This window comes from Pantoea sp. ICBG 828 (assembly GCF_002928355.1).
GTDB classification, from domain to species: Bacteria; Pseudomonadota; Gammaproteobacteria; order Enterobacterales; family Enterobacteriaceae; genus Pantoea; species Pantoea dispersa.
Genome location: NZ_POWN01000007.1, coordinates 110,158 through 167,828, shown reverse-complemented (window position 1 = coordinate 167,828; position 57,671 = coordinate 110,158). Strand labels below are relative to the sequence as shown.

Genomic DNA, 57,671 nt, shown 5'->3' with positions numbered 1-57,671 from the left:
GTCGCTTTTAACCCACAGCATCCGATGCTGGACCATTTCCGCTTCCTGCAAAGCGTGGCCGGCGATGCGGTGGCAAAAATGACCATTCCCAGCCCGAGCGTGCTGCACTTCCGCGGCGGCCGCAAAGTGATTGATGCCACAGTGTATCCGGATCTGGAGCAGTACTTCGCCGATCTGGCACAGACTTACAAAGAGGCGATCAAGGCGTTTTACGACGCTGGCTGCCGCTATCTGCAGCTGGATGACACCGTCTGGGCGTACCTGTGTTCAGGCGATCAGCAGCAGCAAATTCGCGAGCGCGGTGAAGATCCGCAACAGCTGGCGCACATTTATGCGCAGGTGCTGAATCGCGCGCTGGAAGATAAACCGGCGGATCTCACCGTCGGCCTGCACGTGTGCCGCGGTAACTTCCGCTCGACCTGGATCTCGGAAGGCGGCTACGAGCCGGTGGCGGAAATTCTGTTTGGCAGCGTGAACATCGACGCGTTTTTCCTCGAGTACGATAATGAGCGCTCCGGTGGCTTTGAGCCGCTGCGTTTCATCAAACCCGGTCATCAGCAGGTGGTATTAGGGCTGATTACCACCAAAACTGGCGAGCTGGAAGACGCTGCACAGGTGAAGGCGCGCCTGCAGGAAGCGGCGCAGTTTGTCAGCCTCGACCAGATTTGCCTCAGCCCGCAGTGTGGCTTTGCGTCAACGGAAGAGGGCAACAGCCTGACCGAAGCGCAGCAGTGGCAGAAGATTCGTCTGGTTGTCGACATCGCACAACAGGTGTGGTGATGCTGTAAAGTTGTGCAAACAGGCGCGTAAAGCGCGCCTTTTGTGCATCCCTGCGGCGGTTTCTGCAAGGAGATCGCCCGCTTTGCAGAAACTTTAAGCAAATCATCTCAGGTGTTTTCCGACTATTTCCTGCTTATCCACTGCGTTCTGACGCTTTCCTGTTATATCCTTCTGGTTTTCCGATCCTGTATTGCCTTTCTTCGCTATAAACGTTTTAATTTGCGCCGTTGTCGATTCATCCCTCTGTGAACAGAAGAAAAGCAGTTTAAATCACCTGCGCTGTACCGATTCGGCCCGCATAACGCACTGGTCAAGCCAGTTAAGCCATTGTTTTCGCGCATCCAGGGGACAACACAAACCCAACTTCCACCGCAACATCAGCTACAGGCAGTACAGAAGTTTATGACACATCGTTTAACCTCCAGGGATATCCTGGCGCTGGGCTTCATGACCTTTGCCCTGTTCGTTGGCGCAGGAAACATCATTTTCCCGCCTATGGTCGGTATTCAGTCTGGTGAACATGTCTGGATTGCCGCCTTCGGTTTCCTGATCACCGCGGTTGGTTTGCCGGTGATGACCGTGATCGCGCTGGCGCGCGTTGGCGGCGGTATTGATGCGCTCAGCTCACCGATTGGTAAAGCGGCCGGTCTGCTGCTCGCCACCGTGTGCTATCTCGCCGTCGGCCCGCTGTTTGCCACGCCGCGCACCGCGACCGTTTCATTTGAAGTCGGGATTGCGCCGCTGACCGGCGACGGCCCGCTGCCGCTGTTTATCTATAGCCTGGTGTACTTCGCGCTGGTGATTGGCATTTCGCTCTATCCGGGCAAGCTGCTGGACACCGTCGGTCACTTCCTCGCACCGCTGAAAATTGTCGCGCTGACCATTCTGGGCGTCGCGGCGCTGCTGTGGCCGGCTGGCGGCATTTCGCCGGCCACCGCCGACTACCAGCGTGCGGCCTTCTCCAGCGGTTTCGTGAACGGCTATCTGACCATGGATACGCTCGGCGCGCTGGTGTTCGGTATCGTCATCGTTAATGCGGCGCGTTCGCGTGGCGTGGAAGACAGCAAACTGCTGACGCGCTATACCATGCTGGCTGGCGTGATCGCCGGTGTTGGCCTGACGCTGGTGTACCTCAGCCTGTTCAAGCTGGGCTCCGGCAGCGGCGCGATTGTCGATCAGAACGCTAACGGCGCGGCGATTCTGCATGCTTACGTGCAGCAGACCTTCGGCGGCATGGGCAGCGTCTTCCTCGCCGCGCTGATTTTCGTCGCCTGTATGGTTACGGCGGTGGGCCTGACCTGCGCCTGCGCAGAATTCTTTGCGCAATACCTGCCGCTGTCGTATAAAGCGCTGGTGTTTATTCTCGGCCTGTTTGCCATGCTGGTGTCGAACCTCGGTCTCAGCCACCTGATTCAGATTTCGATTCCGGTGCTGACGGCTATCTACCCGCCGTGCATCGTACTGGTGGTGCTGAGCTTTACCCTGAGCTGGTGGAATCGCAGCACGCGCATCATTGCGCCAACCATGCTGATCAGCCTGTTGTTTGGTATCGTCGACGCCATCAAAACCACCAGCTTTAAAGATGCGCTGCCGCTGTTTAGCCAGCATCTGCCGCTGGCCGATCAGGGTCTCTCCTGGCTGCCGCCGTCGCTGGCGATGCTGGTGATTGCTGCGGTGGTTGACCGGGTGAAAGGGCGTGAGCAGGTTGCCGTTCACCAGTAAGCGACATCGCTGTTAATTCCGACCACGGGCTTGCCCGTGGTTTTTTCATTTCCACAGGTACTGTTTGTTATGCAAGAAACCAATAAGCTCAAACGCGGACTGAGCACGCGCCACATCCGTTTTATGGCGCTGGGATCGGCGATCGGCACCGGGCTGTTTTACGGCTCGGCAGATGCCATCAAAATGGCAGGCCCCAGCGTACTGCTGGCCTACATCATCGGCGGCGCCGTGGCGTATATCATCATGCGCGCGCTGGGCGAGATGTCGGTTAACAATCCGCAGGCCAGCTCGTTTTCACGCTACGCGCAGGATTACCTCGGACCGCTGGCGGGCTATATCACCGGCTGGACGTACTGCTTTGAAATCCTGATTGTGGCAATCGCCGACGTGACGGCTTTTGGTATCTACATGGGCGTGTGGTTCCCGGAGGTGCCGCACTGGATTTGGGTGCTGTCGGTGGTGCTGATCATCGGCGCCATCAACCTGATGAGCGTCAAGGTGTTTGGCGAAGTGGAGTTCTGGTTCTCCTTCTTCAAAGTCGCCACCATCATCATCATGATCGTGGCCGGTTTCGGCATGATTTTCTGGGGCATCGGCAACGGCGGTCAGCCGACCGGCATCCATAACCTGTGGACCAACGGCGGCTTCTTTGCTCACGGTATCGTCGGCATGCTGCTGTCGCTGCAGATGGTGATGTTCGCCTACGGCGGCATTGAGATCATTGGTATCACCGCCGGCGAAGCTAAAGATCCGGCGAAATCGATCCCGCGTGCCATCAACTCCGTACCGCTGCGTATTCTGGTGTTCTATGTCGGCACGCTGTTTGTGATCATGTCGATCTATCCCTGGAACCAGGTCGGTACCGCAGGCAGCCCGTTCGTGCTGACTTTCCAGCACCTCGGCATCGCCGCCGCCGCCTCCATTCTGAACTTTGTGGTGCTGACTGCCTCGCTGTCGGCAATTAACAGCGATGTGTTTGGCGTCGGCCGCATGCTGCACGGTATGGCGCAGCAGGGACATGCGCCGAAGATGTTTATGAAGGTGTCGAATCGCGGCATTCCGTGGGTCACGGTGCTGGTGATGATGCTTGCCATGCTGGTGGCGGTGTACCTCAACTATCTGATGCCGGAAAAAGTGTTCCTTGTGATTGCCTCGCTGGCGACGTTTGCCACCGTGTGGGTGTGGATTATGATTCTGCTGTCGCAGATCGCGTTCCGCCACAAAATCGGCAAAGAGCAGGCCGGTAAGCTGCAGTTTGCTCTGCCGGGCGGCAGCGCTACGGCGTGGGTGGGGGTGCTGTTCCTTGCCTTTATCATCGCGCTGATTGGCTACTTCCCGGATACGCGTATCTCGCTGTACGTCGGGTTTGCGTGGATTGTTCTGCTGCTGCTGGCGTGGCCGCTGGCGAAGAAACGTAAAGCGTAAGAAGCTTTACCGCGGGCGAAGCGAGACTTCGCCCGTGGTGCATTACCAGTTTTTCCCCAGCGCCATCTCTCCGCCGAACGGATTCAGGTGATTGTTGTCGTACCAGAGCGGCATGCCCTGATGAGTGACCAGACACCCCTGCGCATTACACAACGTCTCCTGTAGTGACAACACGCGTACGCCATACTGCTGATAATCCTTTAACAGATTTGCTACCGATGCGTTTGGCATCTGCATCTGCTGCGTGCGTTCCGCCGCCAGCGCCGCGGCATCCTGCGCGCTGAGCCAGCTATTCAGGCTGCGGCGCAGCGGCATATTGCGGTTATGGCTGTAGCGCAGCGGATCGAGCGTGATGGTCGGCACATCGTCTATGAGGGTGATCTTTTTCCCCGCCGCCAGCAGCTGCGCCACCACGGTATCCAGCCCGCTTTTCAGCGCCTGCAGATTGTCCTGCGCCGGATCGCGGAGACTGCGGAATCCGCTGCCCGGCTGCGCACTGAGGCCCGCCGCCCAGAACGCGCTAATCACCACTTCGTCTATTTTATCGCTCAGGATGATCGGCAAAACCCGCTGATTAAAATCGAGGCACTGCTGTGCATGCTGCGGTTTTTGCGGCATCGCGCGCGTGGCGTCAAGCAGGAAAGGGCAGGAGGCTTTGGTCAGCTGAAACAGCGGTTTCTGCTGCCGCCGGGCGTAATCGGCGACGTTGGCCGCCAGTGCGGCGGCATGGCTGTCGCCAATCAGCGCTATTGCCGGTGTGTCACTCTGCGGCTGGCACTGCGCATCGCGGGCGGGCCGCGTGGCGCCGTAATCCAGCAGGCAGGGATCGCGCTGGGCGGCGACTTTCCATTCGTCGCCGAGCATCACTGCTTCACTGACGCGCGATTTCAGGCCACCGCTCTGCCACAGCAGCACCATGGCACCGGCTGCCAGCAGCGACGAGGCGCAGTAGCCGGGGATCAGCCAGCGCGTACCGCTGCGCGCCCGACGGAATGGCTGTTCGATGAAGCGCCAGGAGAGCCAGGCGATGAGCAGCGCCACGGCACAGATGCTCAGCGCCTGCCAGATGCTGAGCGGCCGATCGCTGCAGATGCGCGCCAGACTGAGCAGCGGCCAGTGCCACAGATACCACGAGTAGGAAATTTTACCGATGAAGCGCATCGGCGCGTTCTCCAGCAGCCGTTGATTGAGCGGGCTGCGCGCACCGATCATCAGACAGGCCGCCAGCACCGGCAGCAGCGCCAGCCAGCCAGGGAAGCGATCGCTATGGCTGAGTAACAGCGTGGCACCGATGATCAGCAGCCAGCCAGCAAGATGACAGAGGCTGGCCAGCCGGCCGGTGACGGGGCGGGGTTGCCACAGCGCCAGCAGCACGCCGGCACCCAGTTCCCAGGCGCGGGTTGGCAGCAGATAAAACGCCTGAGTGCTGGAGAGGGGCGTTAACCACAGGCAGCCGGCCAGCGACAGCAGGCTGAGCAGTAGCACCACGCCGGTCATTGTGCGCCGCAGCCGCACGGCCAGCAGCAGAATAAACGGCAGCACGATATAGAACTGCTCCTCAATGCCCAGCGACCAGGTCATCAGCAGCGGATTGAGATCGGCATCCGCACTGAAATAGTCGCCACTCTTCAGTAACAGCATATTGGGCACCGAGAGAAACACCGCCATGCTGTATTTTGCCAGCTGGCTTAATTCCAGCGGTGATAACAGCAGATAACCGAGTAGCAGCAATACCATCAGCATAAAAAACAGGGCGGGCGCAATACGCCGGATGCGGCGTAAATAAAACTGATAAAACGAGAAGGTGCCGGCGGTAATTTCTTTACTGATAATACCGCCAATTAAAAAGCCGGAAATAACGAAAAATATATCGACGCCAATAAAGCCACCCGGCACGGCGCTGACGCCGCAGTGGAACAGCACAACCAATATAATGGCGACAGCGCGCAGACCATCGATATCCGGACGATAGCGCAGCGAAACAGGTACAGACATAACAGGATCCCAGTTATTCAATGTTAATTTGCGATTTTATTACTGCGGGTAAAAATAGCTCGGCGCATCCTGTCGCCGAAAAATGTAAAAAGAGAAAGGTATTACTAAGGGATGATTGACCCGTGCAGCATATCGCAGTTTTTCAGCATTAACGCTTTTAAGGGAAAAAAAAGAAAAGTCTCAGATAACCGTGCCCACCAGCTTGCAGTTTATTGCTGTAATTTCGCTGCAGGAATAAGCCGGCGTAATCTGTCTGGCTTAACCCGGCGGCTGGCGTCAGGGATAGTTCACGGGGATTACCGCGCGCTGATCAATGGCGGTGCGCCAGTGCTCAAGCGTCGATTGATAAGGACACAGCGTGCCCACTGCCGTCTGGCGACAGTTTTGCTGATGCCACTCCTGGCGCAGCAGCGGGTGCTGCCGATCGATCGGCGTTAGCTGGCGCAGCGCATCCAGACTTTGCGCCTGAAAATAGACGCGCAGCAGCAGCGTCTGCGTCTGGTTATCGCGCCAGCGCTCAAACACCAGGCTGCTGCCGGGCGGAATATTACCGCGCGCGTAGCCGGGCAGTTGCCAGCTGAAGCCGATCAGCGTGCGCAGCATGGCGATATTGGTGTCGTGTGCCACCAGCAGCAGCCAGCGGGTGGAGGGCGTCGCCGCATCGTCCTGCAGGTTGCGCACCACCGCGTCGAGCAGAATCGACGCACGCTTTTGCGCGATATATGGCACATCATTACTCAGATCGTAATTGGCGGTCAGTAACGGCAGCAGGGCGCTGATCTGCTGCGCCCGGGTGATGTTGCCCCACGCCAGCTGGCTGAGCGGCAGATTTTCGCTCCAGCCGAGCCGTAAGGTTTCGGCCATGCTGGCCAGCACGCTGAGACCCTGCACGTAGGTATGGCCGCTTTTACTCTGCTTCAGCTGCCAGGGGCGATCGAAGAACGGGCAATCTGCCGCGCACACCGCCTGCCTGAGCTGCTGCACGGCGGGCTGTAAACGCTGCTGCAGTGCGGCGAGATCGCCGGCGCGCGCCGCGACCGCTGCCCGCTCCGTGGCAGCATCCGTTTGGCCAAACGGCAGTTTTTCGCTCTGAAACAGCGGATCGACCGCCCCCGCGACGTGATGAACTGCCACATCGCAGCCAGGAAAGGCGCCCTGCAGCAGCGCCTGCGCCGTAGCGCGGGTGCGCTGCAGCGGACTGGCGCGCACGTAGATTTGCCCGGCATCGGGACAGCCGGCGCGCAGCAGGCCGAGCTGGCGATAGTGTTCACCCTGCCAGCGACCTTTATTCACGACCGCTGCATAACCGTGTGCGGTGAGTTCGCCGTCGGCGCTGCGCCAGCGCGGCCAGGCGCGCTGGGTGGCGGCTTCGATTTCCGTGCGGTTACCTGCGGTGGGAGGACGCACGCCGTGACGGCTGATCTCTACCACTTTTTCCAGCTGGTAGCGCGTCTGCGCCTGCGCGGTGAGCGCCAGTAAAGCCAGCAGCGCGCTCAGCAGCAGACGTGTCATAGCGTTGGCTGTGCCGGCAGCAGCGCTTTGAGCTGCGGATAGAGCACCGCGTTGGCCAGCAGCACCGGATTACCCTGTTGCAGGCCATGGTGGCTGAGATAATCGTTGGTGACGCCGCCCGCTTCGCGCATCAGCACAATGCCGGGCAGGCCATCCCACGGATTCATATGCGCTTCGTAATAGCCAATCAGCCGGCCGGCGGCCGCCCAGGCGCTCATCAGCGCACCGGAACCGTTGCGGATAAACATGCCGCCCTGCGCCAGCAACTGGCTGATAAAGGTGGTCAGCGGTTCAATCGGCTGGCTGTTCGAGCTGCTGAGGCCCAGCAGCCCCTGATCGAGCCGCTGCGCGCTGTGTGCCTGAATGCGCTTGTCATTCACCCAGGCACCTTTGCCGCGGCAGGCGTGGAAGGTTTCCTGATGATTAGGATCGCTGACTACGCCAATCACCGGCTGATTGTCACAGACAATCGCCAGCGAGACGCACCAGTTGTGCAGGCCGTTAAGAAAGCTGCTGGTGCCGTCAATCGGATCGATGACCCAGATAAAGCGCGCGCCGCTGACATCACCGCCGCTCTCTTCACCCAGCACCGCATCGTCAGGAAAACGCTCATGAATCAGGTGTTTTACCAGCAGCTCAACGTTGCGATCCGCCTCGCTGACCACATCCTGCAAATCCTTCTTGTGCTCCACCACCAGCTGATGGCGCTGCTGATACCACGCCAGCGCGCGGCTGGCGGCGGTTTTCGCCACCTCACAGGCATAGTGATAACGGGCATCTAATTCGGTTAGCGTAGCTGATGACATTTTTCCCTCTTATCATTCACTGGCAATCGACGTGGCGAACCACGCCGGATAAAGCGCCATGGCTGTGTGACTGGCTTAACAAAAGTTAAGCAAGGCTTCATTAAGCCGCAGATGGCTGCGGCTGGCAAGGGGAGGCAATGCGGGGCAGCGGCAAATTGTGCTTCACAGCTGCCGGGCGCGCGCGGCGGCCATCAGGCGTGGATAGAACTGGAAAAACAGCGGTTCGAGCTGGGTGTAGTGGTCGACAAAATCCTGATAGGAGTCGCGCAGCGCCGCCAGCCGTGGCCGGCGATGCGCCATGCCGCTTAGCACGCGCGCCAGCCGCGCCGGGTCAGCATAGTGTTCAAACCAGCGTTCGCGCCACATTACCGCGTTGAGCTCGATAAAATCGCCCGGCGTGCCGGGCAGCTGCGGCACAATGTCGCGCTCGGCGGCGGCGCTAAAAGCAGACAGCGACTGCGCCGGATGCAGCTGATCCCAGTGGCGCGCCAGGAAGTGGTCCCAGATCACGTCGAGGGTAATCGGCGCAACGCGGCGCGTTTCGGCGCGGAACAGCTGACGCGCGCTGCGCACTTCCGGCAGGTTATCGGTCAGCACATCAATGCGCCGGTGCAGGGCAATACCGGCCACCACCGGCTGCGGCCACTGCGCCTCAACGTTGCCGCGCACGAAGTCGGCCAGCAGATTACCCAGCAGTGAGCTGTCGGCCAGGGTTGCAAGGTGAAGGTGAGCAAGAAAGTTCATGGCGCATTATAGGCAGAATCACACCGGCGCAGCCAGTTGTTCAGAATTGCCCACTTTTCCGCTAAACTATGCCGCCTGTTTTTTGAGTCCTGAAGAAGTGATGCATGCGTGTAGCCGATTTTGCCTTTGAATTACCGGAATCTTTGATCGCCCACTATCCGCAGGCGCAGCGCAGCGGATGTCGTCTGCTGTCGCTGGATGGCCCGAGCGGGGCGCTGAACCATGGCGTGTTTACTGATGTGCTGGATAAGCTCAATCCGGGCGATCTGCTGGTGTTCAATAATACCCGGGTGATTCCGGCGCGCGTCTATGGCCGTAAAGCCAGCGGCGGCAAAATTGAGATGCTGGTTGAGCGCATGCTGGATGACAAACGCGTGCTGGCGCACGTGCGCGCCTCCAAAGCGCCGAAGCCGGGTGCCGAATTACTGCTGGGCGACGACGAAAGCGTCAAAGCCACCATGGTGGCGCGCCACGATGCGCTGTTCGAAATCGAGTTTGCGGACGATCGCGCGGTGCTGGATATCCTGAACAGCGTCGGCCATATGCCGCTGCCGCCGTACATCGATCGTCCGGATGAGGAAGCTGACCGCGAGCTGTACCAGACGGTGTACAGCGCGCGCCCCGGCGCGGTGGCAGCGCCGACCGCCGGTCTGCACTTCGATGAGCCGCTGCTGGCGGCGCTGAAGGCGAAAGGCGTGGAGATGGCGTTTGTGACGCTGCACGTCGGCGCTGGCACCTTCCAGCCGGTGCGCGTAGAGAACATCAACGATCACATCATGCACTCTGAATATGCCGAAGTGCCGCAGGACGTGGTGGACGCGGTGCTGGCGTGCAAAGCGCGCGGTAACAAAGTGGTGGCGGTGGGCACCACCTCGGTGCGATCGCTGGAGAGCGCAGCGCAGGCCTGCCAGGATGGGCTGATCGCGCCGTTTTTCGATGACACGCAGATCTTTATCTATCCGGGCTATCACTATCAGGTGATTGATGCGCTAATCACCAACTTCCACCTGCCGGAATCGACGCTGATTATGCTGGTTTCGGCGTTTGCCGGTTATCAACACACCATGGCGGCTTATCAAAGCGCGGTGGCGGAGCAGTACCGTTTCTTTAGCTACGGGGATGCGATGTACATCACCCGTAATCCACAGGCTCCCGACGAAATCGTTGGTGGCTGAGTAATCAGACTGTTTCTCTGATTATCGAAAGAGGTCAATGTGAAATTTGAATTAGATACCACCGACGGGCGCGCGCGCCGTGGCCGTCTGGTCTTTGATCGCGGCGTCGTGGAAACCCCGGCGTTTATGCCGGTCGGCACCTACGGCACGGTCAAAGGCATGACGCCGGAAGAAGTGAAAGAGACCGGCGCGCAGATCCTGCTGGGCAACACTTTCCACCTGTGGCTACGCCCGGGGCAGGAGATCATGAAACTGCACGGCGACCTGCACGATTTCATGCACTGGCAGGGACCGATCCTGACCGACTCCGGCGGCTTCCAGGTGTTCAGCCTCGGTGATATCCGTAAGATCACTGAAGCCGGCGTGCATTTCCGCAACCCCATCAACGGCGACCCGATTTTCCTCGACCCGGAAAAATCGATGGAGATTCAGTACGATCTCGGCTCCGATATTGTGATGATTTTCGACGAATGTACGCCGTATCCGGCGGACTGGGATTACGCTAAACGCTCGATGGAGATGTCACTGCGCTGGGCGCAGCGCAGCCGCGACCGCTTTGACGCGCTCGGTAACAAAAATGCGCTGTTTGGCATTATTCAGGGCGGGGTTTACGAAGATTTACGTGATGTCTCGGTTAAAGGTCTGGTAGAGATTGGCTTTGATGGGTACGCTGTGGGCGGCCTGGCGGTGGGTGAACCAAAAGAGGACATGCACCGCATCCTGGAACACGTCTGTCCGCAAATTCCGCAAGACAAACCGCGTTATTTGATGGGCGTCGGCAAACCGGAAGATCTGGTGGAAGGCGTTCGCCGCGGTATCGATATGTTTGACTGTGTTATGCCAACGCGTAACGCGCGCAATGGCCATCTGTTCGTCACCGATGGCGTGGTGAAAATCCGCAATGCGAAATACAAAGATGACACCGCGCCGCTGGATGCGGAGTGTGATTGTTACACCTGTCGCAATTACACGCGTGCCTACTTGCATCATCTTGATCGCTGTAACGAAATACTGGGCGCACGTCTGAACACCATCCACAATCTGCGCTATTACCAGCGTCTGATGGCGGGTTTACGCCAGGCCATCGAAGAGGGTAAATTAGAGCACTTTGTTAGCGAGTTCTACCAACGGACGGGCAAAGCGGTTCCACCGTTAAACGTCTGATAATTCTATCAATGAGGGAAATTTAATGAGCTTTTTCATTTCTGACGCCGTGGCCGCAGCTGGCGCTCCGTCTCAGGGAAGTCCGTATTCTCTGGTGATCATGCTGGTGGTTTTTGGTCTGATTTTCTACTTCATGATCCTGCGTCCACAGCAGAAGCGCGCCAAAGATCACAAAAAGCTGATGGATTCCATCTCCAAAGGTGATGAAGTGCTGACCAACGGTGGCCTGGTGGGACGCGTAACGAAAGTGGCTGAAACCGGCTACATCGCTATCGCCCTGAACGACACCACTGAAGTAGTGATTAAACGTGATTTCGTGGCCGCCGTTCTGCCGAAAGGTACAATGAAGGCGCTGTAATTTATTCTTCCCGAAGGGAACTGCCGTGTTAAACCGTTATCCTTTGTGGAAGTACATCATGCTGGTCGTCGTGATTCTCGTCGGCCTGCTGTATGCGCTTCCTAACCTTTATGGTGAGGATCCGGCCGTTCAGATCACTGGTGCGCGCGGTGGCGCCGCCAGTGAGCAAACGTTGGATCAGATCCAGACCGTATTAAAACAAGACAATATCCAGAGCAAATCCCTCGCGCTGGAAAATGGTGCCATTCTGGCCCGTTTCGCTAACACGGATATTCAGCTGCGCGCGCGTGAAGCCATCACCAATGCGCTGGGCGAAGATTTCGTCGTGGCGCTCAACCTGGCCCCTGCCACACCGCGCTGGCTGACCATGCTGGCCGCTGAACCGATGAAACTCGGCCTCGATCTGCGCGGCGGCGTGCACTTCCTGATGGAAGTCGACATGGATACTGCCCTCGGCAAGCTGCAGGAGCAGAATGCTGATGGCCTGCGCAGCGATCTGCGCGAAAAAAATATCCCTTACACCAACGTTAGCAAAATCGCTAACTACGGCACCGAAATACGCTTCCGCGACGGCGCCAGCCGTGATGCGGCCATCAGCTATCTGACGCCGCGCCATCGCGACCTGGTGATCACCAGCGCTGGCAGCGACACGCTGCGTGCGGTGATGACCGATGCGCGTCTGAGTGAAGCGCGCGAATATGCGGTGCAGCAGAACATTAACATCCTGCGTAACCGTGTGAACCAGCTGGGTGTAGCTGAGCCGCTGGTACAGCGTCAGGGTGCTGACCGCATCGTGGTTGAGCTGCCGGGTATCCAGGATACCGCGCGTGCCAAAGAGATTCTGGGTGCTACCGCAACGCTGGAGTTCCGCCTGGTCAACACCTCGGTGGATCCGAGCGCTGCCGCCAGCGGCCGCGTGCCGGGTGACTCGGAAGTGAAAAAGACGCGTGAAGGTCAGCCGGTGGTGCTGTACAAGCGCGTGATTCTCACCGGTGACCACATCACCGACTCGACGTCCAGCATGGATGAGTACAACCAGCCGCAGGTGAATATCTCGCTTGATGGCGCCGGCGGTAACATCATGTCCAACTTCACCAAGGACAACATCGGCAAGCCGATGGCGACCCTGTTTGTGGAGTATAAGGACAGCGGTAAGAAAGATGCGAACGGTCGTGCGATTCTGGTGAAGCAGGAAGAAGTGATTAACGTGGCGAACATTCAGTCGCGCCTCGGCAACAGCTTCCGAATTACCGGTATCAGCAATCCGAACGAAGCGCGTCAGCTGTCGCTGCTGCTGCGTGCCGGTGCGCTGATTGCGCCAATCCAGATTGTGGAAGAGCGGACCATCGGTCCAACCATGGGCCAGCAGAACATCACGCAGGGTCTCGAAGCCTGTCTGTGGGGTCTGATCGCCTCCATCATCTTTATGGTGGTGTTCTACAAGAAGTTTGGTCTGATTGCGACCAGCGCACTGCTGTGCAACCTGGTGCTGATTGTCGGCATCATGTCACTGTTACCGGGCGCCACGCTCACCATGCCGGGCATTGCCGGTATCGTGCTGACGCTGGCGGTGGCGGTGGATGCTAACGTGTTGATTAACGAACGTATTAAAGAAGAACTGCGTAACGGACGCTCGGTACAGCAGGCGATTCATGAAGGCTATAAAGGCGCCTTCTCCAGTATCGTCGACGCCAACGTCACCACGCTGATTAAAGTAATCATTCTTTATGCGGTCGGTACCGGCTCGATCAAAGGGTTTGCGATCACCACGGCTATCGGTATCGCGACTTCCATGTTCACCGCTATCGTCGGCACCCGTGCCATCGTTAACCTGGTGTACGGCGGCAAACGCATCAATAAGCTGTCTATCTGAGGAGTGCGTTGTGGCACAGGAATATAGTATTGAACAGCTGAACCATGGGCGTAAAGTCGTCGACTTTATGCGCTGGGACACGCTGGCCTTTATCATCTCCGGCCTGCTGATTGTGGCGTCCATCGCCATTATCGGTGTGCGCGGCTTTAACTGGGGGCTCGATTTCACCGGCGGGACGGTGATTGAGATCAACCTCGAGAAGCCGGCGGATCTGGATGCGCTACGTGACGGGCTGGTGAAGGCAGGCTTTGAGGAGCCGCTGGTACAGAACTTTGGCAGCAGCCGTGATGTGATGGTGCGTATGCCACCGACCACCGGCAATGCAGGCCAGGAGCTGGGCAACAAAGTGGTCGCCTCGATCAACCAGACGACGCAGCAGAACGCGACCGTGAAGCGGATTGAGTTCGTGGGCCCGAGCGTGGGCAGCGATTTGGCGCAGGCCGGGGCGATGGCGCTGCTGTCGGCGCTGATTGCGATTCTGATCTACATCGGCTTTCGCTTTGAGTGGCGTCTGGCGCTGGGCACCGTGCTGGCGCTGGCGCACGACGTGATCATCACCTGCGGCATTCTGTCGCTGTTCCACATTGAGATCGATCTGACGATTGTGGCGTCGCTGATGTCGGTGATTGGTTACTCGCTCAACGATAAGATCGTGGTTTCCGACCGTATTCGTGAGAACTTCCGCAAAATCCGTCGCGGTTCTTCTTACGACATCACTAACGTGTCGCTGACCCAGACGCTGAGCCGTACGTTGATCACCTCGATCACCACGCTGGCGATGATCCTGATCCTGTTCATCTTTGGTGGCGCGCTGCTGAAAGGCTTCTCGCTGACCATGCTGATCGGTGTCACCATCGGTACCATTTCGTCGATCTACGTGTCGTCCGCGCTGGCGCTGAAGCTGGGCATGAAGCGTGAACACATGCTGGTGCAGAAAGTGGAGAAAGAGGGCGCCGATCAGCCTTCGATTCTGCCGTAATTGTGCCGGAGAAATGAAACGGGCTGCCTGAGTGCAGCCCGTTTTTTTTATGCCTGACGCCAGAGTTACTGGCCTGCAACGACCGTGCTGGCATCCGTCACCGCCTGCACATCATGCACGCGCACGTAGCCGAGCTGACCCGGTGCCAGCCCGCTGAGTCGCAGCGGTACGCTGACCGAACTGCGCGGCATCAGACTGGCGGGCACGGTAATGGTCTGGCTCAGGCTGTCGGCGTTCAGCGGCTTGCCGCTGGCGGGATCCATTTCGCCCCATACCACGCGGGCGCTGAGTGCCGGCACCGGCTTATCATCGGTTGAACGGATATTCAGGTTAGCGCGGCTGCCGCTGGCTTCCCCCTCAACGTGCGACAGCGACAGGCGCAGCTTACCCAGCTGCGTCTGCAGCTCTACCGGCGTATTCGCCTGCGGGAGTAACCATGCGCCCTGCGTCGACTGGCTGTTGAGCTGCCCCTGAATCTCCAGCGCGCTGGCCTGACTGGTCAGTTTGCGCATCTGCTGGTTGAGCTGGCTCACTTCCTGATGCAGCGCTTTGACCTGAGGTGAAGCGGGGGTGGAGCTGCAACCACTGAGCACCAGCGCAGCAAGCGCTGCCGGCACCCAAATCATCCTGAACGTCATGCAATGTCCTTCCGGTTATTTAGGGATACGTAAAACCTGGCCGGGATAGATCTTATCAGGATGCGTCAGCATTGGCTTGTTCGCCTCAAAGATCTTGTTGTATTCGTTCGGCGTGCCGTACACCTGCTTCGAGATAGCGCTCAGGGTATCGCCTTTTTTCACCGTGTAGAATTCGGCCTGCGCGGCGCTGTCACTGGTGGTGACGTTATCTTCCACTTTGATGATGCCGGCCACGTTACCCGCCGCCACCAGAATCTTCTCTTTCAGCTCCTGCGAGATACCGTCACCGCTGACCTTCACGGTATCGCCCTGGACATCGACTTTCACTTTATCGCTGTCGGGCAGGCCGAGTTGATTAATGTGCTCCTGCAGCTTTTTGCTCTGGTCATCGCCGCCTGACACCGCATCCCACAGTTTTTCACCCGCTTCTTTGACGAAATTGAATAAACCCATACATCCTCCTGTCATTAAGCCGGATTGGCTCTCTAAGCTTAGTAACTTTTCACGGTTTGCTGTAACCGTCAGGCGTCGCTGTGAGCCAGGTGGCGATTCTGCGCCCTGTATTTTGTTGCAACCGGGAACGCGCTACACTATCTGCCCCCAATTCTCGCGACAGGAAACGTCATGCATTGCCCATTCTGCTCCGCTGTGGACACCAAAGTGATTGATTCACGTCTGGTTAGTGAGGGCTCCTCAGTGCGCCGCCGCCGCCAGTGCCTGGTGTGCCATGAGCGTTTTACCACCTTTGAAGTGGCCGAGCTGGTAATGCCGCGCGTGGTGAAAAGCAACGACGTGCGCGAACCCTTTAACGAAGATAAGCTGGCCAGCGGCATGATGAAGGCGCTGGAGAAGCGTCCGGTGAGCGCGGATGCCGTCGACAACGCGGTCAATCACATCAAAACCCAGCTGCGCGCCACCGGCGAACGTGAAATTCCCAGCAAGCTGATTGGTAACCTGGTGATGGAAGAGCTGAAGAAGCTGGATAAAGTTGCTTATATTCGCTTCGCATCGGTGTACCGCAGTTTTGAAGATATTCGTGACTTTGGCGAAGAGATCGCCCGCTTACAGGATTAATCCATGACCGATGCGCACTACATGGCGCGCGCGCTGGAACTGGCGCGGCGCGGACAATATACCACCACTCCGAATCCTAACGTCGGCTGCGTTATCGTGCGCGACGGCGAGATCGTGGGCGAAGGCTGGCATCAGCGCGCCGGTGAACCGCACGCGGAAGTGCACGCGCTGCGCATGGCCGGTGACCACGCACGCGGTGCGACCGCCTATGTCACGCTGGAACCCTGCAGCCATCACGGTCGGACGCCGCCGTGCTGCGATGCGCTGATTGCCGCCGGCGTCAGCCGGGTGGTCGCGGCGATGCAGGATCCTAATCCGCAGGTGGCCGGGCGCGGCTTGTATCGTTTACAGCAGGCCGGCATCGACGTGAGTCACGGCCTGATGATGAACGAAGCGGAAGCACTCAATCGCGGTTTTCTCAAACGCATGCGTACCGGTTTTCCGTGGATTCAGCTCAAACTGGGTGCCTCGCTGGATGGCCGTACCGCCATGGCCAGCGGCGAAAGCCAGTGGATCACTTCCGCAGCGGCAAGGCGCGATGTGCAACGTTTACGTGCCCGCAGTTCAGCTATTCTTACCACCAGTGCCACCGTGCTGGCGGACAATCCGTCGCTGACGGTGCGCTGGGATGAACTGAGCGAGACCGTGCGCCAGCAGCTGGATGAGAGCCAGCTGCGTCAGCCGGTGCGGGTGGTGATCGACAGCCAGCAGCGCGTGACGCCGCAGCACCGTTTGATCGCCCAGCCCGGCGAAACCTGGCTGATGCGCACGGAGGCTGATGCACAAAGCTGGCCGCCGGGCGTGAGTCAGATTGAGGTGCCGCCGCGCGGTGAGCAGCTCGATCTGGTGGCGATGATGATGCTGCTCGGTCAGCGTCAGATCAACAGCGTGTGGGTCGAGGCCGGTGCCGGTCTGGCCGGTGCGCTGCTACAGGCCGGCCTGGTGGATGAACTGATCGTTTATCTGGCGCCGAAACTGCTGGGTAACGCCGCGCGCGGCCTGTGTGCGCTGCCGGGACTGGAAACGCTGGCCGATGCGCCAGCGCTGAATTTTAGCGACGTGCGCCAGGTTGGCGACGATTTACGGCTGACCCTGACACCACGCTGAGCATGCACGGAAAAGCCTGAGCGCGTTGCCGAAGAGTATGATAGAATCCGCCCCCTTCTGCGGGGCCATAAAACAAACACCCAAAGGATATGTATGAAAGTTATCGAAGCTGCTGTTGCCACGCCTGATGCCAAGATTGCCATCGTAATCGCGCGTTTTAACAATTTCATCAATGACAGCCTGCTGGACGGTGCAGTTGACGCGCTGAAGCGTATTGGCCAGGTCAAAGCGGAAAACATCACCGTGGTCTGGGTACCGGGCGCTTACGAGCTGCCGCTGGCGGCACGCGCCCTGGCGAAAACCGGCAAGCACGACGCGATCGTTGCACTGGGCACGGTGATCCGTGGCGGTACCGCACACTTCGAATACGTGGCGGGTGAAGCCAGCTCCGGCATCGCTCACGTAGCGATGAACAGCGAAATTCCGGTGACCTTCGGCGTCCTGACCACCGAGAACATCGAGCAGGCGATTGAACGCGCCGGCACCAAAGCGGGTAACAAAGGCGCCGAAGCGGCCCTGACCGCACTTGAAATGATTAACGTATTGAAAGCCATCAAAGCCTGATTTTTGTAAGGGGAATTTTGTGAAACCTGCTGCTCGTCGTCGCGCCCGTGAGTGCGCTGTCCAGGCGCTTTACTCCTGGCAGTTGTCTAACAACGACATTGCCGATGTGGAATACCAGTTTCTGGCGGAACAAGACGTCAAAGACGTCGATATTAGCTATTTCCGCGAACTGCTGGCCGGTGTGGCGACCAACAGCGCGTTCCTGGACGGCCTGATGAAGCCTTACCTGTCGCGCCAGCTGGAAGAGCTGGGCCAGGTAGAAAAAGCCATCCTGCGCATTTCGCTCTATGAACTGAGCAAGCGTGACGATGTGCCGTACAAAGTGGCGATCAACGAAGGTATCGAACTGGCTAAAGTGTTTGGTGCTGAAGACAGCCATAAATTTGTTAACGGCGTGCTGGATAAAGCCGCTCCGCAAATTCGACCGAACAAAAAATAAGTGCAAAAGGCCGGCTCACCGGCCTTTTTTCATTGAGACCTGACTTATGTCCTGTGGTGAATTCGAACTGATCGCACGTTATTTTAACCGCGTCACCAGCTCCCGCCGCGATGTGGAGAAGGGAATTGGTGACGACTGCGCGTTGCTTAACGTGCCGGAAAAACAGACGCTGGCCATCAGCACCGATACGCTGGTGGCGGGCGTGCATTTCTTACGTGATATCCATCCGGCCGATCTCGGTTACAAAGCGCTGGCGGTTAACCTGAGCGACCTGGCGGCGATGGGCGCCGATCCGGCATGGTTAACGCTGGCGTTAACCCTGCCCGAAGTGGATGAGCCGTGGCTGGCGGCGTTCAGCGACAGCCTGTTTGAGCTGCTGGATTATTACGATATGCAGCTGATCGGCGGCGATACCACGCGCGGGCCGCTCAGCCTGACGCTGGGCATTCATGGCCTGGTGCCGGCCGGCCGTGCGCTGAAGCGCGCCGGGGCCAAACCGGGTGACTGGATTTTTGTCACCGGCACGCTGGGCGACAGCGCTGCTGGTCTGTCGCTGCTGCAGCACCATCATCGCCTCAACGATCCGGCGGTGCATGAAGTGCTGATCAAGCGCCATCTGCGCCCGATGCCGCGTGTGCTGCAGGGCCAGGCGCTGCGCAATCTGGCGACATCAGCCATCGATCTGTCCGATGGCCTGATCTCCGATCTCGGCCACATTCTCACCGCCAGCCGCGTCGGTGCCCGCATCAATCTGGATGCGCTGCCGCTGTCGGCTGCGTTGCGCGATCACTTTGAGCCTGAGCAGGTGCTGCGCTGGGCGCTGAGCGGGGGTGAAGATTATGAGCTGTGCTTTACCGTGCCGGAAGTCAATCGTGGTGCACTGGATGTGGCGCTGGGCCATCTTGGCGTGGCGTATACCTGCATCGGCCAGATCGCGCCGGAAGCAGAAGGGCTGACGCTGCTGGAGAACGGCAAGCCGCGCAGTTTCCATCACAAGGGATTTGATCACTTTGACGCTAAATAAAGATGTGGCTAAAAGCCGTCTGCGCATGGCCAATCCGTGGCACCTGCTGGCGACCGGTTTTGGCAGCGGCCTGAGCCCGATTATGCCCGGCACCGCCGGTTCAATTGCCGCCATTCCCTTCTGGTGGCTGATGACGCTGCTGCCGCTGCAGCTGTATTCGCTGCTGGTGCTGATTGGCATTAGCGTGGGTGTCTACCTGTGTCACCGCACCGCGCGTGATATGGGCGTGCACGACCATGGCAGCATCGTGTGGGATGAGTTCATCGGCATGTGGATTACGCTGATGGCGATACCGGCGATGAGCTGGCAATGGGTGCTGGCCGGCTTTGTGATTTTCCGTATTTTCGACATGTGGAAGCCGTGGCCGATTCGCTGGTTCGACCGTAACGTGCACGGCGGCATGGGCATTATGGTCGATGACATTATCGCCGGGGTCATTTCAGCGGCGATTTTGTATGGGTTAGGGCTGGTGCTTTAATGCGCCAGGTGCGCATGAATGCGCACCCTACAGAAAGCGTTGCCAGGAATGCCTAGCCCACAGCAGGTCGCCATGCATGCATTGCCTGTGACATCAGGTCGCCCTGAAGGCGACCTGACTGGACCGTTACTCGAATCCCACCACCGGATGCGGTTGATAGACGCTCTCCAGCTCGGCGATATCGGTTGAACTCAGCTCCACGTCGACGGCTTTCACCAGCTCGGCAAACTGCTGCTCGCGCGAGGCACCAATAATCGGCGCGGTAACCACCGGCTTATGCAGCAGCCACGCCAGCGCCACCTGCGCGCGCGTCACGCCTTTGTCCGCAGCCACCGTTGCCAGCCGTTGCGCAATGGCCGCGTCATTCTCTTCGGTGCCGGTATAGAGTTTTTCCATTACGTTATCCGACACCGAACGCGCAGTGGTTTCTCCCCACGGACGCGTCAGCTTACCGCGCGCCAGCGGGCTCCACGGCAGCACCGCGATGCCTTCGCGCTGGCACAGCGGATGCATCTCCTTCTCTTCTTCGCGCTGAATCAGGTTGTACTGATCCTGCATACTGACAAAACGCGCCCAGCCATGCTGCTGCTGTAACTGCAGCGCCTGCGCAAACTGGGTGGCATGCATCGAGGAAGCCCCGATGTAACGCGCTTTGCCTGACCGCACTACCTGATCGAGCGCTTCCAGCGTCTCTTCAATCGGCGTGGCGTAATCCCAGCGATGAATCTGCAGCAGATCGACATACTCCATACCAAGCCGCGTCAGGCTGTCATCAATCGACTGCAGAATATTGGTGCGCGACAGCCCCTGCGACAGGTTGCTCAGCGGAAAGTAGACTTTGGTCGCCACCACCACCCGATCGCGCTGCGCATAATCTTTGAGCGCGCGGCCGAGGATCTCCTCACTGCTGCCATCGGAGTAGCTGTTAGCGGTGTCGAAGAAGTTGATGCCCGCGTCCAGCGCCTGCTTAATCAGCGGTCGGCTGCTCTCTTCCGGCAGCGTCCAGGCGTGATTACCGCGCAGCGGATCGCCATAGGTCATACAGCCTAAACAGAGACGTGAAACCTGCAGATCGGTCTGGCCTAAACGAACGGTTTTCATGAAGGGCTCCTGCTCTTATGCGTGGGGTTTTACCCTCAAGCATAGCAGCAGGAGCGGGGAAGGGCGGTTACTGCGCCAGCCAGGCGGCGATTTGCTGCTGGATGCCTGCGGCGTCCAGCTGATAATCCTGACGCACTTCTTCCTGCGTTCCCTGCGGAATGAACTCATCCGGCAGGCCGAGGTTAAGCACCGGCACGCGCAGGCGTTTCGCCATCACGTATTCGTTGACGCCGCTGCCGGCACCGCCTTTGATCGCGCCTTCTTCCAGCGTAATCAGCGCGTCGTGGCTGGCCGCCAGTTCGCTAATCAGGGCTTCATCCAGCGGCTTAACAAAGCGCATGTCGACCAGCGTGGCGTTGAGCGCGTCGGCGGCGGCCTGCGCTTCCGGCAGCAGAGTACCAAAGTTGAGGATGGCCAGCTGCTCGCCGCGACGCCGGATGACCCCTTTGCCAAGCGGCAGGCTGGCCAGCGGTTCCAGCGTGGCGCCGGTACCGGTGCCGCGCGGATAGCGCACCGCGCTCGGGCCATCCTGATAGTGGTAGCCGGTGTAAAGCATCTGGCGGCACTCGTTTTCATCGCTTGGCGTCATGATCACCATGCCCGGCACGCAGCGCAGATAGGCGATATCAAACGCCCCCTGGTGCGTCTGGCCGTCGGCACCCACGATACCGCCGCGATCGATAGCAAACAGTACCGGCAATTGCTGAATTGCCACGTCGTGAATCACCTGGTCGTAGGCGCGCTGCAGGAAGGTGGAGTAAATCGCCACCACCGGCTTATAACCGCCGATGGCCATGCCCGCGGCGAACGTCACCGCATGCTGCTCGGCGATCGCCACGTCAAAATACTGCTGCGGATAATCACGCGAGTAGCTCACCATGCCGGAGCCTTCGCGCATGGCCGGCGTCACCGCCATCAGCCGCGCATCGTCGGCGGCCATCTCGCTCAGCCAGTTACCAAAAATTTTCGAGTAGCTCGGCAGGCCCGGCGCGCTTTTCGGCAGCGAGCCGCTGGCCGGATCGAATTTTGGCACCGCGTGCCAGGTAATCGGATCTTCTTCCGCCGGCGCGTAGCCCTTGCCCTTTTTGGTCATGATGTGCAGGAACTGCGGCCCTTTCAGATCGCGCATATTCTTCAGCGTGCTGACCAGCGTCAGCACATCGTGACCGTCGACCGGACCGATATAGTTAAAGCCCAGCTCCTCAAACAGCGTGCCCGGCACCACCATGCCTTTCAGGTGCTCTTCAGTGCGCTTCACCAGCTCTTTGATCGGCGGCAGGCCGCCCAGCACGCGTTTGCCGCCTTCGCGCAGGCGTGAATAGGTTTTTCCCGAGAGAATCTGCGCCAGGCGATTGTTCAGCGCACCCACGTTCTCAGAGATCGACATCTCGTTGTCGTTGAGGATCACCAGCATGTCCGGCTTGATATCACCGGCGTGGTTCATGGCTTCAAACGCCATGCCCGCGGTAATCGCGCCGTCGCCAATGATACAGGCGGTACGGCGACCTTTGCCTTCGCGTTCGGCGGCCACGGCCATGCCGAGACCGGCACTGATGGACGTCGACGAGTGGCCCACGCTCAGCACGTCATATTCGCTTTCGCCGCGCCACGGGAACGGGTGCAGGCCATTTTTCTGGCGGATAGTGCCGATACGGTCGCGGCGGCCGGTCAGAATCTTGTGCGGATAGGCCTGATGGCCGACGTCCCACACCAGATGGTCAAACGGGGTGTTGTACACATAATGCAACGCGACGGTCAGCTCGACGACGCCCAGACCCGAAGCAAAGTGGCCGGACGAGCGGCTCACGCTGTCCAGCAGATACTGACGCAGCTCGTCACACAGGTCCGGAAGTTTTTCTTTAGGCAGTAAACGTAATTCCTGAACCGTGCCTGCTAACGCCAGTGTCGGGTATTTTGCAATATCAAAACTCATCAGAGACTCATTATATAAGTTATTTATCGCGTTCAATTATAAAGCTGGCCAGCGCCTGCAGAGCGGACGTGTCATACGACTGTGCCGCCAGCACCTCCAGCGCGCCCAGTGCTTCGCGATAGAGATCCTGCGCTTTGGCCCGCGCGTTATCCAGTCCCAGCAGCGCCGGGTAAGTGCTTTTCCCCAGCGCCTGATCGGCTCCCTGGGTTTTGCCCAGAACGGCGGTATCGCCGACCACATCGAGGATGTCATCCTGCACCTGAAACGCCAGTCCGATGGCGTTGGCGTAGATATCCAGCTGCGGCAGCGCATCGCGGCCCGCTGCACCCGCAGTGAGGGCGCCGAGACGCACGGCGGCGCGGATCAGCGCGCCGGTTTTGTGGCGATGGATCTGCTCCAGCTGGTTCAGGTCCACGGATTGGCCTTCGGCGGCTAAATCCAGCGCCTGGCCACCGCACATGCCGGCCACGCCGCTGGCCTGCGCCAGTTCGGAAATCATGGCAATGCGATCCTGCGGGCTTACGCCGGGCATCGGCTGGTCCGCAAGAATGGTAAACGCCAGGGTTTGCAGGGCATCGCCGGCCAGAATCGCCGTGTCTTCGCCATATTTGATATGGCAGGTTGGCTGCCCGCGACGTAACGCATCGTCGTCCATCGCCGGCAGGTCATCATGAATCAATGAGTAAGCGTGAATGCACTCCACCGCTGCGGCGGGGGCATCCAGGCTGGCCGCCTCGGCGCGCAGCATCTCGCCAGTGGCATACACCAGAAACGGGCGCAGGCGCTTACCGCCCAATAGTGCCCCATATTGCATGGCGTTCACCAGAGGAGAACTCTGAAAAGGAAGTGGATCTATTAAGCGCGTCAACGCCTGGTTCACGCGCTCATGGTAGGCACGCTGCAGTTGCACGAAATCCATTACTCATTTTCCGGCGTGAAAGGGGCGAGCGGGGCGTCTTTGTCGTCGCTCAGCAGAATCTGCACGCGCTGTTCCGCCGCCTGCAGGGTTTGCTGGCCGCTGCGTGCCAGCTGTACGCCGCGCTCGAATTCATTCAGCGCCTCTTCCAGCGGCAGTTCGCCACTCTCCAGACGGCTGACAATCTGTTCCAGCTGCTGCAGTGCGTTTTCAAAACTCACGGGCGCTTCGGCTTTTTTCGGCATAATCAGTGTCGACTCACAGGTTGGGACATTATGTTGCAATCGGTCATGGTAGCCGACGGGCATTGATTAGCAAAATAATCAATGCGGCGAAGGTTGCTTACAGCAGTCACCCGACAAAGGTGATATACTTGCGCGCCTCGGATGCGGTGGCTGATGCCAACCCGCAATTATATGATTTTACCAGCTAAGTGTTGATGATTTTAGCACTTATTTGCCCAACGAAGCTGTGTCGCCATGAAGTTTATCATCAAGCTCTTCCCTGAAATCACCATCAAAAGTCAGTCGGTGCGCCTGCGCTTTATCAAAATTCTGACCGGTAACATCCGTAATACCCTGCGCACCCTCGACGAAGAGATCGCCGTGGTGCGCCACTGGGATCACATCGAAGTGCGCGCGAAGAAGGAAGCGCTGCGTGCCACCGTCACGGAAGAGCTGACGCGCATTCCCGGTATCCACCATGTGCTGGCGGTCGAAGACCGCGCCTATACCGACATGCACGATATCTTCGAGCAGACGCTGGCGCTCAACCGCGAGCGGCTGGAAGGCAAGAGCTTCTGCGTGCGCGTAAAGCGTCGCGGCAAGCACAGCTTTAGCTCGCAGGATGTGGAGCGCTACGTCGGCGGCGGTCTCAATCAGCACATTGAAAGCGCGCGCGTGCAGCTGAATCACCCGGATGTGACGGTGAATCTGGAGATTGAAGACGATCGTCTGCTGCTGATTACCGGCCGCTATGAAGGCCTGGGCGGCTTCCCGATCGGCACCCAGGAAGATGTGCTGTCGCTGATTTCCGGCGGCTTTGACTCCGGCGTCTCCAGCTATATGCTGATGCGCCGCGGCTGTCGTGTGCACTACTGCTTCTTTAACCTCGGCGGCGCGGCGCATGAAATCGGCGTGCGTCAGGTGGCGCACTATCTGTGGCAGCGTTTTGGCCGTTCACATCGCGTGCGTTTTGTCGCCATCAATTTTGAGCCGGTGGTGGGCGAGATTCTGGAAAAAGTTGATGACGGCCAGATGGGCGTGGTGCTGAAGCGCATGATGGTGCGTGCGGCGTCAATGGTGGCTGAGCGTTACGGCGTGCAGGCGCTGGTGACCGGTGAGGCGCTGGGCCAGGTCTCCAGCCAGACGCTGACTAACCTGCGTTTGATTGATAACGCGTCCGACACGCTGATTCTGCGCCCGCTGATCTCGCACGATAAAGAGCACATCATCAATATTGCGCGTCAGATCGGCACCGAAGACTTTGCCCGCACCATGCCGGAGTACTGCGGCGTGATTTCGAAAAGCCCCACGGTGAAAGCGGTGAAGGCGAAGATCGAAGCCGAAGAGCAGAACTTCGATTTCGACATTCTGCAGCGCGTGGTGCAGGAAGCCAGCAACGTCGATATCCGTGAAATCGCGGAGCAGACGAAAGAAGAAGTGGTGGAAGTGGAAACCGTGGCGTCATTCAGCGGCAACGATGTGGTGCTGGATATCCGTTCGATTGATGAACAGGACGACAAGCCGCTGGCGCTGACCGGCGTGGAAGTGAAATCGCTGCCATTCTATAAGCTGAGCTCTCAGTTCGGCGATCTCGATCAGAGCAGAACCTGGTTGCTGTACTGCGATCGCGGCGTGATGAGCCGGTTGCAGGCGTTGTATCTGCATGAGCAGGGCTTTAAGAACGTGAAGGTGTACCGTCCGTAACCGCGGCGGGAGTTAAGCCTGGCGCGCCTGATTTCGGGTGTACGGGCAAAAACCGGTGCGCAGGAATGCGCCCCCTGTAATCACCGCGACGAATAAAACTGTGCGCTGATCTCGTGGGGTCGCCATTGATGGCGACCTTTTTTACGCGCGCTCTTCAAATTCCTGATAATTATAAATCCCTGCCGCCAGCACCAGCTGTGACGCGACTTCACGCGCTTGCTCTTTATCCACCAGCAGATCAATCAGCTTCAGGGCAAAATCGATCGCCGTGCCCGGCCCCTGGCTGGTCAGCAGATTAACGCGCGGATCCCACACCACGCGGCGCTCCATCCATTTTTCTTCCGGAATGGTGTGCTTCAGGCCGGGAAAACCGGTCATATTGCCCACGGGAAACAGGTCATGCGGCACCAGTACCGTGCCCGGCGCGGCACAGATCGCCGCGACAATTTTGCCTGACAGATGACACTGGCGTACCGTCTCCACCAGCAGCGGGCTGTCGCGGAAGGTTTCAGCGCCTTTGAGGCCGCCCGGCAGGACGATGGCGGCAAAATCGTTATCCGCCACTTCAACCAGCGGTGCGTCAGCCAGCAGGCGTACGCCGCGGGAGCAGACAATCTCGCGCGTGCCGTCGCTCTCCACGCTGGCGGTGGTCACCTTCAGGCCGGCGCGGACCAGCAGGTCGATAGTGGTGACCGCTTCGGTCTCTTCACTGCCATGGGCCAGGCAAACCAGCACTGATGCGTTCGCGCTCATATTGGGACTCCTTGCGTTTAATCAGGTCGTACAGGCGGGTATTTTCCGGCAGCGCGATCCCCTGCGCACGGGCGCGGCGCAGCAGGTAGCCGGTAATGTAATCAATTTCAGTCTGACGCTGCGCACGCACATCCTGCAGCATCGAGGAGACGTTGGCGGCGGTGCTGTCGATGACGTCGTAAATAATGTCGCGCAGGTTATCCAGCGCAATGTGCTGGCCCTCGCGCTCCATCACCCAGGCCAGCTCCTCGCACAGCCGGTTAATCTGTTCCGGCCAGGCGCGCAGCGCACCGTTCTGGCAGTCGTGCTCAACCGTCAGTGTGTTGATCACGCAGTTAACTGCCAGCTTGCGCCAGCTGGCAGACGCGATGTTATCGTGCCACGCCACGTCCGGCAGTGCCTGATGCAGAATATCGGCGATATCGCTCAGCGCCGCGCTTTCGCGGCTGGCAGGCCCGATGTGGGTGATGCCCTGCGCGACATGCTTAATCACCGTGCCGTCGCGCATCGCCGCGTGCGTGGTGATGCCGCGCAGCAGCGGCTGCTGCACTTCTTTGAGCTCTTCGATGGTACCCATGCCGTTGTGCAGCAGCAGGATCGGCGCGTGGCGCGGTAGCACGCTTTGCAGGTTTTTCACCGCAGGGGAAACCTGTGGCGCTTTCAGGGTCACCAGTAGCAGCTGGCTTTCAGCCAGAAACAGCGGATCGTTAGCGATGAAGGTGTGATTGCTGACGTGGCCCTGCGGATCGACCACGTTGACCGAACAGTACGGCTGCGGTACGCGCAGCCAGCCCTGAACGTCATGTCCCTGGCGTGCAAGGGCCGCGAGCCAGATTTGCCCCAGGGCGCCGCAACCCAACACGGTAATTTTCATTATGCCTCCCGCTGGCGGGTGGGTGAATGGGTGTCACACCCTTAATTATAGCTTTCCGCGTCGCGTGTTTTATTAGCGCGACAAGACGCGTATTATGCATGTCACTTTAGTATCAGGAGAAGAAAAGATGCCATCTTTCGATATCGTTTCCGAAGTCGAACTGCCGGAAGTGCGTAATGCGGTGGAGAATGCCAACCGTGAGATCTCAACCCGTTTCGATTTCCGCAACGTGAGCGCCAGCTTTGAGCTCAACGAAAAGAATGAGACCATCAAAGTCACCAGCGAATCGGATTTTCAGGTGAAGCAGCTGGTGGATATTCTGCGTGAAAAGCTGCTGAAGCGCGGCATTGAAGGCGCAGCGATTGAAGTACCGGAAGAGATTGTGCACAGCGGTAAAAGCTGGAGCGTTGAAGCGAAGCTGAAAAAAGGCATCGAAAGCGATGTCGCGAAGAAAATCGTTAAGCTGATCAAAGACAGCAAACTGAAAGTGCAGACACAGATTCAGGGTGAAGAGCTGCGCGTCACCGGTAAATCCCGCGACGATCTGCAGGGTGCGATGGCGCTGGTGCGCGGTGGCAACCTGGGTCAGCCGTTCCAGTTCAAAAACTTCCGCGATTAATCCCCTCTGTCGCGTGCCGCACGACGATACAGCGTGCTGCGCGCGACCCCCAGCGCCTGCGCCGCTTTACTGATATTGCCGTCATAGCGCAGCAGCGTTTCACTGATCAGCTGTTCATCGTGGCGTTCGCGCAGCGGCGGTGCCGGCGGGCGGCGATACTCTGCCGGCAGGTGACTTTCCGTCAGCGTTTCGCCCTCATCGGCGAGCGCCAGCAGCACGCGCAGCAGACTGCGTAGCTGGCGCACATTGCCCGGCCATGACTGCTGCGCCAGCGCTGTCAGCAGCGCCGGAGACAGCTGTACGCCACGCTGCGCGGCCCCCAGCTCCTGCCATAAATCGCGGATAAACCCGGCGACGTTCGGCCAGGCGCGCAGTGGCGGAAGGGTCAGGGCGAACTCCTGCAGACGATAGAGCAAATCCTCACGAAATTCGCCAGCGGCCACGCGCTGGGCCAGATCGCGATGCGTGGCGCAAATCACGGCAAAATTCACCGGCCAGCTGCGACTGGAGCCGAGTGGCGCCACCTCTTTTTCCTGCAGCACGCGCAGCAAACGGGTCTGCAGCGTCAGCGGCATATCACCGATTTCATCCAGAAACAGCACGCCGCCATCTGCTTCGCGAATTTTGCCGATGTAGCCATTTTTACTGGCGCCGGTAAATGCGCCGGACTGGTAGCCAAACAGTTCGGATTCAATCAGTGCTTCGGGGATGGCGGCACAGTTGATGGCGACAAACTTGCCCGTGCGCCAGCGGCTTTGCTGGTGCAGCGCGCGGCTGACATACTCCTTGCCGCTGCCGGTTTCACCATAAATGCACAGCGAAACGCCGGCATCCAGCAAGCGCAGCATTTTTGCGCCGTCAGCTCCCAGCACGCGCGGCAGGTCATGCGTGCGACTGTCCGGCACGCTGACGTGGCTGCGCTGCGGCGCGCGCAGGCGGAACCAGTAGCGCTGCGTGCCAATGTCGACCGCGGCGGGAACGCTGTTGGCCTGCTGCTGCAGTTGCGGAAACAGCTGCTGAAACGTCAGGCTGGCAAAGCGGTCGGCGCTGAGAGCCAGTTCGCGCATCGCCAGCCGGTTGGCTGCGGTCAGCACATTGTCAGAGAATACCAGCAGCAGTTCATCACTGGTGTCGATGCCCTGCGGCTGCGGATGCAGACTGAGCAGCCACTGCTGCGGATGCAGGCTCTGCTTCACCCACAGGTACTCGATCTGCTTTGCCGCTGCTTTCACCCGGTTCAGGGTATGCGGATGCGGAAAGTGTGCCGGACCCGAGATATCCAGCACGCCGGCTATCTGGCCGTTGGGCATCTGCAACGGCATTGCGGCGCAGTACAGACCCTGGTTGCGCGTCAGGAAATGCTGCTGACCATCAATTTCACAGCCGTCATCAATCGCCAGCGCGGTGCCAATCGCATTGGTGCCGCGTCCGCATTCACTCCACAGATTACCGGGTGCCAGGGCAAAGCGCTGGGCTTTCTCCAGCGCCTGCATATCGCCAAAGGTGTTCAGCACCAGCCCGCTGGCATCGGACAGGATCACCACCGACTGCGTCTCCGCCATCTGCTGCGCCAGCTGGCGGATGACCGGCTGCGCAAACTGCTGCAGCCCGGCGTTGCTGGCCAGCACATCGGCCAGCTCGCCCTGACGCACGCGCGGGAAATCGTCGGCGCTGCGCTCTAATCCATACAGCTGGCTGCGGAACCAGGAGTCGCTTAACAGCGGGTTAGCGTGCACGGCAGACGCGGCTGAATTTCCCTGCATGAGTGACCTCAGAACGGCGTGTAAGTGTTGCAACATTGTAGCGTTAGGGTTTCCGCACTGTTGCGATACGCAACACAGATACCGCGTTTGTCCTAGAGGGCTGACAGGTTTGCTGGCCGGGCATGATTTTATTTGATTGATAAATAATGCATTTATTGCTTTTGCGCCTGATGAGAAAAAACTGGCACGCGTGCTGCAATCACCAACACAGGCAGTTGCGCTGCCTGTTCAGACCCTCTGACCTGATAATAAGGAGTTTGCGATGCGTTATGCACATCCCGGCACGTCCGGCGCGCTGGTCTCTTTCCAGGCGACCTACGGCAACTATATCGCCGGCAACTTCACCGAGCCGCTGAGCGGCCAGTACTTTATGAACACCTCGCCGGTAGACGGCAGCGATATCGCTCAGTTCCCGCGCTCCGACGCGCGCGACATTGATCTGGCGCTGGATGCCGCGCATCAGGCCGCCGATGCGTGGGGCAAAACCAGCGTACAGCAGCGCGCCAACCTGCTGCTGCAGGTGGCCGATCGCATGGAAGCCAGTCTCGAGAAGCTGGCGGTAGCGGAGAGCTGGGATAACGGCAAACCGATTCGCGAGACGCTCAACGCCGATCTGCCGCTGGCGGTCGACCATTTTCGCTACTTTGCCGGCTGCCTGCGCGCGCAGGAGGGCAGCACCGCCGAGATCGACGAAACCACGGTGGCCTATCACTTCCACGAGCCGCTGGGCGTAGTCGGACAGATCATCCCGTGGAATTTCCCGCTGCTCATGGCGGCGTGGAAGCTGGCACCGGCGCTGGCCGCCGGTAACTGCGTGGTGCTGAAACCGGCTGAGCAGACGCCGCTTGGTATTACGCTGCTGATGGAGCTGATTGGCGATCTGTTCCCACCGGGCGTACTGAATGTGGTGCAGGGCTTTGGCCGCGAAGCCGGCGAAGCGCTGGCCACCAGCAAGCGCATCGCTAAAATTGCCTTTACCGGATCCACGCCGGTCGGGCGGCATATCATGGCCTGTGCGGCGGAGAACATCATTCCCTGCACCGTCGAGCTGGGCGGCAAATCACCTAACATCTACTTCGCGGATGTGATGTCGGGCGAAGAGGCGTTCATCGAGAAAGCGGTCGAGGGGCTGGTGCTGGGCTTCTTTAATCAGGGCGAAGTTTGTACCTGTCCATCGCGCGCGTTGATTCATGAATCGATCTACCAGCCCTTCATGGAGCGGGTGCTGGCGAAGGTTGCCACCATTCGCCGTGGCGATCCGCTCGATACCGACACCATGATCGGTGCTCAGGCTTCCCGCCAGCAATTCGACAAAATCCTGTCCTATATCAACATCGCCCGTGAAGAAGGCGGTCAGATTCTGACAGGGGGCGAGCGTGCGCATATCGCCGCGGAGCTGGATAACGGATTCTATATCCAGCCCACCCTGATCAAGGGCAGCAACCAGATGCGCTGTTTCCAGGAGGAGATTTTTGGGCCAGTGATTGGCGTCACCACATTCCACGATGAGGCAGAGGCGCTCGCGATCGCCAATGAAACCCAGTTTGGCCTGGGCGCGGGCGTGTGGACGCGCGATACCAATCTGGCGTATCGCATGGGCCGCGGCATTAAAGCCGGTCGCGTCTGGACCAACTGCTATCACATCTATCCCGCCCATGCGGCATTCGGTGGCTACAAGCAGTCGGGCGTCGGGCGTGAGACCCACAAAATGGCGCTCAGCGCCTATCAGCAAACCAAAAATCTGCTGGTCAGCTATGGCACAGCGCCACTGGGGCTGTTCTGAGTCTGCATCCGTTCAAATGGAGAGTGAAAGATGAATATGCAAATCAAAACCACCATGAAAGCCGCGATTGTGAAGGCGTTTGGTGAACCGCTGGTGATTGAGCAGGTGCCGGTGCCGTCCGTTGGGCCAGGACAGATTCTGGTGAAAATCGCCGCCACCGGCGTGTGCCACACCGACCTGCACGCCGCCGAAGGCGACTGGCCGATCAAGCCCAATCCGCCGTTTATTCCCGGCCATGAAGGCGTCGGGCAGGTGGTGGCCATTGGCGAAGGGGTGAAACATCTCAAACTGGGCGATCGCGTCGGGGTACCGTGGCTCTACTCGGCGTGTGGTCACTGCGAGCACTGCCTCGACAGCTGGGAAACGCTGTGTCTGTCGCAGCAGAATGCCGGCTATTCGGTCAACGGCAGCTTTGCCGAGTACTGCCTGGCGGATGCCAACTACGTCGGCATCATTCCGGATAACGTTGAGTTTAATGAAGTGGCACCGATTCTGTGTGCTGGCGTAACCGTCTATAAAGGCCTGAAGATGACCGATACCAAACCGGGTGACTGGGTGGTGGTTTCCGGCATCGGCGGCCTGGGGCACATGGCTATTCAGTATGCGGTGGCGATGGGGCTCAACGTGGCGGCGGTCGACATCGACGACGATAAGCTGGCATTTGCCAAACGGCTCGGTGCCAGCGTGGTTGCCAATGCGAAGCAGGTCGATCCGGCGAAAGTGTTCCAGGAGAGTTTTGGCGGTGCGCACGGCGTGCTGGTGACGGCGGTTTCGCCAAAAGCGTTTGAACAGGCGATCGGCACGCTGCGTCGCGGCGGCACCATGGTGCTTAACGGCCTGCCGCCGGGGAAATTCGATCTCTCGATCTTCGACATGGTGCTGGATGGCATTACGGTGCGCGGCTCAATTGTCGGCACGCGTAAAGATCTGCAGGAGGCGCTGGATTTTGCCGGTCGCCATAAGGTGAAAGCGAATGTCGCGGTTGAGCCGCTGACTAACATCAACGATATCTTTGCGCGCATGCACGCCGGCAAAATTGAAGGGCGTATTGTGGTGGATATGTCGCTGTAACGTCGCTGAGCGGACCGCGTGGAGCCAGATCATCGCGGTCCGCTGAGGCTAAATCATTAACTGCTGGCGAGCAGCGCCTCCAGCTCCACGCGGCTCGTCACTTTGCTGTCAATTTTAATGTAGGCGCTTTTCTCTTCCGGCACGATAAACACTGACGCCACGCCGGGCTGCGCGCGCAGCCGCTTCTCCAGATTCGGTACTGCCAGCACCGCATCACTCAGCACCAGGCGCAGGCTGCTGACGTACGGCGGCTCCTGCATCGACATGGCGACAAACAGCCACGCCGCAGCCACTATCGCGCCGACCAGAAACACCGTTTGCGCATCGAAGTGGCCGAAAATCCAGCCGCCCAGGCTGCCGCCAATCGCGACGCCAATAAACTGGCTGGTGGAATAAATTCCCATGGCCGTACCTTTGTAGCCCGCCGGCGACTCTTTGCTGATCAGCGACGGCAGAATCGCTTCCATCAGGTTAAAGGCGAGGAAAAACAGCTGCACGCCAATCACCAGCGTCCAGAAATGGCCCGCGGCGCCCCACAGTACAATTTCCGCGATGATGATCAGCGCCACGCAGCCGACAAACACCCGCTTCATGCGGCGCTTTACCTCGGCATAGATAATAAACGGCACCACGGCGACAAACGCCACCAGCATGGTCACCAGATACACTTTCCAGTGTTCAGCCGCCGGGAAGCCCGCCTGTTCAAACTGGCCCGGCAGCGCGACGAAGCTCGACATCAGCAAAATGTGCAGACAGAGAATGCCGATATTCAGCTTCAGCAATTTGGGATTGGCCAGCACTGCGCGAATGCTGCCTTTGACCATGCCGGATTCGCGGTTCAGCACGTGGCCCGGCGCATTGGGCACTACCAGCAGGGTGATCACGATACCCAGGCTGGCGAGCAGGGCAATCATCCAGAACAGCGCGTGCAGACCCAGCGCGTGCGTGACAATCGGGCCGACCACCATGGCAATCGCAAAGGTAACGCCGAAGCTGATGCCGATAAACGCCATCGCTTTGGTGCGGTTCTGTTCACGGGTCAGGTCTGACAGCAGCGCCATCACCGCCGCGGCAATGGCACCGGATCCTTGCAGCGCGCGACCAAGGATAATGCCCCAGATGGAGGTGCTGGTGGCGGCAATAAGGCTACCAAGCACAAACAGCAGCAGGCCACCGACAATCAGCGGCTTGCGGCCGATACGGTCGGACAGCAGACCAAAGGGGATCTGAAACACGGCCTGCGCCAGACCATAAATACCAATTGCCAGACCGATTAACGTTTCGCTGGCGCCCTGTAAAGCCATACCGTAAGTGGTCAGTACCGGCAGGACCATAAACATTCCCAGCATGCGCAGGGAAAAAACTGTGCCTAAACCCCATGTTGCCCGAAGCTCAACTGGTGTCATTCTATTATCGTTCATTCCAACCTCTGTAAGTTTATGCCCCTGGGACTTCAGGTTGCAGCGGCACAGGTTGCGCGCCCTTATCTGCGACCCGGCTCACCGGGACATGCAGCGCTTATTTTAGAAAGCAGGGCAGGGCGGGTAAAACAATTGTTTTTAAGCAGTGGTAACAAAAAGAAAGGGCGCGAAATTCGCGCCCTTGTCCGGAGTAACGGTCTGACTTACCAGACGTAAGTCAGCAGGTCCTTAGAGGCCGGGGCCATAAAGTCCACCGACATCATCACGCTCAGCGCAGTGATGGCGACAATGGAGAACACGAACAGTTTACGAGCCCAAACTTTATCGTTTGAGGTTTTGTAACCTGACAGTGCCATACCCAGCCACCACACGCTGACGGCGGCAGCCACCACCAGGTATTTATAGCCAGCATAACCGCCCAGCGACAGCATCAGCGTGGCAATCATGAACGCCAGGATGTACAGCGTAATATGATTTTTCGCCACGGAGATGCCTTTCACCACCGGCAGAACCGGAATATTGGCGGCCTGATAATCTTTGAAGCGGAAGATGGCAATCGCGTAGGAGTGCGGCATCTGCCACAGGCTAAAGATAGCCAGTAAGATTAACGCGCCAGCATCAAACTGGTTGGTCACCGCGCAGTAGCCAATTACTGGCGGCGCGGCGCCAGAGAGGCTGCCAATCAGCGTGCCATAGACCGAATGACGCTTCATGTAGAGGCTGTAAATGCCGACATAGACGACGAAGCCCATCACCGCCAGCCACATGGCCAGCGGGTTAGCGCCAAAATACAGCAACGCAAAGCCAGCAATACCCAATGCGGTTGCATAAACCAGGCTTACTTTCGCCGAGATCAGGCCTTTGACCAGAACACGGTTCCGCGTTCTCTCCATTTTGATGTCGATGTCGCGGTCAATCACATTGTTGAATACACAACCGGATGCGACCACCAGCGAAACGCCCACCAAAGCGACGAGAAACAGGGGGTAATCAATGCTGCCTTTTGAAGCCAGCAGGAATCCACCGATCACAGAAATTAAATTGCCGAAAATAATTCCTGGTTTTGTTACTTGCAGGTATTGCTTAATCATTACGCGTGACTCTTTAGTGGGCCATCATGTTGTAGTTGAGGTTCCACATAATCCACAGTGAGCCAATCACCACAATCAGGATAATGACTGCGGAGAAGACAATGGCCACCATGTTCCAGCCACCCTCGGATTTGCTGTCCAGATGCAGGAAGTAGACCAGGTGCACCAGCACCTGAACCACTGCACACACCAGAACCACACCCAGAATGGTACCGTGAGAAGCACTGCCATCCATCACCATCCAGAACGGGATCGCCGTCAGGATGATCGAGAGGATGAAGCCGATCATGTAGGACTTCACGCTACCGTGAGATGCACCATGTTCGTTTACAGAATGACTCATTACATGGCCCCCATCAGATAGACAACGGTGAATACGCAGATCCACACCACATCCAGGAAGTGCCAGAACAGGCTCAGACACATGATACGGGTGCGGTTGGTGGCGCTCAGACCGCGTTTAGCGATCTGGAACATCAGCACGGCCATCCAGATCAGACCAGAGGTCACGTGCAGACCGTGCGTACCGACCAGAGTAAAGAAGCCAGACAGGAAGCCGCTGCGGTCAGGACCGAAACCTTCCTTGATCAGGTGATGGAATTCATAGATTTCCATCCCGATAAATCCGGCACCGAACAGGAAGGTCAACGCCAGCCAGCTGATGACCGAACCTTTGTTCTGGTTGTTCATCGCAATCACTGCCATACCATACGTGATGGAGCTCAGCAGCAGCAGCGCGGTTTCAACCAGCACAAACGGCAGTTCGAAGATATCTTTACCTGCCGGGCCACCGGCAGTGTTGTTAACCATGACCGCATAGGTCGCAAACAGGGTTGCGAAGATAATGCAGTCACTCATCAGGTAGATCCAGAAGCCAAAGACTTTATTGGCTCCCGCATCGTGATGCCCATGCTCCGCATGGGCGTCGTGGTGGTGTTTAACGGTTTCAGTTGACATTATTTCAGACCTGCTTTGCTGATGTCATCAAAGTGCTTCTTCTCGATCTGCTCGATTTCAGCAACCGGTACGTAGTAATCCACGTCTTCATCGAAGCTCTTCACAATCCAGGTCACGATGGTGCCAAGGAAAGTAAGACCTGCCAGCCACCAGATGTGCCAGATCAGGGCAAAACCGAAGACTGTCATGAAGGCAGCGATAACAATGGCCGCGCCGCTGTTTTTCGGCATATGAATTTCTTCATATTTTTCTGGCTGCTTGTACGCTTCGCCTTTCTCTTTCATTTCCCAGAACGCATCACGCTCGTGGATATGCGGGATCACAGCAAAGTTGTAGAACGGCGGAGGTGAAGAGGTTGCCCACTCCAGCGTACGGCCGCCCCACGGGTCACCGGTCAGATCGCGGTTCTGCTCACGGTCACGCACCGATACCCAGAACTGGATAAGCTGGCACAGAATACCGCAGGCGATCAGCGCCGCACCGCCTGCTGCAACCACCAGCAGAGAGTGGAACTGCGGATCGATGTCCTGGCTCAGACGACGGGTCATCCCCATGAAGCCCAGCGCGTACAGCGGCATAAAGGCAACAAAGAAGCCGATGATCCAGAACCAGAAAGCACGTTTGCCCCAGGTTTCGTTCAGGGTGAAGCCGAAGGCTTTCGGGAACCAGTAGGTCACGCCAGCCATACAACCGAACACTACACCACCGATGATAACGTTGTGGAAGTGTGCAATCAGGAACAGGCTGTTGTGCAGCACGAAGTCTGCGCCTGGCACCGCCAGCAGTACGCCGGTCATCCCACCAACGGAGAAGGTGACCAGGAAGCCGATGGTCCACAGCATCGCCGAGTTGAACTCGATACGACCCTGATACATGGTGAACAGCCAGTTAAAGATTTTCACCCCGGTCGGAATCGCGATGATCATCGTCATGATACCGAAGAAGGCGTTAACGTTCGCACCAGCACCCATGGTGAAGAAGTGGTGCAGCCAAACGATGAACGACAGAACGGTAATGGCGATGGTTGCCCACACCAGCGAGGTGTAACCAAACAGACGCTTTTTCGAGAAGGTGGCCGTGACTTCAGAGAAGACACCAAACACCGGCAGAACGAGGATGTACACCTCCGGGTGACCCCAGACCCAGATCAGGTTGACGTACATCATCATGTTACCGCCCATATCATTGGTAAAGAAATGGAAGTCGAGGTAACGATCAAGCGTCAACAGTGCCAGCGTCACGGTCAGAACCGGGAACGCAGCGATAATCAGGACGTTAGTACACAGTGCTGCCCAGGTGAATACCGGCATCTTGAACAGGTCCATGCCCGGTGCACGCATCTTCAGAATGGTCACGAAGAAGTTGATACCGGTCAGCGTGGTACCAATACCGGAGAGCTGGAGACTCCAGATCCAGTAATCGACCCCGACGCCAGGACTGTATTCTGCCCCCGAGAGCGGTGGATAAGCCAGCCAGCCGGTCTGTGCGAATTCGCCCACACCCAGTGACAGGTTAACCAGGATCACACCGATAGCGGTGAACCAGAAGCTCAGGTTGTTCAGGAACGGGAAGGCAACGTCACGCGCACCGATTTGCAGCGGAACCGCGATGTTCATCAGACCCACCACGAAAGGCATCGCTACGAAGAAGATCATGATCACGCCGTGAGCGGTGAAGATCTGGTCGTAGTGGTGCGGTGGCAGTATGCCTGCTTCCCCGGCGGAAGCCATCACCTGTTGGGTACGCATCATTACCGCATCGGCAAAGCCGCGCAGCAGCATGACAAAGGCCATGATGATGTACATGATACCCAGTTTTTTGTGGTCGATTGAGGTTAACCATTCAGACCACAGATACTGCCATTTACCGAAATAGGTAATAGCAGCGATCAGCGCCAGACCACCAATGATGATACCGGCGACCGTAACCATGATAATGGGTTCATGGTAGGGCACTGCATCCAGTGTTAATTTTCCGAACATCGTATTATTCCTCGGCTCCCGCAGCTGCGGCGTGATTCATGTCCATGCCTTCGTGCGACATGTCCATTTTCCCGTGGCTCATCATGAACTTATCAATAACCTGCTTGAACAGTTCCGGATTCGCAGTTGAGAAATATTCCACCGGGTGATTTTCGCTTGGCGCAGCCAGTTTTTCGAAATCATCCATGGTGGTCAGCGTGTTAGGTGCCGCTTTAACTTTGGCAACCCACTGCTGGAATTCCGCATCGTCTTTGGTGGCAATGGCTTTGAACTTCATACCAGAGAAACCGCGACCGCTGAAGTTAGCAGAGATACCGTCGAACGTACCTGGCTCGTTGGCGATCAGGTGCAGTTTGGTCTGCATACCCGCCATGGCGTAGATCTGGCTGCCGAGCGTAGGAATAAAGAAGGAGTTCATGACGGAGTTCGAGGTGATCTTGAAGTTCACCGGAGTATTTGCCGGGAAGGCAATCTGGTTGACGGTTGCAATACCCTGTTCCGGGTAGATGAACAGCCATTTCCAGTCCAGTGCCACTACGTCGATCTCAACCGGTTTCACGTCAGAGGCCAGCGGTTTGCTCGGCTCCAGCGCGTGGGTTGATTTCCAGGTCAGCACGCCGAGGAAGAGAATGATCAGGATCGGAATGGTCCAGACCACGGCTTCCACTTTGTTAGAGTGTGACCAGTTAGGGCTATACTTCGCGTTGGTATTGGTTGCCCGATATTTCCAGGCGAACACAACAGCCATTAAGACTGCCGGAATAACGACGATCATCATCAAGCCGAAAGCTGTCAGAATCAGTGAACGTTGCTCCAGTGCAATCTGTCCCTTGGGATTTAACAACGCACTATCGCAGCCGCTGAGTAATACAGCGCCTGCAATTAATGACAAAATCCCCAAACTTTTATTGTATTTCCTGAGTCTCATTTAACGACCTCAATGACAAAGGGCTCTATTGTCGTTTAAGTGTGCGCGCATTTTACGGGAAGGTTTATGCAGTGTAAACCAGCTTAAGGATGTGTCAGAAGGCTGTTGACACCTTTTGCTAAGGGTGTCACAGATGTTGCGCAGGGTGACAAATTATTAACTGCGACAAGCAGTTGGCGGCAATATAACAAAAACCAATGACATTAACCGCAGAGAAAACAGGGAAAGCATAAACCGGAGTTTTAATACTCATTTATTTAACAATTCTGCATCATTTTGGCGATGAAATTTCTACAAATTAATTGCTCACCGGATTTAAATATTACGCGGGTTTGTTAATTTAATGTTTCTATTTCGCGTTGAAAAAAATGCTATCGCTTAAAATTCGCCGGGGGCTATTTTTAAGCGATTTATCCCGGTCTGGCAAATAGCGCAGCGTTAATGTGCACGATTTGACGCTGTTTTTCTTAATGCCAGCCAGTCCAGCATCACGCCGAGCAGCACCGCCAGCAGCGCCAGCGCCATCCCTGCCTCAAACAGATGGGTTGGCAGCGTCGCGCTGTGCCAGATATCCGCCGCACGCAGTGCCAGCGTCAGCAGCCAGAGCGCCAGCAGCGTACAGCCGGCCGCGAACAGGCGTACCGTCCAGCGATAACCCTGTGGCCACAGGCTGCGCTTAATGAATTCACCGCTGTGCTGCATTGCCTGCAGCGTGCCGCGACACGCCCACAGCAACAGCAGGCCCGGTACGGCGGCCACCACGGTAAAGGCGTAAAATACCGGCCAGCCCCACAATTCAACCAGCCAGCCAGCCGCCGGACCGACATACACGCGTCCAACCGCTGACAGCGCTGACAGCAGCGCGAACTGCGTGGCCGAGAACGATTTGTTGCACAACGTCATCAGCAACGCCACAAAGGCGGCGGTGCCCATGCCGCCGCACAGGTTTTCGATAAATACCGCGCTGGCCATGCTCCACAGATGCGGTGGCGTTACCGCCAGCAGCCAGTAAGCGAAATTAGATACTGCCTGCAGCACGCCGAAGATCATCAGCGCGCGGAACAGGCTCAGGCGCTGCATCAGCACGCCGCCGTACAGCGCACCGATAATGGTCGCCAGCAGGCCGAGCGTTTTATTCACCAGACCGACATCACCGGCGCTGAAGCCCACGCCGCGAATCAGGAAGGTGGTGGTGAGCGAAGCGGCGAACGCGTCGCCCAGCTTGTAGAGAATGATTAAGGTGATCAGCAGCCAGGCGTTGTTGCGCTGAAAGAAATCCTTCAGCGGAAACGCGACGGCCTGACGCAGCGAGTGCGGCTCGCGCACCGGCGCCTCAGGTTCACGCGCCAGCAGCGTGGCGATCAGTCCGGGCACCATCAGCAGCGCCATCAGCCAGTAGGTGGCCTGCCAGCCGAGATAGCGATCCGCCAGCCACAGCGCCAGGCCGCCGGAAATCAGCATCGCCAGCCGGTAACCGAGCACGGTTATCGCCGCGCCGCTGCCGCGCTCTTCCGGCGGCAGCACATCGGTTTTCCACGCATCAAACACAATATCCTGCGAGGCTGAGCAGAAAGCCACCAGCACCGCCAGCGCCGCCAGCAGGGTAAGGTCGCGTGACGGCTGCATAAAGCCCATCGCCACAATGCCGGCAATCAGCGCTAACTGCGTGACCAGCAGCCAGCCGCGCCGCCGGCCAAGAAAGGGCGGGGTATAGCGATCCATCATCGGCGACCACAGGAACTTAAACACGTAAGCCTGACCGACGAGGGAGAAGAAACCAATGGTTTTCAGGTCGACATTCTCTACCGTCATCCACGCCTGGAGCGTACCGGCGGTCAGCGCCAGCGGCAGACCGGAAGCGAAACCGAGCAGCAGCAGGACCGCAGCGTTACGTTGGGTAAAAATACGCAGATAGTGAGATGTCATAGCCAGCCTGAAATGAAGCCCGGTCAGCGGGGACCGGGCAGGTTACTGCGGAAAATTAACGCGCGTTTTGCTTGATGAAGTTATTGACGCTGGTGTCCTGCGCCATATCGGCAATCACGTCGCTCAGGGTAGAGTTAACCGCGTTGGTGATCTTGTCGTTAGTAGCGCTGAAGGCACCCTCTACGCTGTAAGTCTGACGGTAGTTTTTCACCTGCTTGTTGCCGTTTTTCGCGGTAGCGATAATAGAGATATCCGCTTTGGTGGTGATGCTGTAACGCACGTTGCCCTGCGTGACATCGGCGTACAGACCATTAACCACGATCTGCAGATCCACCGCGCCGTTCGGGCCAATCATGTAGCCGCGCGAGGTCATCTGCTTCTCCAGCACTTCCTGCAGCAGGAAACGCAGGTCGCGTGACGGGGTCAGGGTGATCAGCTGGCCGTCGCGGTTCACTTTGGCCAGCGCCTGATCGCTGCGCTGATCGGCACCGTTAACGCTGACGGTAACGCCCATCAGGCTCGGATCCTGCTGTGGCAGCTGGATTTTTGGCTGGATGTTCAGCGTGGTGTTATTGCTGGCGCAGCCGGCCAAAATAAAGGCAGCCAGCAGAGGGAATAACAGTTTTTTCAACATACTCATTCTCGTTAGCATATGGGTTGGTTTGCAAAACTGCGGTCATCATAGCATTGCGGCACGGCGAAAAAAGCCCCGCACCAGGGGAAATTGATTGTAAAGGATTTTTTCGGACAGCCGGACGCGGTAACCGATTGACCGCCAGCCTCAGCAGGCTAAGATGCGCAGCGCAGCAGGATTTATTTCCTGCCAGACTGCGGGAAAGGTAAAAAACCTACTAATATTTAAACAGATGGGGCACAGCGCTCGCCGTAGAGGAGTGTTAACAATGATTCGCGAACAAATAGAAGAAAAGCTGCGTAACGCTTTTGAGCCTGCACATCTCGAAGTGCATGACGAAAGCTATCGTCATAACGTGCCTGCCGGTTCTGAAAGTCACTTCAAAGTGGTGATCGTCAGCGACCTTTTCACCGGACAGCGCTTCCTGCAGCGTCACCGCGCCATTTATGGCGAGCTGGCGACCGAGCTGGCAGGCAGCGTCCATGCGCTGGCGCTGCATACCTACACGCGCAAAGAGTGGGATGGACTGCAGGATACCGTACTCGCCTCACCGAACTGTCGCGGTGCCGGTACGCTGGCCTGAGTTTTCCTCTCCAGCTTCCTCCAAAACGGCCTGCGGGCCGTTTTTTCTTACCTCAATGATGCACAAACGCGATCTGCGGCGCAAAAAAGCAGCAAAACCGTTAAAAAGTGGTGAGTTTGCAGCCTCGACTCATTCCTGGGATGCCGCTATAATGCGGCGTCTATTTTTCCGGAATGTCTTCGGGACGCTTCTGGTGACAGGGATTAGGTTCTGCCTGCAGAGGCCGTCCCGGTTGTTGGATACGGCGCATTAATTGTGTGGTGTCTGAAGTTGACCGAGCACGTGATTTTTTGAGGTAACAAGATGACAGTTTCAGTAGAAACCACTCAGGGTCTGGGCCGTCGCATTTCGATTACTGTTCCTAAGGACAGCATCGAAAGCGCAGTGAAGAAAGAACTGGTGGAAGTAGCTAAGAAAGTCCGTATCGACGGTTTCCGTAAAGGCAAAGTGCCGGCTACCATCATTAATCAGCGCTACGGTGCCTCTGTTCGTCAGGACGTCCTGAGCGAGCTGATGACGCGTAACTTCGTTGACGCCATCATCAAAGAGAAGATCAACCCAGCTGGCGCACCGAACTACGTGCCGGGTGAGTATAAAGAAGGTGAAGATTTCACCTACGCGGTTGAGTTCGAAGTGTATCCGGAAGTTGAGCTGAAAGGCCTGGATGCAATCGAAGTCGAAAAACCGGTGGTTGAAGTGACCGACGCTGACGTCGACACCATGCTGGAAACCCTGCAGAAGCAGCAGGCGACCTGGAAAGAGACCGATGCAGCAGCGTCAGCAGAAGATCGCGCGACCATCGATTTCACCGGCTCTGTAGACGGCGAAGAGTTCGAAGGCGGCAAAGCGTCTGACTTCGTGCTGGCGATGGGTCAGGGTCGTATGATCCCAGGCTTCGAAGAAGGCATCACTGGCAAGAAAGCCGGCGACACCTTCACCATCGACGTGAAATTCCCGGATGACTACCACGCGGAAAACCTGAAAGGCAAAGATGCGAAGTTCGACATCGTGCTGAAGAAAGTGGAAACCCGCGAACTGCCGGAGCTGACCGCTGAATTCATCAAGCGTTTCGGCGTGGAAGATGGCTCCATTGAAGGTCTGCGCGCTGAAGTGCGTAAGAACATGGAGCGCGAACTGAAAGGCGCTATCCGTAACCGCGTGAAGACGCAGGCGATTGACGGTCTGGTTAACGCGAACGAAATCGACGTGCCAGTGGCACTGATCGACAGCGAAATCGACGTTCTGCGTCGTCAGGCTGCACAGCGTTTCGGCGGCAACGAGAAGCAGGCGCTGGAACTGCCACGTGAACTGTTCGAAGAGCAGGCAAAACGTCGCGTTGTGGTCGGTCTGCTGCTGGGCGAAGTAATTCGCATCAACGAGCTGAAAGCCGATGAAGATCGCGTTAAAGCGCTGATCGAAGAGATGGCTTCTGCGTACGAAGATCCGCAGGAAGTGATCGAGTTCTACAGCAAAAACAGCGAGCTGATGAACAACATGCGCAACGTTGCGCTGGAAGAGCAGGCGGTTGAAGCGGTACTGGCGAAAGCCAAAGTGACTGACAAAGCCACTAACTTCCAGGAGCTGATGAACCAGACCTCTGCGGCCTGATTCGTGAGTTAACCCTGAGTGCTAAAGCCCGCGACCGCTGTGTCGCGGGCTTTTTCGTTTCTGGCGGAAACCAACCACATTTGTGCGCTATTTGACTAATTAATCGGCAAATTCTTCGCTAAGCTGTTTTTCCGTGTTAGCGAATGGGGAAAAGGTTGTTATGCTTGAAACAACTGGGCTGCATCCCCAGATACAGGGAGAATGCGTGAAAACAGTAAGACTGGCTGATTAACCGTCCTGTTATGTCGGAACGAGACCGCTGCGCATAGTTTTCGCCGCGCGCCTCGCGTAAAATCGGTACAGAATGTTGCCAATGAAATTTATCAGGAGACGGTAATGTCATACAGTGGCGATCGTGAATTTACTGCACCAACCAATGCGCTGGTGCCAATGGTGGTCGAACAAACCTCGCGCGGCGAGCGTTCTTACGACATCTACTCCCGCCTGCTTAAAGAGCGCGTGATCTTCCTGACCGGTCAGGTTGAGGATCACATGGCGAACCTGATTGTGGCGCAGATGCTGTTTCTGGAAGCTGAGAATCCTGAAAAAGACATTTACCTCTACATTAACTCGCCAGGTGGTGTGATTACCGCCGGTATGTCGATTTATGACACAATGAAGTTCATCAAGCCGGACGTGAGCACCATCTGTATGGGCCAGGCCTGTTCGATGGGCGCATTCCTGCTGACGGCGGGGACCAAAGGCAAGCGCTTCTGTCTGCCAAACTCACGCGTGATGATTCACCAGCCGCTGGGCGGCTATCAGGGCCAGGCGACGGACATTGAGATCCACGCGCGTGAAATCCTGAAAGTGAAGCAGCGTATGAATGAGCTGATGGCGGAACATACCGGCAAATCGCTGGAGCAGATTGAACGCGACACCGAGCGCGATCGTTTCCTCTCTGCCAGCGAAGCGGTAGAGTATGGCCTGGTCGACTCCATCCTGACGCATCGCCAATAAGACACATCTGTCTGCCCCTTACGCTATAGTTAACGGGTGCAGACAGGTGAGTTGCATGCATATCGGCCGTTGCTGTGCGGCCATTGCCGTACACCAATTAGGTCTGAGAACGAAAAGAGGTTAGCTGATGACAGATAAGCGCAAAGACGGTTCAGGTAAGTTGCTGTACTGCTCTTTCTGCGGCAAAAGCCAGCATGAAGTCCGTAAGCTGATTGCCGGGCCGTCAGTGTATATTTGCGACGAGTGTGTCGATCTGTGTAACGACATCATTCGCGAAGAGATTAAAGAAGTGGCCCCGCACCGCGAGCGCAGCGCGCTCCCGACGCCGCATGAGATCCGCCATCACCTTGACGATTATGTTATCGGTCAGGAGAAGGCGAAAAAAGTGCTGGCGGTGGCGGTGTACAACCACTACAAACGTCTGCGTAATGGCGACACCAGCAACGGGATTGAACTGGGCAAAAGTAACATTCTGCTGATCGGTCCAACCGGTAGCGGTAAGACCCTGCTGGCGGAAACGCTGGCGCGCCTGCTGGATGTGCCTTTCACTATGGCGGATGCCACCACGCTGACCGAAGCCGGTTATGTGGGTGAGGATGTGGAAAACATCATCCAGAAACTGCTGCAGAAGTGCGACTACGACGTACAGAAAGCGCAGCGCGGCATCGTGTACATCGATGAAATCGATAAGATTTCCCGTAAATCAGACAACCCGTCTATCACCCGTGATGTGTCAGGTGAAGGCGTGCAGCAGGCACTGCTGAAACTGATTGAAGGCACGGTGGCTGCCGTGCCGCCGCAGGGTGGACGTAAGCATCCGCAGCAGGAGTTTCTGCAGGTCGACACCTCGAAAATCCTGTTTATCTGTGGCGGTGCGTTTGCCGGCCTCGATAAAGTGATTTCACAGCGTGTTGAAACCGGCTCCGGTATTGGCTTTGGCGCGACCGTTAAAGGTAAATCGCAGAAAGCCAGCGAAGGCGAGTTGCTGTCGCAGGTTGAGCCGGAAGATCTGATCAAATTTGGTCTGATTCCGGAGTTCATTGGTCGTCTGCCAGTGGTGGCGACGCTCAACGAGTTGAGCGAAGAAGCACTGATCCAGATCCTGCGTGAACCGAAAAACGCCCTGACCAAGCAGTATCAGGCGCTGTTTAACCTGGAAGGCGTGGAGCTGGAGTTCCGTGACGAAGCGCTGACGGCGATTGCGAAAAAAGCCAACTCGCGTAAAACCGGGGCACGTGGTCTGCGTTCTATCGTAGAAGCGGCGCTGCTCGAAACCATGTACGACCTGCCATCAATGGAAGGCGTAGAGAAAGTGGTGATCGATGAGTCAGTAATCGAGGGGCAATCTGACCCGATGCTGATTTACGGTAAGCATGAAGCCCAGGCTTCTGGCGAATAAATAATCAATTACACCGCGTTGTTATCTTAAAAAAGGGGAAAATGTTTCCCCTTTTATTTTTCTCACCTCTGTGACATTGAATGTCGTGCAAGCATCCCCATATACTCATAATCCTGTGGGTCTAACTGCATACAGCCTGTATCACGCGGTTCCCATCACCTGGCGGACATTAAACTAAGAGAGAGCTCTATGAATCCTGAGCGTTCTGAACGCATTGAAATCCCCGTGTTGCCGTTGCGCGACGTGGTGGTTTATCCGCACATGGTAATTCCGTTGTTTGTTGGTCGGGAAAAATCGATTCGTTGCCTCGAAGCGGCGATGGATCATGACAAGAAGATCATGCTGGTTGCCCAGAAAGAGGCTTCAACGGATGAACCTGGTATTAACGATCTCTTCGCGGTAGGGACCGTTGCTTCCGTACTGCAGATGCTGAAACTGCCAGACGGCACCGTTAAGGTGCTGGTGGAAGGTCTTCAGCGCGCACACATCACCACTTTAGCGGACAATGGCGACCACTTTGTTGCCCAGGCCGAATACCTGATCTCGCCGGAAATTGAAGAGCGCGAGCAGGAAGTGCTGGTGCGTACCGCCATCAATCAGTTTGAAGGCTATATCAAGCTGAACAAAAAAATCCCGCCGGAGGTGCTGACTTCACTCAACAGCATCGACGACGCGGCGCGTCTCGCCGACACCGTCGCGGCGCATATGCCGCTTAAGCTGGCTGATAAACAGTCAGTGCTGGAGATGTCCGACATCAATGAGCGTCTGGAATATCTCATGGCGATGATGGAATCGGAAATCGATCTGCTGCAGGTTGAGAAGCGTATTCGCAACCGCGTTAAAAAGCAGATGGAGAAAAGCCAGCGCGAGTACTATCTGAATGAGCAAATGAAAGCGATTCAGAAAGAGCTGGGCGAGATGGATGATGCGCCGGATGAATACGAAGCGCTGAAACGCAAAATCGACGCGGCGAAAATGCCGGCTGAGGCGCGCGAGAAGGCCGAAGCTGAACTGCAGAAGCTGAAGATGATGTCACCGATGTCAGCGGAAGCCACCGTGGTGCGCGGCTACATCGACTGGATGGTGCAGGTACCGTGGAACGCGCGCAGCAAGGTGAAAAAAGACCTGCGGAAAGCGCAGGAGACGCTGGATACCGACCATTACGGTCTGGAGCGCGTGAAAGACCGCATCCTTGAGTATCTTGCGGTGCAGAGTCGCGTCAGCAAAATTAAAGGGCCGATTCTGTGTCTGGTCGGACCGCCGGGCGTGGGTAAAACCTCGCTGGGACAGTCAATCGCCAAAGCCACTGGCCGTAAATATGTGCGTATGGCGCTCGGCGGCGTGCGTGACGAAGCGGAAATCCGCGGCCACCGTCGTACCTATATCGGGTCGATGCCGGGCAAACTGATCCAGAAAATGGCCAAAGTCGGCGTGAAAAACCCGCTGTTCCTGCTGGATGAGATCGACAAAATGTCATCCGACATGCGCGGCGATCCGGCTTCAGCGCTGCTGGAGGTACTGGATCCGGAGCAGAACATTGCGTTCAACGATCACTATCTGGAAGTGGATTACGATCTGTCAGATGTGATGTTTGTTGCAACCTCCAACTCCATGAACATTCCGGCTCCGCTGCTGGATCGTATGGAAGTGATTCGTCTCTCCGGCTACACCGAAGATGAGAAGCTCAACATCGCTAAACAGCACCTGCTGCCGAAGCAGATCGAGCGTAATGCGCTGAAAGAGAAAGAGATCAGCGTTGACGACAGCGCCATTATCGGCATTATCCGCTATTACACCCGTGAAGCGGGCGTGCGTAGCCTGGAGCGCGAACTCTCCAAGCTGTGCCGTAAAGCGGTAAAAGCGCTGCTGATGGACAAAGCGAAAAAGAGCATCAAAATCACCGGCGAAAACCTCAAGGATTTCCTGGGCGTGCAGCGCTTTGACTACGGCCGTGCCGACAGCGAAAACCGTGTTGGTCAGGTCACCGGCCTGGCGTGGACCGAAGTGGGCGGCGATCTGCTCACCATCGAAACCGCCTGCGTGCCGGGCAAAGGCAAGCTGACCTACACCGGTTCACTCGGTGAGGTGATGCAGGAGTCCATCCAGGCGGCGCTGACAGTAGTCCGCGCCCGTGCGGAGAAACTCGGCATCAACGGCGACTTCTATGAGAAGCGTGACATCCACGTGCACGTACCGGAAGGAGCGACGCCGAAAGATGGTCCGAGCGCCGGTATCGCGATGTGTACCGCGCTGGTCTCCTGTCTGACCGGTAACCCGGTGCGTTCGGACGTGGCGATGACCGGCGAGATCACGCTGCGCGGTCAGGTACTGCCGATTGGTGGCCTGAAAGAGAAACTGCTGGCGGCGCATCGCGGCGGCATCAAAACCGTGCTGATCCCGGACGAAAACAAGCGCGATCTGGAAGAGATTCCACAGAACGTGATTGCCGATCTGTCGATCCATCCGGTGAAGCGTATTGAAGAAGTGCTGAGCCTGGCGCTGGAAAATGCCCCGTACGGGATGCAGGTTGCCACGGCAAAATAGTGATTAGCGACAAAAAGCGCTAAAAAGCGAAGCTGGCAGGCCAAATCGGGCTTGCCAGCTTTTTTTTGTGCCGCTAATTTAGGGGGCTGCTGGATCAACGATTAAGATGAATACCGTTGTTTCAGCTCCACAGGCTTGATATAACTGGCTGCGCGTTCGCACCGGGCGGGAAGCGCGGGTGCGAGTGAATAATAAAAGAGGGGATGAAGAGAGTGAATAAGTCACAGTTGATCGACAAAATTGCTGCAGACGCTGACATTTCTAAAGCGGCAGCGGGACGTGTGTTAGATGCATTCATGGGCTCCGTTTCTGACGCGCTGAAAGGCGGTGACGAAGTGGCACTGGTCGGTTTCGGTACCTTCTCTGTACGCGAGCGTGCTGCCCGCACCGGCCGTAACCCACAAACCGGTAAAGAAATCACCATCCCGGCTGGTAAAGTACCGGGCTTCCGTGCAGGTAAAGCACTGAAAGACGCCGTCAATTAATGACCGCTGACCTGTCCATCGAAGCATTTTCTTCCATGGATTGAGGACGAAAAAGGCGTTCTCATGTAACATACGGGCACATCATTTTTGATGTGCCTTTTTTTATCTTGATGCGCGACTTTAGCCGCTGGCTTCAGTCTCCGCATGGTTGCCAGCTGCCAGCCTGAACCGCAGCTGCACGATGATGACATCGTGTCAGAGCTTTACATCCACACTACAGCGGAGTGTTGTCATACCATGATGGACAATTTACGCGCGGCGTCGAACCATGTCGTGCTCAAGATCATTCTGGGATTGATCATCCTGTCATTCGTACTGACCGGGGTGGGCAACTACCTGATTGGCGGTAATAGCGATTACGCTGCCAAAGTGAACGGCCATGAAATTAGCCGCGGTGAGCTAGAACAGGCGTTTAACAACGAGCGCAACCGTCAGCAGCAGATGCTGGGCGACCAGTTCTCGCAGCTGGCCAGCAACGACGGCTACATGCAGCAGATGCGCCAGCAGGCGCTGTCACAGTTGATCGATCAGGCGCTGCTCGATCAGTACATCAAAGATCTGCACATTGGCATCAGCGACGATCAGGTGAAGCAGGCTATTTTCAATCAGCAGGCTTTTCAGACCAACGGTAAGTTCGACAACGCGAAATACAACGGCCTGATCGCCAGCATGGGCTTCAGTGCCGATCAGTACGCCGAAGCGCTGCGCAAGCAGCTGGCGACGCAGCAGTTGATCAACGCCATCGCCAATACCGACTTCATGCTGAAGGGTGAAACCAGCAAGCTGGTGGATCTGGTCTCGCAGCAGCGCGAGATTCGTCAGGCGGTGATTGACGTTAATGCGCTGGCCGCGAAACAAACCGCCAGCGACGACGAAATCAATCAGTATTACCAGCAGCATCAGAGCAGCTTTATGGCACCTGAGCAGTTCCGCGTCAGCTATATCAAAATGGATGCGGCCAGCCTGCAGGAGAACGCCAGCGAAGCGGATATTCAGAGCTGGTACGATCAGCACAAAGCCGACTATTCACAGCCGCAGCGCAACCGTTACAGCATCATTCAGACCAAAACCGAAGCCGATGCCAACGCGGTGCTGGATGCGCTGAAAAAGGGCGAGGATTTCGCCACGCTGGCGAAGAGCAAATCCATTGACCCAATCTCTGCGCGTAAAGGCGGCGACATGGGCTGGCTGGAGCCGAACACCACGCCGGATGAACTGAAAAACGCCAACCTGACGCAGAAAGGTCAGCTGTCTGGCGTGATCAAGTCCTCAGTAGGTTTCCTGGTGGTGCGTCTGGACGATATCCAGCCAGAGCAGGTTAAACCGCTGGCGGACGTGCACGATGCGGTGGCGGATAAAGTGAAGCAGGAAAAAGCCGTCGACGCCTTCTATAAGATGCAGCAGAAGGTGAGCGAAGCCGCCAGCAACGACAACGAATCCCTGGCGGGCGCCGCACAGGCATCTGGCCTGAAAGTGGTGGAAACGGGCTGGATCACCCGCGATAACGTGCCGGCCGATCTCGATTTCGATGCGGTTAAACAGGCGATCTTCAACGGTGGCCTGACCGGTCAGAACGGCGCGCCGGGCAACAATTCTGACATCATCAGCGTCGATGGCGATCGGGCGTTTGTGTTGCGCATCAGCGAGCACAAACCGGAAGCGGTTAAACCGCTGGATCAGGTCAAAGCGCAGATTGCTGACAGCCTGAAGCATGACAAAGCGACGCAGCAGGCCAAAGCGCAGGCAGACAAACTGCTGACCGAGCTGAAAGCGGGCAAACAGGACGCGCTGCAGGCGGCTGGCCTGACGCTGAGCGCCAGCAAAACCGTCGATCGCAACGCCCAGGATCCGGTGGCACAGGCCGCATTCAACCTGCCACATCCAGCGGATAACCAGCCGTCGTGGGGTGTCAGCGAAGATATGCAGGGCAACGTGGTGCTGGTCGCGCTGGATAAGGTCAGCGCGGGCAACATGCCGCAGGCGCAGATCGACGAAATGGTGAAAGGCGTGACGCAAAACAACGCGCAGATTGCCTTTGAAGCGCTGCTGGAAAACCTGCGTAAAGAGGCGAAGATTAAGTACGGCGCCGCCGCACAAAACCAGTAAGCCTCACAAAAAAAGGTAAACTGCTGCAATACCGAAAGGCCGCTTCTGCGGCCTTTTCCATTTCTGATCATCGCCTTTTGAGTGGGTTTCTCGCTTGTGCCACCCTGCAGTGGCTGTCAAACACAAGGAGAAACACAGCATGGTTAAATCAACATTTCGTGCCTTTTGCATCACGCTGGCGCTGGGCGGCGCGCTCTGGACCAGCGGACTGGCGGCGGCGGAAAGCCCCAGTGAAACGCAGGCGACGCAGGTGTCCACGCCGCAGCCGGAACAGGTCAGCATCAATCAGGCCACGGCCGAGCAGCTGGCCGCCGCCATGAACGGTATTGGACTGAAAAAAGCGCAGGCGATTGTCAGCTATCGTGAGCAGTACGGGCCCTTCAGCGCCATCGAGCAGCTGAAAGAAGTACCGGGTATTGGCAGTGCGCTGGTGGAGCGGAACAGCGCGCGGCTGAAATTGTGAAGCGGCTCGCGACTCTGAAGGATTGCTAAAGCGGCCCATCAGGCTGTGCTATGCTCAACAGGTCCAACCAGTTGTCATTCACAGCCTGAACAGGAGCAATCATGCAAACCACCATCAAAGTGCGCGGCTATCATCTTGACGTCTATCAGCATGTGAACAATGCGCGCTACCTGGAGTTTCTGGAAGAGGCGCGCTGGCAGTGGCTGGAAGATGCCGATGCCTTTCACTGGCTGCTGGAGCAGCAGCTGGCGTTTGTGGTGGTGAATATCAACATTAACTATCGTCGTCCGGCGGTGCTGGGCGACGTGCTGCACATTGAGAGCGAGGTCTCGCAGCTCAACGGCAAAAGCGGCATTATTTTACAGCGGGTGGTGCTGGCGGGTGATAACACGCTGGTGGCGGATGCGGCGCTGACCTTCGTCTGCATCGATTTGCGCACGCAAAAAACCGTGCCGCTGGAAGGGGAGTTACGTGAACGCCTGGCGGTATTGATGACCGCGCCTTCCTGAGCTGGCATGCCCAGAAAGCACGCCAGCCCGCAGCGCGGCCGCAATCAGCGCAGGCCGCTTTTCTGTTTCATCGCCGCCATCACGCTGGCCGCATTGGCCTGGTAATCGGCCAGACCGCGCGCGCGCAGGTGGCAGGCCGCGCACTCACCACAGCCGTCGCCTTTAACGCCGTTGTAGCAGGTTAGCGTCTCCGAACGGACCAGCGGCAGCTGCTGCCAGTAGTCCGCCAGCGCCCAGGTTTCCGCTTTATTCAGCCACATCAGCGGCGTTTCAAAACGCACTTCGCGCGCCATGCCGAGAGTGACAGCGTTGTTTAGCGCTTTGACAAACTCGTCGCGGCAATCCGGGTAGCCGGAAAAATCGGTTTCACATACGCCGGTGATCACCGCTTCGGCTTCCACCTGATAGGCATAAATTGAGGCCAGCGTCAGAAACAGGATGTTACGTCCCGGGACAAAGGTGCTGGGCAGGCCGCTGGCCTGTGGATTGTAGGCCGGCACCGGAATGTTATCGCGCGTCAGGCTGCTGACCGCCAGTTCATTGAGCAGCGTTACGTCCAGCACTTTGTGCGCCCGCGCGCCCAGCTGGTGCGCCAGCTCTGCGGCGACGCTGATCTCTTCGCGATGGCGCTGACCATAATCAAAGGTCACGCAGTGCACTTCATCATACTGCTGCAGCGCCTGAATCAGACAGGTGGTGGAGTCTTGTCCGCCACTGAATACGACAACGGCTCGTTTCATGTTTTCTTCCCCATAAATCAGTGCGCCTATGGTACTGGCTCCGGCGCGGGCTGAACAGCACCGCCTGCGGCAGGCGGCGGGATCCAGGCGCGGGTGAAATCGAACCAGCCCATGCTGTTAAGCTGAATACCTTCGACGCCTGGCGGAGCAAACACCTGGTAGCGATAGTTAAACAGCGGCAGCAGATGGCCGTCGCGCATCAACTGCTGAAACAGCTGATGAATCGCGGCGCTGCGCAGTGCCGGACTGGCCTGACGGGCGATAGCGTGCAGCGGTGCCTGCAGTACCGCCGGACGCAGCGGTTGCCAGGCCGCATCATTTTCCAGCCAGTTCACGAGGGTAAACTGTGGCGCATCACCAATCAGACGGTCGCCCATGATGATGTCGGCGTCACTCAGATCGATGTCGTCGCGCCAGCTTTTGACGTCGTGAAATACGCAGGTGAGGGTACAGCCCTGTGCCGCCAGCAGCGGCACCAGCGCCTGGGCCATGACGTGCAGTTCGATGGGCAGGTGATAATGCAGCGTCAGCGTTGCGGGCAGTGTGCCCTCCGGGCGGTGCGGGGCGGGCAGCGGCCAGCCGGGCAGCAGCTCTGCGGTTGGTGTAATTAAGCCTTCATCCAGCGGCAGCTGCTGAATGACGCCGCTGTGCTGAATCAGCGCGAGCAGCGTTTTGGCCTGCGCCTGGTTGAAGCGAGCCGAGAAACGCGGCGCCAGGTAACAGAAACCGAGACTGATGCTGCGATCCACCGGCCGCAGCGTGTCCAGCTCGTCGGGATCGCCAATGGCGATCTGCACCGGATGGCGACAGCTGGTGCCCAGCCCGCGATCGAACAGCTGCGGCGTAATCCAGTATTCCACCACCTGAATCAGCGGACGCTGATGGTGCCAGCGCGCATGGCTCTCCAGCCGCACCAGCTCGCGGGTAAAGTGCGTCAGGCGCCACGGTCCGCTGCCGGTATCGGCATGCTCCGGATGCGGCAGCAGGCAAAACTGATGCGCCAGCCGCTGCGGCAGCCAGTAATCGCTGGTGCGCAGCCGGATACGCAGCGCCAGCGGATGTGGCGCATCGATGTGTTCCACCGCCGCCAGCAGACGGCCGCCCTGCGGCGTCTGCATGATACGTTGCAACTGCTGGACCAGCTGTGCCGCCTGCACCGGTTCGTCGTTGTGCCAGCTGAGCAGTGGCCGCAGCCAGAAATATCATTCGCGGCCCTGCGCATCGTACTGCCAGTGATGTGCCAGATCGCCCTCGACATCATCCGCGTTAAAGCGCGTCAGGCCGGAAAAAATCTGGCGTACCAGATGCTGCTCGGCGCGTCCGGTGAGCTGCAGCGGATCCAGCGCCTCCATCGCGCGATAATAGGGAATGCGCAGCACCGGCGCCTGATTCTGCCACTGGCCGCCCATCAGTGGGCGCAGCATTTTCACCAGCCGTTCAGGCGCGACATCCAGCACCTGCAGCGCCTGTACCGCTTCACCGGCTGCCAGCTGCTGGCTGAGCAATTGCTGACGCAGCTGTTCGGGAGAGAGCAGAAAGCGCAGTTCGCCCTGTTTACCGCGTCCCGCCGCACCGTGCCACTGCAGCCAGCCCGCCTGCTGCCACTGCCGCAGCAGGGTACGCACGTGGCGCTCGCTGCAAAAGCAGTGCTGCGCCATGGCCGCAACGCTGATGCGCTGCGCTTCGCCCTGGCTAAGCTGCCACAGGCGCTGAAACTGATTAACCCGATGAAGCTGTCGCATGATTAAACCCGGAACAGTTTTTTGAAAGTATTCACTATTAGTTCCGTAATTACCAGGCGATAGTAAACCCCTCATTCAGACCGGAGAGTTGCTATGGCCCGCCTCGCGGCATTTGATATGGACGGTACACTGCTGCTGCCTACCCACCGTTTAGGTGCGGAGACGCTGCAGAGCCTCAACGCCCTACACCAGCGTGGCGTTACACTGGCGTTTGCCACGGGGCGTCACCTGCTGGATATGCAGGCAGTACGCCAGCAGATCACCTTGCCCGCCTGGCTGATCACCGGTAACGGCACGCGCATTCACGATGTCGAGGGCAGGCAGCTGTACGGCTGTGATTTAGCGCCGTCGGTGGCGGAAGAGGTATTGCACAGTCACTGGCAAACTCCCGCATCGATCCACATCTTTAATGACGAAGGCTGGTTTACCGATAAACCGCTCCCGGGATTGCTGGAAGCGCACGCGATGAGCGGGTTTCACTATCAGCTGCGTGATTTACGCCGCATGCCGGCACATGAAGTCACCAAGATCTGCTTTATCGCGCCGTATGAGATGCTGCTGGCGCTGAAGATTGAACTGCAACAGGCGCTCGGCGATCGCGCCAGCCTGTGCTTCTCCGCCAGGGAGTGTCTGGAAGTTTTACCGTTGGATTGCCACAAAGGCGCCGCGCTGGCGCGGCTGTGCCAGCATCTGTCTCTGTCGCTGGCGGATTGCATGGCATTTGGCGATGCGATGAACGACCGCGAAATGCTTGAGCGCGTCGGGCGTGGTTTTATCATGGGCAACGCCATGCATCAGCTCAAAACCTCGCTGCCCCATTTACCGATTATTGGCCATTGCGAGACACAGGCGGTGTCTCACTACTTAAATCACTGGATGACCACACCACACCTCGATTATTCCCCCGAATGCTGAGGCTTACAGTGAACCGGACAGGATGTCCGGTTTTTTATTGCAGCTCGCGCTGCCACGCCTGAATATCGCCGATCTGCTCAGCGACCCACTGCGGATTGTAATAGGTATCCGGATAGCGCTCGCCGCTGTCACACAGCAGCGTGACCAGCGCGGCGGACTGCCCCTGCGCACGCAGCCGTTTTGCCACCTGCAGCATGCCCCAGAAATTGGTGCCGGTAGAGGCGCCCGGACGCCGGCCGAGAATCTGCTCCAGCCTTAACATGGCCGCCACGGTGGCGCCGTCGGGCACTTTCATCATTTCGTCAATCACATCCGGTAAAAACGACGGCTCAACGCGCGGGCGACCAATCCCCTCAATCAGGCTGCCACGCTCGCTGCGCAGCGTGCGATCGCGGCTGTGCCAGTAATCGAAAAACACCGAGTGCTGCGGATCGACCACCAGCAGGCGCGTGTCGTGGCCCTGATAGCGGATGTAGCGCCCCAGCGTAGCCGAGGTGCCGCCGGTGCCGGCGCTCATGATCAGGGTGTGCGGCACCGGGAAGGGTTCATGCGCCATCTGGCGGAAAATGCTTTCGGCAATATTGTTGTTGCCGCGCCAGTCGGTAGCGCGTTCGGCATAGGTAAACTGGTCCATAAAATGGCCGTTGAGTTCACGCGCCAGACGCTCGGATTCGCTGTACAGCTGGCACGGATCGGCGACGAAGTGGCACTCCCCGCCGTAAAAGCGGATCAGCTCGATTTTGCGCCGTGCGGTACTGGCTGGCATCACGGCGATAAACGGCAGGCCGAGCAGACGGGCAAAATAGGCTTCCGACACCGCGGTGCTGCCGGAGGAGGCTTCGATGATCGGCGTGTTTTCTCCAATCCAGCCATTGGCCAGACCATAGAGAAACAGCGAACGCGCCAGGCGATGTTTCAGGCTGCCGCTTGGATGGGTGCTTTCATCCTTAAGATAAAAGCGAATGCCGGGGAAATCGTCCAGCGTAAAACGGATCAGGTGCGTATCAGCGGAGCGCTGAAAGTCGGCGTTAATTTCATTGATAGCGTGGCGAACCCAGGGCGTTTGCATGGTGCGATTCCGGCAGCGAGATTGCGCTCAGTGTAAGGCACTGGCAGGAAAAAGAGGTTGCTAAAATTTGGTTATAATGGGCAAATAAGAGAAAATTTTTCTCCTGAGGTGGCGAATGCTAGATAAAACTGACCGCACACTGCTGGCGCTGCTGCAAAAAGACTGCACGCTGTCGCTGCAGGCGCTGGCCGATGCGGTGAATCTCACCACCACGCCGTGCTGGAAACGCCTGAAAAAGCTGGAAGATGATGGCATTATTCGGGCGCGCGTCGCGTTGCTGGATGGTGAAAAGCTCGGCCTGTCGCTCACCGCCTTTATGCTGATCAAAACCCAGCAGCACAGCAGCGACTGGTTTCAGCAGTTTGTCGCGGTGGTACAGCAGATGCCGGAAGTGATGGCCTTCTACCGCATGGCGGGTGAGTACGACTACCTGCTGCGCATTCAGGTGGCCGATATGAAGAGCTACGACGCGTTTTACAAGCGTCTGGTTAACGGCGTCCCGGCGCTGATTGACGTCACCTCCAGCTTCGCTATGGAAGAGATTAAATACACCACCGCCTTGCCGGTAGCGCCCTGAACGGGCATCACAAGAGATTTTTTTGTGCGATTATTCAGCCAGTTAAGTTGGTATTTTTTGCGCGAGTGGCGGCGCTATCTGGGCGCCATCAGCTTGCTGATTATCATTGCGCTGCTGCAGCTGCTGCCTCCGCATCTGGTCGGCGTGATTGTCGACGGCGTGACCCAGCACAGCCTGACGAGCGGCGAAATTTTTCTGTGGATCGGCGTGATGCTGGTGACCGCAGTGATTGTCTATTTGCTGCGCTACGTCTGGCGCGTGCTGTTGTTCGGCGCCTCTTACCAGCTGGCGGTGGAGCTGCGCGAAGACTTTTACCGCCAGCTTAGCCGCCAGCATCCGGCGTTTTACCTGCGCCACCGTACCGGCGATCTGATCGCGCGCGCGACCAACGATGTCGATCGCGTGGTGTTTGCCGCGGGTGAAGGGGTGCTGAC

53 protein-coding genes and 1 pseudogene (2 of these 54 only partly in view) are annotated in these 57,671 nt (G+C 57.7%); 30 read left to right on the top strand and 24 right to left on the bottom strand.

Annotated features, from left to right (window positions below; genetic code table 11):
• The 3 genes from C1Y43_RS17835 to proY all read left to right on the top strand — a co-directional run.
• Positions 1-780: the 3' portion of a cobalamin-independent methionine synthase II family protein gene (locus C1Y43_RS17835; protein WP_104189120.1), read on the top strand. Its footprint begins 327 nt before the window's first position; the window shows 780 of its 1,107 coding nt (coding positions 328-1,107); the start codon falls outside the window, past its left edge; its stop codon occupies positions 778-780.
• 402 nt (positions 781-1,182) lie between these two features.
• Positions 1,183-2,502 carry a branched-chain amino acid transporter carrier protein BrnQ gene (brnQ, locus tag C1Y43_RS17830; protein ID WP_021507147.1) on the top strand — a complete coding sequence of 440 codons (1,320 nt, stop codon included), beginning with the start codon at positions 1,183-1,185 and terminating at the stop codon, positions 2,500-2,502.
• Positions 2,503-2,571: 69 nt separating this feature from the next.
• Positions 2,572-3,927 carry a proline-specific permease ProY gene (gene proY / locus C1Y43_RS17825; RefSeq protein WP_058775216.1) on the top strand — a complete coding sequence of 452 codons (1,356 nt, stop codon included), beginning with the start codon at positions 2,572-2,574 and terminating at the stop codon, positions 3,925-3,927.
• A gap of 42 nt (positions 3,928-3,969) precedes the next feature.
• On the opposite strand, the gene C1Y43_RS17820 is transcribed toward proY, so the two are convergent.
• From C1Y43_RS17820 to C1Y43_RS17805, 4 genes are all read right to left on the bottom strand, one after another.
• Positions 3,970-5,922: an acyltransferase family protein gene (locus C1Y43_RS17820; RefSeq protein ID WP_104189118.1), complete on the bottom strand. Its 1,953-nt coding sequence runs from the start codon at positions 5,920-5,922 to the stop codon at positions 3,970-3,972.
• A 276-nt stretch (positions 5,923-6,198) separates the two neighbouring features.
• Complete coding sequence (locus C1Y43_RS17815) at positions 6,199-7,434, bottom strand: histidine-type phosphatase (protein ID WP_104189116.1); 1,236 nt, start codon at positions 7,432-7,434, stop codon at positions 6,199-6,201.
• Entirely contained in the window at positions 7,431-8,240 is an 810-nt protein-coding gene (locus C1Y43_RS17810; protein WP_058757972.1) for an inositol monophosphatase, read from the bottom strand. Before C1Y43_RS17810 ends, C1Y43_RS17815 begins: the two co-directional genes overlap by 4 nt.
• A 162-nt stretch (positions 8,241-8,402) precedes the next feature.
• Positions 8,403-8,984 (bottom strand): ACP phosphodiesterase, encoded by a 582-nt coding sequence (locus tag C1Y43_RS17805; RefSeq protein ID WP_058781210.1) that lies wholly within the window; start codon positions 8,982-8,984, stop codon positions 8,403-8,405.
• A 104-nt stretch (positions 8,985-9,088) separates the two neighbouring features.
• On the opposite strand from C1Y43_RS17805, the gene queA reads away from it, so the two are divergent.
• Genes queA through secF form a run of 5 tightly spaced genes read left to right on the top strand, consistent with a single transcriptional unit; the run spans position 9,089 to position 14,533 of the window.
• The gene (gene queA / locus C1Y43_RS17800; RefSeq protein WP_058769378.1) at positions 9,089-10,159 is read left to right on the top strand and encodes a tRNA preQ1(34) S-adenosylmethionine ribosyltransferase-isomerase QueA; all 1,071 of its coding nucleotides are present in this window, start codon (positions 9,089-9,091) and stop codon (positions 10,157-10,159) included.
• Positions 10,160-10,198: 39 nt separating this feature from the next.
• On the top strand, positions 10,199-11,323 hold the full coding sequence (gene tgt / locus C1Y43_RS17795) for a tRNA guanosine(34) transglycosylase Tgt (RefSeq protein ID WP_021507154.1): 1,125 nt from the start codon (positions 10,199-10,201) through the stop codon (positions 11,321-11,323).
• Between the two features lie 25 nt (positions 11,324-11,348).
• Positions 11,349-11,681 carry a preprotein translocase subunit YajC gene (yajC, locus tag C1Y43_RS17790; protein ID WP_021507155.1) on the top strand — a complete coding sequence of 111 codons (333 nt, stop codon included), beginning with the start codon at positions 11,349-11,351 and terminating at the stop codon, positions 11,679-11,681.
• A 25-nt stretch (positions 11,682-11,706) separates the two neighbouring features.
• A complete protein-coding gene (gene secD / locus C1Y43_RS17785) occupies positions 11,707-13,554 on the top strand; it encodes a protein translocase subunit SecD (protein WP_071813591.1) in 1,848 nt (615 codons plus the stop codon).
• A 10-nt stretch (positions 13,555-13,564) separates the two neighbouring features.
• Complete coding sequence (gene secF / locus C1Y43_RS17780; protein WP_058769379.1) at positions 13,565-14,533, top strand: protein translocase subunit SecF; 969 nt, start codon at positions 13,565-13,567, stop codon at positions 14,531-14,533.
• A 65-nt stretch (positions 14,534-14,598) separates the two neighbouring features.
• On the opposite strand, the gene C1Y43_RS17775 is transcribed toward secF, so the two are convergent.
• On the bottom strand, positions 14,599-15,171 hold the full coding sequence (locus C1Y43_RS17775) for a DUF3251 domain-containing protein (protein ID WP_031279646.1): 573 nt from the start codon (positions 15,169-15,171) through the stop codon (positions 14,599-14,601).
• Positions 15,172-15,186: 15 nt separating this feature from the next.
• Positions 15,187-15,624 (bottom strand): peptidoglycan-binding protein LysM, encoded by a 438-nt coding sequence (lysM, locus tag C1Y43_RS17770; RefSeq protein WP_104189114.1) that lies wholly within the window; start codon positions 15,622-15,624, stop codon positions 15,187-15,189.
• Between the two features lie 171 nt (positions 15,625-15,795).
• Here lysM and nrdR point away from each other — a divergent pair, with 171 nt between their 5' ends.
• The 6 genes from nrdR (at position 15,796) to pgpA (ending at position 19,857) form a co-directional block, all read left to right on the top strand.
• Complete coding sequence (nrdR, locus tag C1Y43_RS17765; RefSeq protein WP_031279647.1) at positions 15,796-16,245, top strand: transcriptional regulator NrdR; 450 nt, start codon at positions 15,796-15,798, stop codon at positions 16,243-16,245.
• Between the two features lie 3 nt (positions 16,246-16,248).
• On the top strand, positions 16,249-17,352 hold the full coding sequence (gene ribD / locus C1Y43_RS17760; RefSeq protein WP_058769382.1) for a bifunctional diaminohydroxyphosphoribosylaminopyrimidine deaminase/5-amino-6-(5-phosphoribosylamino)uracil reductase RibD: 1,104 nt from the start codon (positions 16,249-16,251) through the stop codon (positions 17,350-17,352).
• A 93-nt stretch (positions 17,353-17,445) separates the two neighbouring features.
• Complete coding sequence (gene ribE, locus C1Y43_RS17755; protein ID WP_058769383.1) at positions 17,446-17,916, top strand: 6,7-dimethyl-8-ribityllumazine synthase; 471 nt, start codon at positions 17,446-17,448, stop codon at positions 17,914-17,916.
• Between the two features lie 19 nt (positions 17,917-17,935).
• Positions 17,936-18,355, top strand: a complete 420-nt coding sequence (nusB, locus tag C1Y43_RS17750) for a transcription antitermination factor NusB (RefSeq protein ID WP_031279648.1) — start codon at positions 17,936-17,938, stop codon at positions 18,353-18,355.
• 46 nt (positions 18,356-18,401) lie between these two features.
• Positions 18,402-19,379, top strand: a complete 978-nt coding sequence (thiL, locus tag C1Y43_RS17745; protein ID WP_021507164.1) for a thiamine-phosphate kinase — start codon at positions 18,402-18,404, stop codon at positions 19,377-19,379.
• Positions 19,366-19,857: a phosphatidylglycerophosphatase A gene (gene pgpA / locus C1Y43_RS17740; RefSeq protein WP_021507165.1), complete on the top strand. Its 492-nt coding sequence runs from the start codon at positions 19,366-19,368 to the stop codon at positions 19,855-19,857. Before thiL ends, pgpA begins: the two co-directional genes overlap by 14 nt.
• A gap of 126 nt (positions 19,858-19,983) precedes the next feature.
• On the opposite strand, the gene C1Y43_RS17735 is transcribed toward pgpA, so the two are convergent.
• From C1Y43_RS17735 to xseB, 4 genes are all read right to left on the bottom strand, one after another.
• Complete coding sequence (locus tag C1Y43_RS17735; protein WP_021507166.1) at positions 19,984-20,958, bottom strand: aldo/keto reductase; 975 nt, start codon at positions 20,956-20,958, stop codon at positions 19,984-19,986.
• Between the two features lie 67 nt (positions 20,959-21,025).
• Positions 21,026-22,891: a 1-deoxy-D-xylulose-5-phosphate synthase gene (gene dxs / locus C1Y43_RS17730; protein WP_021507167.1), complete on the bottom strand. Its 1,866-nt coding sequence runs from the start codon at positions 22,889-22,891 to the stop codon at positions 21,026-21,028.
• A 19-nt stretch (positions 22,892-22,910) separates the two neighbouring features.
• Positions 22,911-23,810: a (2E,6E)-farnesyl diphosphate synthase gene (gene ispA / locus C1Y43_RS17725; protein WP_021507168.1), complete on the bottom strand. Its 900-nt coding sequence runs from the start codon at positions 23,808-23,810 to the stop codon at positions 22,911-22,913.
• Positions 23,810-24,052 carry an exodeoxyribonuclease VII small subunit gene (gene xseB / locus C1Y43_RS17720; RefSeq protein ID WP_058757966.1) on the bottom strand — a complete coding sequence of 81 codons (243 nt, stop codon included), beginning with the start codon at positions 24,050-24,052 and terminating at the stop codon, positions 23,810-23,812. The genes ispA and xseB overlap by 1 nt, the downstream gene beginning before the upstream one ends.
• 234 nt (positions 24,053-24,286) lie before the next feature.
• On the opposite strand from xseB, the gene thiI reads away from it, so the two are divergent.
• A complete protein-coding gene (gene thiI / locus C1Y43_RS17715; RefSeq protein WP_104189112.1) occupies positions 24,287-25,735 on the top strand; it encodes a tRNA uracil 4-sulfurtransferase ThiI in 1,449 nt (482 codons plus the stop codon).
• A 141-nt stretch (positions 25,736-25,876) separates the two neighbouring features.
• Here thiI and yajL read toward each other — a convergent pair whose 3' ends face one another.
• Complete coding sequence (gene yajL / locus C1Y43_RS17710; RefSeq protein ID WP_058781215.1) at positions 25,877-26,488, bottom strand: protein deglycase YajL; 612 nt, start codon at positions 26,486-26,488, stop codon at positions 25,877-25,879.
• Positions 26,442-27,362: a 2-dehydropantoate 2-reductase gene (panE, locus tag C1Y43_RS17705; RefSeq protein ID WP_058757963.1), complete on the bottom strand. Its 921-nt coding sequence runs from the start codon at positions 27,360-27,362 to the stop codon at positions 26,442-26,444. The genes yajL and panE overlap by 47 nt, the downstream gene beginning before the upstream one ends.
• A gap of 127 nt (positions 27,363-27,489) precedes the next feature.
• Here panE and C1Y43_RS17700 point away from each other — a divergent pair, with 127 nt between their 5' ends.
• Complete coding sequence (locus C1Y43_RS17700) at positions 27,490-27,981, top strand: YajQ family cyclic di-GMP-binding protein (protein WP_021507173.1); 492 nt, start codon at positions 27,490-27,492, stop codon at positions 27,979-27,981.
• On the opposite strand, the gene C1Y43_RS17695 is transcribed toward C1Y43_RS17700, so the two are convergent.
• On the bottom strand, positions 27,978-29,744 hold the full coding sequence (locus C1Y43_RS17695; protein ID WP_104189110.1) for a sigma-54-dependent Fis family transcriptional regulator: 1,767 nt from the start codon (positions 29,742-29,744) through the stop codon (positions 27,978-27,980). The genes C1Y43_RS17700 and C1Y43_RS17695 overlap by 4 nt on opposite strands.
• A gap of 262 nt (positions 29,745-30,006) precedes the next feature.
• On the opposite strand from C1Y43_RS17695, the gene C1Y43_RS17690 reads away from it, so the two are divergent.
• Positions 30,007-31,527, top strand: a complete 1,521-nt coding sequence (locus C1Y43_RS17690) for an aldehyde dehydrogenase family protein (RefSeq protein ID WP_104189108.1) — start codon at positions 30,007-30,009, stop codon at positions 31,525-31,527.
• A gap of 30 nt (positions 31,528-31,557) precedes the next feature.
• A complete protein-coding gene (gene adhP, locus C1Y43_RS17685) occupies positions 31,558-32,598 on the top strand; it encodes an alcohol dehydrogenase AdhP (protein ID WP_021507176.1) in 1,041 nt (346 codons plus the stop codon).
• A 56-nt stretch (positions 32,599-32,654) separates the two neighbouring features.
• Here adhP and C1Y43_RS17680 read toward each other — a convergent pair whose 3' ends face one another.
• From C1Y43_RS17680 to C1Y43_RS17645, 8 genes are all read right to left on the bottom strand, one after another.
• Entirely contained in the window at positions 32,655-34,019 is a 1,365-nt protein-coding gene (locus tag C1Y43_RS17680) for an MFS transporter (RefSeq protein ID WP_031279651.1), read from the bottom strand.
• A 203-nt stretch (positions 34,020-34,222) separates the two neighbouring features.
• On the bottom strand, positions 34,223-35,110 hold the full coding sequence (cyoE, locus tag C1Y43_RS17675; protein WP_021507178.1) for a heme o synthase: 888 nt from the start codon (positions 35,108-35,110) through the stop codon (positions 34,223-34,225).
• A gap of 13 nt (positions 35,111-35,123) precedes the next feature.
• Positions 35,124-35,453, bottom strand: coding sequence for a cytochrome o ubiquinol oxidase subunit IV (locus tag C1Y43_RS17670; RefSeq protein ID WP_022549333.1), 330 nt, complete (start codon positions 35,451-35,453; stop codon positions 35,124-35,126).
• Positions 35,453-36,067 (bottom strand): cytochrome o ubiquinol oxidase subunit III, encoded by a 615-nt coding sequence (locus C1Y43_RS17665; protein ID WP_021507179.1) that lies wholly within the window; start codon positions 36,065-36,067, stop codon positions 35,453-35,455. Before C1Y43_RS17665 ends, C1Y43_RS17670 begins: the two co-directional genes overlap by 1 nt.
• Positions 36,067-38,049 carry a cytochrome o ubiquinol oxidase subunit I gene (gene cyoB, locus C1Y43_RS17660; protein ID WP_021507180.1) on the bottom strand — a complete coding sequence of 661 codons (1,983 nt, stop codon included), beginning with the start codon at positions 38,047-38,049 and terminating at the stop codon, positions 36,067-36,069. Before cyoB ends, C1Y43_RS17665 begins: the two co-directional genes overlap by 1 nt.
• A gap of 4 nt (positions 38,050-38,053) precedes the next feature.
• Positions 38,054-38,977 (bottom strand): cytochrome o ubiquinol oxidase subunit II, encoded by a 924-nt coding sequence (cyoA, locus tag C1Y43_RS17655; RefSeq protein ID WP_031279652.1) that lies wholly within the window; start codon positions 38,975-38,977, stop codon positions 38,054-38,056.
• A gap of 438 nt (positions 38,978-39,415) precedes the next feature.
• A complete protein-coding gene (ampG, locus tag C1Y43_RS17650; RefSeq protein ID WP_104189106.1) occupies positions 39,416-40,903 on the bottom strand; it encodes a muropeptide MFS transporter AmpG in 1,488 nt (495 codons plus the stop codon).
• Between the two features lie 55 nt (positions 40,904-40,958).
• Positions 40,959-41,537 (bottom strand): lipoprotein, encoded by a 579-nt coding sequence (locus C1Y43_RS17645; protein ID WP_021507183.1) that lies wholly within the window; start codon positions 41,535-41,537, stop codon positions 40,959-40,961.
• A 268-nt stretch (positions 41,538-41,805) separates the two neighbouring features.
• On the opposite strand from C1Y43_RS17645, the gene bolA reads away from it, so the two are divergent.
• The 9 genes from bolA to C1Y43_RS17595 all read left to right on the top strand — a co-directional run bounded on the left by bolA (position 41,806) and on the right by C1Y43_RS17595 (position 52,194).
• Positions 41,806-42,120 carry a transcriptional regulator BolA gene (gene bolA, locus C1Y43_RS17640; RefSeq protein WP_058757958.1) on the top strand — a complete coding sequence of 105 codons (315 nt, stop codon included), beginning with the start codon at positions 41,806-41,808 and terminating at the stop codon, positions 42,118-42,120.
• Positions 42,121-42,423: 303 nt separating this feature from the next.
• Entirely contained in the window at positions 42,424-43,728 is a 1,305-nt protein-coding gene (gene tig / locus C1Y43_RS17630) for a trigger factor (RefSeq protein WP_021507185.1), read from the top strand.
• Positions 43,729-44,064: 336 nt separating this feature from the next.
• Positions 44,065-44,688: an ATP-dependent Clp endopeptidase proteolytic subunit ClpP gene (clpP, locus tag C1Y43_RS17625; protein ID WP_010616837.1), complete on the top strand. Its 624-nt coding sequence runs from the start codon at positions 44,065-44,067 to the stop codon at positions 44,686-44,688.
• Between the two features lie 127 nt (positions 44,689-44,815).
• The gene (clpX, locus tag C1Y43_RS17620) at positions 44,816-46,087 is read left to right on the top strand and encodes an ATP-dependent protease ATP-binding subunit ClpX (protein WP_021507186.1); all 1,272 of its coding nucleotides are present in this window, start codon (positions 44,816-44,818) and stop codon (positions 46,085-46,087) included.
• A 189-nt stretch (positions 46,088-46,276) separates the two neighbouring features.
• Positions 46,277-48,631, top strand: a complete 2,355-nt coding sequence (lon, locus tag C1Y43_RS17615) for an endopeptidase La (RefSeq protein WP_059010556.1) — start codon at positions 46,277-46,279, stop codon at positions 48,629-48,631.
• Between the two features lie 212 nt (positions 48,632-48,843).
• The gene (gene hupB / locus C1Y43_RS17610; protein ID WP_014606441.1) at positions 48,844-49,116 is read left to right on the top strand and encodes a nucleoid-associated protein HU-beta; all 273 of its coding nucleotides are present in this window, start codon (positions 48,844-48,846) and stop codon (positions 49,114-49,116) included.
• Positions 49,117-49,353: 237 nt separating this feature from the next.
• Positions 49,354-51,222 carry a peptidylprolyl isomerase gene (gene ppiD / locus C1Y43_RS17605; protein ID WP_104189176.1) on the top strand — a complete coding sequence of 623 codons (1,869 nt, stop codon included), beginning with the start codon at positions 49,354-49,356 and terminating at the stop codon, positions 51,220-51,222.
• A gap of 139 nt (positions 51,223-51,361) precedes the next feature.
• The gene (locus C1Y43_RS17600; RefSeq protein WP_021507189.1) at positions 51,362-51,685 is read left to right on the top strand and encodes a helix-hairpin-helix domain-containing protein; all 324 of its coding nucleotides are present in this window, start codon (positions 51,362-51,364) and stop codon (positions 51,683-51,685) included.
• A gap of 101 nt (positions 51,686-51,786) precedes the next feature.
• On the top strand, positions 51,787-52,194 hold the full coding sequence (locus C1Y43_RS17595) for a thioesterase family protein (RefSeq protein WP_104189102.1): 408 nt from the start codon (positions 51,787-51,789) through the stop codon (positions 52,192-52,194).
• Between the two features lie 44 nt (positions 52,195-52,238).
• Here the strand turns inward: C1Y43_RS17595 and queC are convergent, their stop codons facing one another.
• Together queC and C1Y43_RS17585 are read right to left on the bottom strand one after the other, a co-directional pair.
• Positions 52,239-52,934 (bottom strand): 7-cyano-7-deazaguanine synthase QueC, encoded by a 696-nt coding sequence (queC, locus tag C1Y43_RS17590; RefSeq protein WP_058775231.1) that lies wholly within the window; start codon positions 52,932-52,934, stop codon positions 52,239-52,241.
• A gap of 26 nt (positions 52,935-52,960) precedes the next feature.
• Positions 52,961-54,676: pseudogene (locus C1Y43_RS17585) on the bottom strand (SgrR family transcriptional regulator).
• A gap of 93 nt (positions 54,677-54,769) precedes the next feature.
• Here C1Y43_RS17585 and cof point away from each other — a divergent pair.
• Positions 54,770-55,591, top strand: coding sequence for an HMP-PP phosphatase (gene cof, locus C1Y43_RS17580; protein WP_058775233.1), 822 nt, complete (start codon positions 54,770-54,772; stop codon positions 55,589-55,591).
• 34 nt (positions 55,592-55,625) lie between these two features.
• Here the strand turns inward: cof and C1Y43_RS17575 are convergent, their stop codons facing one another.
• A complete protein-coding gene (locus C1Y43_RS17575; protein ID WP_021507195.1) occupies positions 55,626-56,660 on the bottom strand; it encodes a PLP-dependent cysteine synthase family protein in 1,035 nt (344 codons plus the stop codon).
• A 115-nt stretch (positions 56,661-56,775) separates the two neighbouring features.
• Here C1Y43_RS17575 and C1Y43_RS17570 point away from each other — a divergent pair, with 115 nt between their 5' ends.
• On the top strand, positions 56,776-57,237 hold the full coding sequence (locus tag C1Y43_RS17570; protein WP_104189100.1) for an Lrp/AsnC family transcriptional regulator: 462 nt from the start codon (positions 56,776-56,778) through the stop codon (positions 57,235-57,237).
• A gap of 24 nt (positions 57,238-57,261) precedes the next feature.
• A protein-coding gene (locus C1Y43_RS17565; RefSeq protein WP_104189098.1) for a SmdA family multidrug ABC transporter permease/ATP-binding protein crosses the window boundary here: on the top strand, positions 57,262-57,671 show its 5' portion. Its footprint extends 1,360 nt past the window's final position; 410 of the gene's 1,770 nt are visible here — the first part of the coding sequence; the start codon lies at positions 57,262-57,264; its stop codon lies beyond the right edge, outside the window.

Coding starts and splice junctions, on each gene's coding strand:
- brnQ (WP_021507147.1), top strand. CDS start 1,183: ATGACACATCGTTTAACCTCCAGGGATATCCTGGCGCTGGGCTTCATG.
- proY (WP_058775216.1), top strand. CDS start 2,572: ATGCAAGAAACCAATAAGCTCAAACGCGGACTGAGCACGCGCCACATC.
- C1Y43_RS17820 (WP_104189118.1), bottom strand. CDS start 5,922: ATGTCTGTACCTGTTTCGCTGCGCTATCGTCCGGATATCGATGGTCTG.
- C1Y43_RS17815 (WP_104189116.1), bottom strand. CDS start 7,434: ATGACACGTCTGCTGCTGAGCGCGCTGCTGGCTTTACTGGCGCTCACC.
- C1Y43_RS17810 (WP_058757972.1), bottom strand. CDS start 8,240: ATGTCATCAGCTACGCTAACCGAATTAGATGCCCGTTATCACTATGCC.
- C1Y43_RS17805 (WP_058781210.1), bottom strand. CDS start 8,984: ATGAACTTTCTTGCTCACCTTCACCTTGCAACCCTGGCCGACAGCTCA.
- queA (WP_058769378.1), top strand. CDS start 9,089: ATGCGTGTAGCCGATTTTGCCTTTGAATTACCGGAATCTTTGATCGCC.
- yajC (WP_021507155.1), top strand. CDS start 11,349: ATGAGCTTTTTCATTTCTGACGCCGTGGCCGCAGCTGGCGCTCCGTCT.
- C1Y43_RS17775 (WP_031279646.1), bottom strand. CDS start 15,171: ATGACGTTCAGGATGATTTGGGTGCCGGCAGCGCTTGCTGCGCTGGTG.
- lysM (WP_104189114.1), bottom strand. CDS start 15,624: ATGGGTTTATTCAATTTCGTCAAAGAAGCGGGTGAAAAACTGTGGGAT.
- nrdR (WP_031279647.1), top strand. CDS start 15,796: ATGCATTGCCCATTCTGCTCCGCTGTGGACACCAAAGTGATTGATTCA.
- ribD (WP_058769382.1), top strand. CDS start 16,249: ATGACCGATGCGCACTACATGGCGCGCGCGCTGGAACTGGCGCGGCGC.
- ribE (WP_058769383.1), top strand. CDS start 17,446: ATGAAAGTTATCGAAGCTGCTGTTGCCACGCCTGATGCCAAGATTGCC.
- thiL (WP_021507164.1), top strand. CDS start 18,402: ATGTCCTGTGGTGAATTCGAACTGATCGCACGTTATTTTAACCGCGTC.
- C1Y43_RS17735 (WP_021507166.1), bottom strand. CDS start 20,958: ATGAAAACCGTTCGTTTAGGCCAGACCGATCTGCAGGTTTCACGTCTC.
- dxs (WP_021507167.1), bottom strand. CDS start 22,891: ATGAGTTTTGATATTGCAAAATACCCGACACTGGCGTTAGCAGGCACG.
- ispA (WP_021507168.1), bottom strand. CDS start 23,810: ATGGATTTCGTGCAACTGCAGCGTGCCTACCATGAGCGCGTGAACCAG.
- xseB (WP_058757966.1), bottom strand. CDS start 24,052: ATGCCGAAAAAAGCCGAAGCGCCCGTGAGTTTTGAAAACGCACTGCAG.
- thiI (WP_104189112.1), top strand. CDS start 24,287: ATGAAGTTTATCATCAAGCTCTTCCCTGAAATCACCATCAAAAGTCAG.
- yajL (WP_058781215.1), bottom strand. CDS start 26,488: ATGAGCGCGAACGCATCAGTGCTGGTTTGCCTGGCCCATGGCAGTGAA.
- panE (WP_058757963.1), bottom strand. CDS start 27,362: ATGAAAATTACCGTGTTGGGTTGCGGCGCCCTGGGGCAAATCTGGCTC.
- C1Y43_RS17700 (WP_021507173.1), top strand. CDS start 27,490: ATGCCATCTTTCGATATCGTTTCCGAAGTCGAACTGCCGGAAGTGCGT.
- C1Y43_RS17695 (WP_104189110.1), bottom strand. CDS start 29,744: ATGCAGGGAAATTCAGCCGCGTCTGCCGTGCACGCTAACCCGCTGTTA.
- C1Y43_RS17690 (WP_104189108.1), top strand. CDS start 30,007: ATGCGTTATGCACATCCCGGCACGTCCGGCGCGCTGGTCTCTTTCCAG.
- adhP (WP_021507176.1), top strand. CDS start 31,558: ATGAATATGCAAATCAAAACCACCATGAAAGCCGCGATTGTGAAGGCG.
- C1Y43_RS17680 (WP_031279651.1), bottom strand. CDS start 34,019: ATGAACGATAATAGAATGACACCAGTTGAGCTTCGGGCAACATGGGGT.
- cyoE (WP_021507178.1), bottom strand. CDS start 35,110: ATGATTAAGCAATACCTGCAAGTAACAAAACCAGGAATTATTTTCGGC.
- C1Y43_RS17670 (WP_022549333.1), bottom strand. CDS start 35,453: ATGAGTCATTCTGTAAACGAACATGGTGCATCTCACGGTAGCGTGAAG.
- C1Y43_RS17665 (WP_021507179.1), bottom strand. CDS start 36,067: ATGTCAACTGAAACCGTTAAACACCACCACGACGCCCATGCGGAGCAT.
- cyoB (WP_021507180.1), bottom strand. CDS start 38,049: ATGTTCGGAAAATTAACACTGGATGCAGTGCCCTACCATGAACCCATT.
- cyoA (WP_031279652.1), bottom strand. CDS start 38,977: ATGAGACTCAGGAAATACAATAAAAGTTTGGGGATTTTGTCATTAATT.
- ampG (WP_104189106.1), bottom strand. CDS start 40,903: ATGACATCTCACTATCTGCGTATTTTTACCCAACGTAACGCTGCGGTC.
- C1Y43_RS17645 (WP_021507183.1), bottom strand. CDS start 41,537: ATGTTGAAAAAACTGTTATTCCCTCTGCTGGCTGCCTTTATTTTGGCC.
- bolA (WP_058757958.1), top strand. CDS start 41,806: ATGATTCGCGAACAAATAGAAGAAAAGCTGCGTAACGCTTTTGAGCCT.
- tig (WP_021507185.1), top strand. CDS start 42,424: ATGACAGTTTCAGTAGAAACCACTCAGGGTCTGGGCCGTCGCATTTCG.
- clpP (WP_010616837.1), top strand. CDS start 44,065: ATGTCATACAGTGGCGATCGTGAATTTACTGCACCAACCAATGCGCTG.
- clpX (WP_021507186.1), top strand. CDS start 44,816: ATGACAGATAAGCGCAAAGACGGTTCAGGTAAGTTGCTGTACTGCTCT.
- lon (WP_059010556.1), top strand. CDS start 46,277: ATGAATCCTGAGCGTTCTGAACGCATTGAAATCCCCGTGTTGCCGTTG.
- ppiD (WP_104189176.1), top strand. CDS start 49,354: ATGATGGACAATTTACGCGCGGCGTCGAACCATGTCGTGCTCAAGATC.
- C1Y43_RS17600 (WP_021507189.1), top strand. CDS start 51,362: ATGGTTAAATCAACATTTCGTGCCTTTTGCATCACGCTGGCGCTGGGC.
- C1Y43_RS17595 (WP_104189102.1), top strand. CDS start 51,787: ATGCAAACCACCATCAAAGTGCGCGGCTATCATCTTGACGTCTATCAG.
- queC (WP_058775231.1), bottom strand. CDS start 52,934: ATGAAACGAGCCGTTGTCGTATTCAGTGGCGGACAAGACTCCACCACC.
- cof (WP_058775233.1), top strand. CDS start 54,770: ATGGCCCGCCTCGCGGCATTTGATATGGACGGTACACTGCTGCTGCCT.
- C1Y43_RS17575 (WP_021507195.1), bottom strand. CDS start 56,660: ATGCAAACGCCCTGGGTTCGCCACGCTATCAATGAAATTAACGCCGAC.
- C1Y43_RS17570 (WP_104189100.1), top strand. CDS start 56,776: ATGCTAGATAAAACTGACCGCACACTGCTGGCGCTGCTGCAAAAAGAC.